The organism is Bacillus sp. 5RYD7K (assembly GCF_059831465.1).
This window is the reverse complement of sequence record NZ_CP191200.1, coordinates 752,501-810,000: the sequence shown is the minus strand read 5'-3', so window position 1 is coordinate 810,000 and position 57,500 is coordinate 752,501. Positions and strand designations below refer to the sequence as shown.

Sequence of the window (57,500 nt, the reverse complement as noted above, 5' to 3'; positions counted from 1 at the left end):
TTAGTACGAGAGGACCGGGATGGACGCACCGCTGGTGTACCAGTTGTTCTGCCAAGGGCATCGCTGGGTAGCTATGTGCGGACGGGATAAGTGCTGAAAGCATCTAAGCATGAAGCCCCCCTCAAGATGAGATTTCCCATTCCGCAAGGAAGTAAGATCCCTGAAAGATGATCAGGTTGATAGGTCTGAGGTGGAAGTGTGGCGACACATGGAGCTGACAGATACTAATCGATCGAGGACTTAACCATTTTTGAATGTATGCTTACTGTTATCTAGTTTTGAGAGAACACTCTCAATGGTTTGGTGGCGATAGCGAAGAGGTCACACCCGTTCCCATGCCGAACACGGAAGTTAAGCTCTTCAGCGCCGATGGTAGTCGGGGGTTTCCCCCTGTGAGAGTAGGACGCCGCCAAGCAATCATACGGTAAAGGCAGCTCATCATGAGCTGCCTTTTTTGTTTTTGAACAAAACAATACAAACACCGAAATACGCCAATGCCCATATACTAATTGCAAACTTCAAAAAGGTCCAAATTGTGTATACAATCAATGGCTTCAGGGAAGGCTATTCATACGGAGGTGGGCATAAATGAATGAAACGTCCAGCCATGAAGAAACATGTATTGTGTGTGAAACTAAAAAAAGCAGGGGTATTCATATTTATACGAAATTTATATGTTTAGAGTGTGAGAAGAAAGTAGTTTCAACTCCAACCTCTGATCCGAATTATGAATTTTTCGTTCGTAAACTGAAAAGCCTTCATACACCGACATTATATTCTTAACCCTGAAAAGGGTCTTTTTTTTGCTTAAAAATAAGGGAGTTTTTTCACTTTTTATAAAAGAACTGATACGATAAGAAGAGGAACTTGTTTAGAAATGGAATGTAATAGATAATACTGATAAAAGTGAATAAATAGGAGTCGATCCAAATATGAAACCGTTTATTCAATATATGAAATGGACGCTTTGCGGCAGCGCAGTTTTTGTATTAGCGGGGACAGCCGCTTTTACGATAGGGCATCAGCCTTTTCTGTATTCGCTTTTATACGGAGCAGCAGGCGGAACTGCCGTCAGTATAGCCGGACTTTGGAATGCGAAGCGCCTCTTTTTAAAAAAACACCGGCTGACAAGAAAAGAATATACTTATATCAAGGAAAATCTTGAGGAAGCAAGAAATAAAATCGTTCGATTACGCAGGGCGCTTTTTCGCTCTAAAAGTATACAAATGCTGAAGCAGAATGCAGAAATACTGCGGATAACGCGGCGGATATATCTGCTTACAAAGCAGGAGCCGAAGCGTTTTTATCAGGCGGAGCGTTTCTATTATCAAACGCTTGATTCTGTTGTGGAGCTGACCGAAAAGTATGCTCTGCTCTCATCACAGCCGCGAAAAAATAAAGATTTATCAATGTCCTTGAGTCAGACAAGGATGACTCTCGCGGAGCTTGCCAGGCGGCTGGAAGAAGATCTTCATGAACTGATGAAGGAAGACATCGACGATCTGCATTTTGAATTAGATATGGCAAAGCAGTCACTGAGAAAGTAAGAAAGGGGGAAGGAAATGGCCGGAGACCGTTCCGATGATATCATGGGCGCTCAAAATGATCAGGCTAATCTAAAGCTTGCAGATACACTGCCGGAAGAAAAAAGAGAAGCGGCACTTCAGCTCGCTGAAAAACTGGATCCCGGGAACATGCAAAGCATTGTTCTGTTTGGTTCACAGGCCCAGGCGAATATTCTTGAATTTTCCCACACAATGATAGAGCATGTGCAAAGAAAAGATGCAGGAGAGATGGGACAGATACTGTCTGATTTGATGAGAAAGCTTGACCAGGTAAATCCTGATGATCTGCAGATGAAGAACAAAGGATTTTTTGCCCGTTTGTTCAAAAGGGTATCCGGCTCTGTACAGGAAGTGCTTTCGAAATATCAAAAGACCAGTGTACAGATTGACCGTATCAGCAGAAGGCTCGAACTTTCTAAAAATGGGCTGTTGAGTGATAATAAATGGTTAGATCAGCTGTACGCCCAAAATAAACGATACTTTTCTGACTTGAATATGTATATAGCGGCAGGTGAATTAAAGTTAGATGAGCTGAAAACAAAGCTGATTCCCGAAGCGGTAAGAAAAGCTGAATTAGGGGAACACAATCAAATGGCCGCTCAGGAAGTGAATGACCTTCGCCAGTTTGCCGACCGTCTGGATAAGAGAGTGCATGATCTGCTGCTGAGCAGGCAGATTACGCTTCAGAGTGCGCCGCAAATCCGTCTGATTCAAAACACGAATCAGGCACTGGCAGAGAAAATTCAGTCCTCCATTGTTACGGCTATTCCTTTATGGAAGAATCAAGTCGCCATCGCCCTGACACTAATGAAGCAGCGGAGTGCGGCAGATGCGCAGCAGAAGGCGGCGGATACGACGAATCAATTGCTCCTGAAAAATGCTGAGCTTCTGAAAACAAGTACAGTCGAGACTGCCAAAGCGAATGAGCGCGGACTTGTTGAGGCAGACACCCTAAAAAAAGTGCAGGAAAGCTTAGTCACCACACTGGAAGAAATCATGTCTATTCAAGAAGAAGGCAGGATGAAACGCAGGCGGGCCGAGGAGGAGCTTGTTATTATGGAAGGCGATTTGAAAAAGAAACTGCTTGATATGAAGTCCGGCCGGGATAACGGCTAGATGGCAAAAGTCTTAGCTTTAAGTTGGCCCGCAGGCACGATATAATAAGAAAGACAGGCAAAGGATTTGTTTAAAATATGGACACACCTTTATATACAGCGCTGCTGAAGCATGCGCACCGAAATACGTATTCTTTTCATGTTCCGGGACATCACAATGGAGATGTCTTTTTTGATGAAGCCAGATCTGTATATCAATCTCTTTTATCTATTGATATGACTGAGATCACAGGGCTTGATGACTTACATCACCCGACAGGAGTCATCAAGGAAGCGCAGGATTTGCTGAGCAGACTTTACGGTTCTCGGGAAAGCTTCTTTCTCGTCAATGGAACGACTGCCGGCAATCTGGCGATGATTTTAGCTGTTTGTGAACCTGGCGAACCGATTCTGATCCAGCGTAATTGTCACAAGTCTGTTTTCCATGCGGTGGCAATGGCCGGAGCCAAGCCGGTGTATTTAGCGCCGGAAATTGATAAAAACATGCATGTGCCGGCCCATGTATCCCTTCCGGTCATTGAAAAAGCGTTAGCATCATATCCGAATGCGAAAGGCCTTGTTCTGACTAATCCGACTTACTACGGGCATGCTGCCGATTTGACCGCGGCAGTTAACAAAGCCCATTCATACGGCGTTCCTGTACTAGTGGATGAGGCTCATGGCGCTCACTTTGTGTTAGGTGAACCGTTTCCGCCATCATCATTGGATATGGGAGCGGATGCCGTTGTTCAATCGGCTCACAAAACGCTTCCGGCTATGACGATGGGATCTTACTTTCATTTAAACAGCACCCGGATTGACAGAGATCGATTAACCTATTATTTAAGCAGTTTGCAAAGCAGCAGCCCGTCATATCCGATAATGGCCTCTTTAGATACGGCGCGCGCTTATGTTCAGGATATCGCTGAAAAAGGGACACTCCCCGGTCATATGGCGCATATTGAACAAATCAAACGAACGTTCGCGTCAATTTCTTCTATTGAAATGATCGAACCTTCCGGATATGGGCTCAGGGCGGACCCGTTAAAATTCATTCTTCGGTCAAAGCTCGGCCATTCCGGCTATTCATTACAAAGTATGTTGGAGAGCGAAGGCATTGTTGCCGAGCTGGCGGACGAGTACCAAGTATTGCTCGTCCTGCCGATAGGCGGCCGGCGGATGATAGAACAGGAAACCGTAAGAAACATACAGCAGAAACTGGAGAATACACCGCCTGATAAATTGCCGGATACCGTGAATTGGACCTTTCCATCCATTTCGACACTTGAATATCCGCAAAATGAGATGCGGAAGTTTCCAAAAGAGCTTACGGATATAAATAAGGCGGCCGGGCGCTTACACGCGGGGAACATTATTCCTTATCCCCCGGGAATTCCGCTGATCATGGACGGAGAACGGATAACAGAAGAGATCGTACAAAAGCTTTCCCGTTTAATCGGCATGGACGCGCATATTCAAGGCTTGTTAAACGGGGAACAACTACTTGTTTATACAGAAGAGGAGAAATCATGAGCGGTTTATTTATTACATTTGAAGGTCCTGAAGGCGCAGGGAAAACGACTGTGCTTCAGGAGGTGAAAGAGATTCTGTCGGCAAAGGGGCTTCCGGTGACAGCGACAAGAGAACCGGGCGGCATCGACATTGCGGAACAGATCAGAGAAGTGATCTTAAATAAAAACAATACACTGATGGATGCAAAAACGGAGGCGCTCCTCTACGCCGCTGCGAGAAGACAGCATTTAGCCGAAAAGGTGCAGCCTGCATTGGAAGAAGGGCGCATTGTGCTGTGCGATCGTTTTATCGACAGTTCGCTGGCTTATCAAGGCTATGCGAGAGGGCTCGGCATTGATGAAGTGCTTTCTATTAACCAGTTTGCAATCGGCGATACGATGCCTGATGTCACGATCTATTTTTCTATCGATCCGGAAGAAGGGCTGAAACGGATTACGTCGAATGATTCAAGAGAAAAGAATCGTCTTGATCTTGAGGCCCTGCACTTTCACACGAAAGTTCGGGAAGGATATCAAAAGGTGATGCAGCTTTTCCCTGAAAGATTTCATACAATCGACGCATCGAAAAAGAAGGAACTCGTCATTCAGGACGCGCTTCAGGTGATAAATGAAACATTGAAAAAAATTCAGTTGTGACCTGTTTCTCATAAGTTGATATAATGAATGTAACGACCATGTTCTTTCCAACCTAAAGGGGGCCTATAGAATGAAATTAATAGTGGCAGTGGTGCAGGATCAAGACAGCAACAGACTTTTGAAAGTATTAACCGACCACAACTTCAGGGTGACGAAGCTTGCGACAACAGGCGGATTTCTTAAATCAGGCAATACGACGTTTATGATCGGGGTGGAGGATATCCGTGTCGATAAAGCGCTCAGACTCATTAAAGAAAATGGCTGTAAACGTGATCAGATGATTGCCCCGGTATCCCCGATGGGCGGGAATGCGGATTCTTATGTTCCTTATCCTGTCGAAGTGGAAGTCGGCGGAGCGACGGTCTTTGTCCTTCCGGTCGATGAATTTCATCAATTTTAAGGATTTGACGACGTGAAAATAAATTCTGACTTACGCACATTTATTGAGAAAAAGCAGCAGCCTGCTTATAAAGCGGCAGAGCTTTCCGGGACGTTTAAAAGTTCAATGGACAGCCAAAGCAGCAAGCTGAAATTTGACCAGCTGAGCAGGTTCTTAACGGATATAGAAACGTTCGGGAAAAGACTGACGAAGTCGAGGAACTTCAAAGACTTAGCGAAATTCAAAGGATTGGTAAAACGTTTTGTAAAAGAGGCCGTTGACAGCGGATTATCGCATGAAACGACGAAAAGCTTTGACATGTACGGCAGCAGCCGGACCCTGGGGCTTGTGAAAGAAATAGATGAAAAGCTGCTCCAGCTGACGGAAGAGATGTTAGATCAGGAAAAACCGGCAATTGATTTGCTGGATCGAATCGGAGAAATAAAAGGTTTATTGATTAACCTTTACACATAGAGAGTGATACAATGGCAATATCATGGAAGGAAATGACCGGGCAGCAGCCCAGAGTGATGCGTCTTTTGCATAATAGCATTGAAAAGAAAAGGCTTTCTCACGCATATCTGTTTGAAGGCAAAAAAGGTACTGGCAAATTGGATGCCGCACTGCTTCTCGCAAAAAGCTTTTTTTGCCTTGAAGACGGGACTGAGCCTTGCGGGGAGTGCCGGAACTGTAAGCGTATTGATTCCGGAAACCACCCCGACCTGCATGTGGTTCAGCCCGACGGATTATCCATTAAAAAAGCTCAGATCCAATCGCTTCAGGAGGAGTTTTCTAAAACAGGACTGGAATCGCATAAAAAGCTGTACATTATATCCCATGCGGATCAAATGACGACAAATGCGGCAAACAGTCTGCTGAAATTTTTAGAGGAGCCGAGTCAAGACACTATCGCTATTCTGATTACTGAGCAGCTCCACAGAATATTGGATACCATCGTTTCGAGATGCCAGGTTCTTCCGTTTCAGCCGCTTCAGCCGAAAGCAATAGAAGAAAGGCTGGCTGAACAGGAAGTAAGCCCTCACATGGCCAGACTCTTAGCAAATATGACAAATAATATTGCGGAAGCAGTCGAATTAAGTCGAAATGATGAGTTTGCAGAGTCCAGAGCGAAAGTGATAAAATTGTATGAAGTCTTACATCAGCGGAAAGGACATGCCTTTTTCTTCATTCAGGATCAGTGGGTGCCCTTTTTCAAAGAAAAAACCCATCAAGAAATGGGTCTTGATATGCTCTTATTGATATACCGTGATGTATTATCCATCCAAATTGGAAATGAAGATAAACTGATTTATCAAGACTTATTCCAATCAATAAAACAGCATGCGCTGCAATTTACACAACAAAGCGTTACGAACCAAATTCTCGCTGTTTTAGAAGCAAAAAAACGGCTTCATTCCAATGTGAATACACAGGGATTAATGGAGCACTTGGTGTTAACGTTGCAGGAGGGATAAGCTTGTACAACGTAATAGGCGTCCGCTTTAAAAAAGCGGGGAAAATTTATTATTTTGATCCGAACGGATTTGATATAGAACAGGACAGCTGCGTCATTGTTGAAACTGTAAGAGGTGTCGAATACGGGCAGGTTGTCATCGCAAATAAACAAGTGGACGAGCACGATGTTGTGCTTCCGCTTCGAAAGGTTATTCGCGTTGCTGATGAACGCGATCTTCTCATCGTAGAAGAAAACAAACAAGAGGCCCTGTCCGCCTTTGAAGTCTGTCAGAAAAAAGTGGCTGACCACGGCTTAGATATGAAACTCGTTGATGTTGAGTTTACGTTTGACCGCAATAAAGTCATTTTTTACTTCACGGCTGACGGACGGGTTGATTTCAGGGAATTGGTCAAAGACTTGGCTTCTATCTTTAAAACAAGAATCGAGTTGCGCCAAATCGGTGTGAGGGACGAGGCGAAAATGCTCGGCGGTATCGGCCCGTGCGGGAGAATGCTTTGCTGCTCCACGTTCCTCGGTGATTTTGAACCGGTATCCATCAAAATGGCAAAGGATCAAAATTTATCGTTGAACCCGACGAAAATTTCCGGTCTGTGCGGCCGTTTGATGTGCTGTTTGAAGTACGAAAATGATGAGTATGAGACGGCAAAAGAACAGCTGCCGGATTTAGGCGAAATGATTACGACGGCAAACGGCCCCGCAAAGGTTGTCGGTCTTAATATTCTGGAACGGGTGCTTCAGGTGGAACTGAAGAATCGTGAAAAAGTGATAGAATATACTTGGGAAGAGCTCTTGGAAGAGGGCGTCGTATCCGCACAAACCACAGATTAACGAGGTGTGGAACCTTGGATAAAAAAGAGTTATTTGATACTGTCATAAACCTGGAGGAACAAATCGGTTCGCTGTACCGTCAGCTGGGTGACTTAAAGCAGCATATTGGCGAAATGATTGAAGAGAATCACCATCTGCAGCTTGAAAACAAGCATTTGCGTAAGCGGCTTGATGACACGACAGAGCAAATTGAGCAATTCAAAGCCGATCAGAAAGAAACAAAAACACAGAAGGCAGAGCAAAGTGATATAGGAGAAGGCTACGACAATCTGGCCCGGCTGTATCAAGAAGGCTTTCATATTTGCAACGTCCATTATGGGAGCGTCCGCAAGGGAGATTGCCTTTTTTGTCTGTCCTTCTTAAATAAAAAATAAGGAAAAGGCTTCCGCTGATGTCGGAAGCCTTTTTCAAAGAGTGCTGAAAGGAATAAGATTATGGTTTCATTACGTGATGATGAAAGATTGGATTACTTATTAGCAGAGGATATGAAAATTGTACAGAGCCCGACAGTTTTCGCTTTTTCATTAGATGCCGTGCTGCTGTCAAAGTTTGCATACGTTCCGATTCAAAAGGGAAACATCGTTGATTTATGTACGGGGAATGGAATTGTGCCGCTTCTGCTCAGTACAAGGTCAAAGGCGGATATCACCGGGGTTGAAATTCAGGAGCGTTTGTATGATATGGCGCTCCGAAGCGTGGAATACAACGGGCTGGGCGATCAGATCAGCCTCATTCATGATGATCTGAAAAATATGCCGGAAAGACTCGGACATAATAAATATGATGTTGTCACCTGCAACCCGCCTTATTTTAAAACACCGAAAGAGGCAGAGCAAAACCTGAACGAACATCTCAGAATCGCAAGGCACGAAATTCTTTGCACGCTTGAAGATGTGATTTCCGTCAGCAGCAAACTGCTGAAACAAGGCGGGAAAGCGGCTCTCGTTCATCGGCCGGGAAGGCTTTTGGAAATCTTTGAATTAATGAAAGCGTACCGAATAGAACCGAAGCGGGTTCAGTTTATTTATCCGAAACAAGGAAAAGAAGCGAACACTATTTTGGTTGAAGGAATTAAAGGCGGCCGACCTGACCTGAAAATTCTTCCTCCGCTGTTTGTATATGATGAACAAAATGAATATACGAAAGAGATCCGCACGATTTTATATGGAGACAAATAGTCATTTCTTTTATGTGCTGCTGTGCAATGACAACAGTCTTTATGCCGGTTATACAAATGATCTGCAAAAACGGCTGAAAACCCACAATGAGGGAAAGGGCGCGAAGTACACAAGGGCGCGGAGGCCGGTTTCGTTATGCCATGCGGAATCATTTGACACAAAACGGGAAGCCATGCAGGCGGAATACCGTTTTAAGCAGCTGACCCGAAAGAAAAAAGAACAATATATAGAAGAAAAACGAAGCAGCAAGGAGGCTGTATATGTTAAGTCGCCAGATGAGTTTTAACGGAAAATCTGAAATGGGAATCCTTTATCTTGTTCCTACACCGATCGGCAACTTGGAGGACATGACCTTTCGTGCGGTGGAGACGCTGAAATCGGTCGATGTCATAGCTGCCGAAGATACGAGACAGACGAAAAAGCTGTGCCACGTCTATGACATAGAAACATCTCTTACCAGCTATCATGAACACAACAAAGAAAGCAGCGGCCACAAAATTATTGAATGGCTGAAAAACGGAAAGAATGTGGCTTTGGTCAGTGACGCCGGTATGCCGACAATTTCCGACCCGGGGGCTGAGATTGTAAGAGATTTTACCCAAATCGGCGGTTATGTCGTTCCGCTTCCCGGTGCAAATGCGGCGTTAACCGCGCTGACTGCATCAGGCATCACCCCGCAGCCGTTTTTCTTCTACGGATTCTTAAACAGACAGAGGAAAGAAAAGAAGAAAGAACTCGAAATCCTGAAAAAACGCCAGGAAACGATGATTTTTTACGAAGCGCCGCACAGATTAAAAGAAACATTAACCGCCATGCATGACGTTTTGGGAAATCGAAACATCGCCGTCACGAGAGAATTAACGAAAAAGTACGAGGAATTTATCAGAGGAACGGTCGCCGAGGTGATGGAATGGGCAAATGAAGACCAAATCCGCGGTGAGTTCTGTCTCGTTGTCGAAGGCAATCAAGCCGCTGAACCGGATGAAGATGACAAGCCTTGGTGGACGGAGCTTTCTGAGAAAGAGCATGTGGAGCATTACATAAACGAAGGAGCGTCTTCCAAACAGGCCATAAAACAAACAGCGGTAGATCGGAACGTTCCGAAACGCGAGATTTATGACGCTTATCACATTCAAGCATAAAAAAAACCGTTCTTGTATCGCAACAAGAACGGTTTTTGTATGAAATAGCTTATTTTTGGTTTTGAAGCTGATTTTGAATTTCAGAGATGATTTGCTCAGCGCCTTCTTTGCTGAGTACCAATTTGCCGCCGGCAAGTTTAAGGTTATCATCAGAAACTTCACCAGTAACTTGGCAAGTCATGTTTGGTTTATATTTTTTAAGGATGATTTTTTCATCATCAACATAAATTTCAAGAGCGTCTTTTTCTGCGATGCCCAGTGTACGGCGAAGTTCGATAGGGATAACTACGCGTCCAAGTTCATCAACTTTACGTACGATACCAGTAGATTTCATTAACAGTCTCCTCCCGAGAGATAATTATTTTGTAGTTTATATTTTTCTTCGTCATTATTCGACAAAATTCCTTACATTCCTAGCATAACAAGGTTTCCAATAATCGTCAATCTTTTTGTTTACTATTGATTGTAAGAATTAGTTCTTATAGTAAGTAAAGCCTTGGAAATCCTGAAATAACAGGCTTTTTGACTGCTTTTTCGAACCTATTATCCTACTGAAAATCCTTTTAAATCAAGACTTTCGAACCAAGATGTTTTATATTAGTAGATTATATACGACAAATTTCGACATGTTAAGACTTTTTTTAATTTCAATAAAAATTTTTAATTTTATTTACTCTTTTATTCGCAGTACGTATATATCCTTGATCTTAAAGGCTAAGATGGTATCATAGATAGAGGACAAATATCAATATTGTATATCAAATAAAACCGCTCTCGTCCTTTGGGCGTGAGCTTTTCGACATTCTGAATGGGAGGTTGCAACATGCCGCAAGACAATAATACTTTTTATATTACGACCCCGATATATTATCCGAGCGGAAAATTACATATCGGCCATGCTTATACTACCGTGGCCGGCGATGCGATGGCGCGTTACAAAAGATTAAAGGGATTTGACGTACGCTACCTGACAGGAACAGATGAACACGGACAAAAAATCCAGCAGAAAGCGGAGGAAGAGAATATCACACCTCAGGCTTACGTGGATCGTGCTGTGGCTGAGATCCAAAAACTATGGAAGCAGCTCGACATTTCTCACGATGATTTCATCCGGACGACGGAAAGCCGGCATAAAGAAATTATTGAGAAAGTGTTCCAAAAGCTTCTTGATAATGGTGATATCTATCTGGATGAGTATGAGGGCTGGTACAGCATCCCTGATGAAACATTCTATACTGAAACACAGCTGGTGGATGTGGAACGAAATGAAAAGGGTGAGGTTGTCGGCGGAAAAAGCCCGGACAGCGGCCATCCAGTCGAATTAATCAAAGAGGAGTCATACTTCTTCCGCATGAGCAAATATGCAGACCGCCTGCTGAAGTTTTATGAGGACAATCCTTCCTTCATCCAGCCTGAATCACGTAAAAATGAAATGATTAACAATTTCATTAAACCGGGGCTTGAGGATTTGGCCGTTTCCAGAACGACGTTTGACTGGGGCGTAAAAGTGCCGGGAAACCCGAAGCATGTCGTGTATGTATGGATTGACGCATTGTTCAACTACATTACGGCGCTCGGTTACGATACGGAAAATGATGAGCTTTACAAAAAGTACTGGCCTGCTGACGTCCACCTTGTCGGTAAAGAAATTGTCCGTTTTCATACCATTTACTGGCCGATTATGCTGATGGCGCTTGATCTCCCGCTCCCTAAGCAAGTATTCGCGCATGGCTGGTTATTGATGAAAGACGGAAAAATGTCGAAATCAAAAGGAAATGTCGTTGATCCGGTAACACTGATTGAACGCTACGGCTTGGATGAGCTTCGCTATTACCTGCTTCGCGAAGTGCCGTTTGGTTCAGACGGTGTCTTTACGCCGGAAGGTTTTGTAGAACGGATTAATTATGACTTGGCAAACGACTTAGGAAACCTTCTGAATCGTACAGTTGCTATGATCCAAAAATATTTTGACGGTGAGATCGGTTCATATGAAGGAAATGTGACTGATTTTGATCAAGAGCTTTCTTCTGTAGCCGGTGAAACGGTTAAAGCATATGAAAAGGCAATGGAAAACATGGAGTTCTCAGTGGCTTTATCAACGCTATGGCAATTAATCAGCCGTACGAACAAATATATTGATGAAACTGCTCCGTGGGTGCTGGCAAAAGATCCGGAAAAAGAAAAAGAATTACGTTCTGTCATGTATCATTTAGCTGAATCATTGCGTATTTCGGCCGTACTGCTTCAGCCTTTCTTAACGCAGACGCCTGAAAAAATGTTTGCTCAGCTCGGAATTGAGGATCAGTCTCTTAAAGCTTGGGACAGCATTCAGACATTCGGTCAATTAAAGAACGCGAAAGTGAAAAAAGGGGAGCCGCTTTTCCCTCGTCTTGAAGCTGAAGAGGAAGTAGCTTACATCAAGCAAAAAATGCAAGGGACTGCTCCTGTGAAAGAAGAAAAAACAGAAGAGCCGCAAGAAGCAGAGCGTCTTCCGGAAATTACGTTTGATCAATTTATGGATACAGAACTTCGCGTCGCAGAAGTCTTGTCCGCAGAACCGGTGAAAAAAGCGGACCGTCTGCTGAAGCTGCAAATTGATCTGGGCTTTGAACAGCGCCAAGTTGTATCAGGTATCGCAAAGCATTACACGCCGGATCAGCTTGTGGGAATGAAGATCATTTGTGTAACGAATCTAAAACCGGTAAAACTGAGAGGCGAGCTTTCCCAAGGGATGATACTGGCAGGAGAATCTGACGGCGTCCTTAAGGTTGTAGCTGTCGACCAGTCATTACCGAAAGGCGCTAGAATTAAATAATAGATGCAAAAGGTGTTTCACGTGTAACATTTCGTCGAACACCTTTTGTTTTTCAACAAGAAAGGAGTTTTTATGATGCTTTTTGATACACATGCGCACTTAAACGCCGAGCAATTTGACACAGACTTAGAAGAAGTCATTGCGCGTGCAAAGGCTGAAAAAGTTGAACGAATCGTCGTTGTCGGATTCGACAAACCTACCATCACGCGGGCGATGGAGCTGATTGAGGAATATGACTTTATATACGCTGCGATCGGCTGGCATCCGGTAGACGCGATTGACATGACAGAGGAAGATTTATCATGGATTAAGGAACTTTCCGCTCATGAAAAAGTCGTGGCAATCGGAGAAATGGGCCTTGATTATCACTGGGACAAATCACCAAAGGATATCCAAAAAGAGGTATTCCGGAAACAAATCGCGCTCGCCAAAGAAGTGAACCTTCCAATTATCATTCACAACCGTGATGCGACTGAGGATGTTGTCACGATTTTGAAAGAAGAGGGAGCGGAAGAAGTCGGCGGCATTATGCACTGCTTTACGGGCAGCGCGGAGGTTGCGCGGCAGTGTATGGATATGAATTTCTATATTTCATTCGGAGGACCGGTTACCTTCAAAAATGCGAAGAAACCAAAAGAAGTGGCAAAGGAAATTCCGAATGACCGTTTGCTGATCGAAACTGACTGTCCTTTCCTGACACCCCATCCTTTCCGCGGCAAACGAAATGAGCCAAGCTACGTGAAATATGTAGCTGAACAGCTCGCGGAATTAAAAGGACTGACGTATGAAGAAATTGCTTCGATAACAACCGAAAACGCAAAAAGACTTTTCCGTATGAACTGACAAAATGCGCTGTCGTAACGTGTAAAGGCTTGTCCGATTCAGTGGATATGTAAAACGGTTCTACAAGCTTCCTTCTTCTCATAAGATAGGTTGTCGATATGTCTCTCTTCCTTTTTTTGCTTTGTTTTTGCATAATGAGGGATACGCTGAAGGTTTTTTATCTTCGAGATGGGAGGGTTGACAGCATTTTAGATACTCTATATAATCTCTCCGAGGAGAAGGAGGCGTTTTTCATCACACAAAAAATGAAAAAACTGTTTTCCGTAAAGCTTGGTAAAAGCAAGGTTATTCTTATTGCAGCTATTATTCTGCTGGGCGGAACCGGGACTGCATACGGGGCACATGAGCTCTCAAAACAATCAGTCTCTGTTTCTATCAACGGCAAGAAAAAGCAAATACGCACTCATGCAAAAACGGTTGGGGAACTTCTGGAAGATTTACATATAGAGACAAGAAATGAAGACCGGATTACCCCGTCTAAGCAGACAGCATTGGCTGAGAACATGAATGTCGTGTATGATGCTGCAAAGCAAATCCGTGTGACAAGAGGCGGAGAAGAAAAGACTTTATGGTCAACGGCAAAAACAGTCGGCGCATTTCTGAACGAACAGCATACACCTGTGAATCAGCACGATAAAATAGATCCAGCAGCAGATACGAAAGTGACAAACGGCATGAAAGTCACGGTCGACCCGGCTTTTCAGGTCACTGTAAATGATGCGGGAAAGAAAAAGAAAATATGGACGACTTCGACTACGGTCGCTGACTTTTTAACGCAGCATAAGATGGACATGAAAGACGAAGATAAAGTAAAACCGGCATTACACGAAAAGCTCACAAAAGATCAGGCCGGCATACAAATCACTCGTATCGAAAAAGTCACCGATGTAGTTGAGGAAAAAATAGCGTATCGAGTGAAAGAAAAAGAGGATGCGTCTCTCGACAACGGGAAAGAAAAGATCGTTCAAAAAGGAAAAGAAGGCAAGCTTAAAAAACATTTTCATGTTGTCAAAGAAAATGGAAAAGAAGTATCAAGAAAGCTTGTCAAAGAAGAAACATCTGAAAAAAGCAAAGATCAGATCATTGCGGTCGGCACAAAGCGGCACAGTCCCAAGATTGAGCAGCTCAGTGCACCGGTGAAGGCATCTTCGGGTGAAGCCGGATCTTCCGGTAAAGTGATTACCGTGTCTTCCACAGCATATACCGCAAGCTGCAGCGGCTGTTCCGGCCATACGGCTACAGGCGTTAACCTGACAAGCAATCCGAATGCCAAGGTCATTGCGGTAGACCCAAGCGTCATTCCGCTCGGCACAAGAGTCCACGTAGACGGATACGGGGATGCCGTTGCCGCAGATACGGGCTCAGCCATTAAAGGAAGACGGATTGATGTCTTTTTCCCTGAAAAATCTTCAGCGTACCGCTGGGGAAAGAAACAGGTCAAAATAAAAATTTTAAATTAATTCCGATTCATTCAGAGGGTTTTGCGCCCTCTGTTTTTTTCGTTATAATAGGTAAAGTGTATTTTCAGTATATTAGACGTGACATGTAAACAAAGGTTTCGTTTTGGATATAAAAAGTTTTTTTGGAGGAAGTAATGAAAATTAAAGAAATTATTGTAGTCGAGGGACGCGATGACACTGCGCGCATAAAACTTGCCGTTGATGCGGATACAATTGAGACGAACGGTTCGGCAATCGGAGACGAAGTCATCAGGCAGATTCGGCTGGCGCAGGAAACGAGAGGGATCATCGTGCTGACGGACCCGGATTTTCCGGGGGAAAAGATCCGGAAAACCATTTCTGAAGCAGTGCCCGGCTGTAAACACGCATTTCTGCCCAAACATCTTGCCAAACCGAAAAACAAGCGCGGCATCGGCGTTGAGCACGCATCCATTGAAAGCATCAGAGCTTGCCTGGAAAATGTGCATGAAGAGATGGAGGCAAAGCCGAGTGAAATTTCAGCTGAAGATTTAATACAAGCCGGTCTGATCGGCGGGCCGGCTGCCAAAAGACGCCGCGAACGATTGGGCGACCTGCTGAAGATCGGCTATACAAACGGCAAACAGCTTCAAAAACGGCTGCAGATGTTTCAAATCAAAAGAAGTGATTTTATTGATGCGCTCGATGCTATGATGCAGGAGGAACAGGATGAACAATAAAGATATCGCGACACCTATCAGAACGAAAGAAATTCTGAAAAAATACGGTTTCTCTTTTAAAAAGAGTCTGGGACAGAATTTCTTAATTGATACAAACATATTGGACAGAATTGTGGACCATGCGGAAATAACGGATCGGACCGGAGTCATTGAAATCGGACCCGGAATCGGCGCGCTGACAGAGCAGCTTGCCAAACGGGCGAAAAAGGTCGTCGCGTTTGAAATTGATCAGCGCCTCCTGCCCATTCTCAATGATACGCTGTCTCCGTATGACAATGTAACGATCATTCATCAGGATGTGCTGAAAGCAGACGTCAAATCCGTCATTGAAGAGCAGTTTCAGGATTGTGATGAAATTATGGTGACGGCGAATCTGCCGTATTATGTAACGACACCGATCATCATGAAGCTTTTGGAAGAGCATCTTCCCTTAAAAGGAATTGTCGTCATGCTGCAAAAAGAGGTCGCTGAGCGGATGGCGGCTGATCCTTCCTCTAAGGAGTACGGATCGCTTTCCATCGCAGTTCAGTTCTACACGGAGGCCAAAACGGTCATGACCGTACCGAAAACGGTGTTTGTGCCTCAGCCTAATGTCGATTCCGCGGTCATCCGTCTCTTGCTTCGTAACGGCCCGGCGGTTGACGTTGATAATGAACCGTTTTTCTTCCAGCTGATTAAAGCAAGCTTCGCTCAGCGCCGGAAAACCTTGCTGAACAACCTTGTGAACAATCTTCCGGGCGGAAAAGAGAAGAAAGCTCAAATCGAAGAAATTCTCCAAGAAACGAATATTGACGGAAAGCGGCGCGGTGAATCCCTGTCTATAGAAGAATTCGCGCTCCTGTCCAACGGATTGTATAAAGCCCTTTTCTAAGAAGGGCTTTTTGTTTTGCGTCACCACTTGGACTGCCGCTACATAGGCTAGAGAAGAACCTTATTCATTCAACTGCAAGAAAAGCTTGAAACATCAAGCGCCGCAGCGGAAAGAGGTGCATTTGATAAGGCTTCTTTCATGATGAGGCTTAGTCTATTTGTGGAGTGGGTAACGTGCAATTTCAAATAGGAGATATGGTAGCCAGGAAATCCTATCAAATGGATGTTTTATTTCGCATTATCGGCATAGAGCAAACAAGCAAAGGAAATTCAATTGCCATCCTGCATGGTGACGAAGTCAGATTGATTGCGGATGCTGATTTTTCTGATTTGGTGCCTGTCAGAAAAGACGAACAGGCCGTGAGAAAGCAGAAAGATGAAAGCAGGATGAATGAATCTCTCGAGCTGCTCCGCCAGGATTATAAGCTGCTTCGGGAAAAACAGGAATATTATGCGACGAATCAATATCAGCATCAGGAGCACTACTTTCATATGCCCGGCAAGGTATTGCATCTGGACGGCGATGAGGCTTATTTGAAAAAGTGCCTGAACTTTTACGAAAAAATCGGTGTGCCGGTGTACGGGATTCATTGCCATGAGAAAAAAATGCCGGCATCCATTGAGGAGCTGCTCGACAAATACCGGCCGGATATTTTAGTCATCACCGGCCATGATGCATACTCCAAGCATAAGGGAGACATGAACGATTTAAGCGCCTACAGGCATTCTAAACACTTTGTCGAAACGGTTCAAAGAGCGAGGAGAAAAGTCCCTCACTTGGACCAGCTTGTCATATTCGCGGGTGCCTGCCAATCCCATTTCGAGTCTTTAATCAAAGCGGGCGCGAATTTTGCAAGTTCACCGTCACGCGTCAATATTCATGCGCTTGACCCGGTATATATTGTCGCGAAAATCAGCTTCACTCCGTTTATGGAGCGGATTAATGTGTGGGATGTCCTAAGAAATACGCTGACGAGAGAGAAAGGGCTGGGAGGAATTGAAACGAAGGGTGTGCTGCGTGTCGGTATGCCGTATAAATCAAATGGATGAGTGAAAAACCCGCATAAAATTCGCTATGCGGGTTAATTATTTTACATATTGATACATAAATTACCGGAACTTGTGAAAAATAATGCAGAAATCAATAGAATTTTGTCAAAATAATTTTGTTGACAATGACTTATTAACGTTGATATAATTTAAATTTTGTTTGACAAAATTGGGCTCTTGTTGTACAATAAATGTAGTGAGGTGGATGCAATGGCGAAGACGTTGTCCGATATAAAAAGATCGCTTGATGGGAATTTAGGTAAACGGCTTACGTTAAAAGCAAACGGCGGCCGCCGAAAAACGATTGAGCGCTCGGGCATTTTAGCTGAGACGTACCCTTCTGTTTTTGTGATACAACTAGATCAAGACGAGAATTCGTTTGAAAGAGTTTCATACAGTTATGCTGATATTCTGACTGAGACTGTTGAATTGACATTCAATGATGATGCGGCAAGCTCAGTAGCATTTTAATGAGCAGTGAACCTTTTGTTTACTGCTTTTTGTTTTGCCTTCTAAAGCTCTTCTAATTATTCCCTCGAAAGTTTCAGCTGATTAAACGGAAGCTATAGGTGTCACATGTTTTATCGTGGCGTGCACGAATGGTGATCAATTCTATAAAAGGGGTTGTTTCGTTTGGGCAGACGTCGTGGAGTTATGTCAGATGAGTTCAAGTATGAGCTGGCAAAGGACCTTGGTTTTTACGATACGGTGAAAAACGAGGGCTGGGGCGGCATTCGGGCGCGCGATGCCGGGAATATGGTAAAGCGTGCGATTGAGATTGCCGAACAGCAGATGGCGGCTCAGAACCAAAATAACCGATAATGCAGTGGCCCGGGGGACAATCCGTTCCCCGGTTTTTTCTATCGGCCGTCAAAATCGGCGTCAATTTCGGATAAGTACCTCCGGGTCTCCAAATGTGATACAATGTTCATACTTATGTTTAGATGGAGAAGTAGGTGAAAGCTATGCGTATTTTAGAAAAAGCGCCGGCCAAAATCAATCTGTCCCTCGATGTGAGGAGTAAACGCCCGGATGGTTATCATGAAGTGGAGATGATCATGACGACAATTGATTTGGCAGATCGGATTGAACTGACAGAACTGCCCGAAAACGTTATCAGAGTGGCGTCGCATAATCGCTTTGTTCCGGACGATCAAAGAAATCTGGCTTATCAGGCAGCCAAACTGCTCAAAGAACGGTTTCAAGTCAAAAAAGGCGTTTCCATTATGATTACAAAGGTGATCCCTGTAGCGGCAGGGCTTGCCGGCGGAAGCAGCGATGCGGCTGCCACGCTAAGAGGGCTGAACAGGCTTTGGGATTTAAAGCTTTCTGTCGAAGAGCTCGCGGAGCTTGGCGCTGAAATCGGTTCAGACGTGTCCTTCTGTGTATACGGAGGCACTGCCTTGGCAACCGGACGCGGTGAGAAGATCAGGCATATCAGTGCGCCGCCTCATTGCTGGGTCGTGCTCGCCAAACCGACGATCGGGGTATCGACCGCTGAAGTGTACCGCCGGCTGAATTTGCAGCAGGTTCGGCATCCGGATGTACAGGCGATGATTGACGCAATTGAAGAAAAAAGTTTCCAAAAGGTATGCAGCCAACTAGGAAACGTATTGGAATCGGTTACGCTCAACCTTCATCCCGAGGTGGCGATGATTAAAAATCAAATGAAACGCTTCGGTGCCGATGCGGTGTTAATGAGCGGAAGCGGACCGACTGTATTCGGTTTGGTTCAATACGAATCAAAGGTGCAGCGGATTTATAACGGGTTAAGAGGCTTCTGTGATCAGGTGTACGCGGTGCGGATGATCGGCGAACAGAATGCTCTTGATTAAATCCGTATGTTAAGTTATATTGTTTTTAAATTATTCGGATTTTGGGGGTAAGTTCATGAAGTTTCGTCGCAGCGGCAGATTGGTGGACTTAACAAATTATTTGTTAACCCATCCGCATGAATTAATACCGTTAACGTTTTTCTCAGAACGGTATCAATCAGCAAAGTCATCAATCAGTGAAGATTTAACGATTATTAAACAGACCTTCGAACAGCAAGGCATTGGGACGCTGCTTACAGTGCCGGGAGCTGCCGGAGGCGTCAAATACATTCCGAAAGTGAAACAGGCTGAAGCAGAAGCGTTTATACAGGAGCTGGGACAGTCTTTAGTAAATCCTGAGCGTATCCTTCCGGGCGGTTATGTATATTTAACGGATATCTTAGGCAAACCATCTGTCCTCTCTCATGTAGGCAGGCTTTTTGCTTCCGTTTTTGCGGAGCGGGAGATTGATGTGGTGATGACCGTTGCGACAAAGGGAATCCCTCTCGCTTACGCAGCGGCCAGTTATCTGAACGTTCCGGTTGTCATCGTACGAAAAGACAATAAAGTGACGGAAGGCTCCACGGTGAGCATCAATTATGTATCTGGGTCGTCTAACCGCATTCAAACGATGTCACTTGCGAAAAGAAGTTTGGCCACGGGGTCGAACGTTTTGATTATTGACGACTTTATGAAAGCGGGCGGCACCATAAATGGCATGATCAGCCTGCTTGATGAGTTTAATGCGAACGTCGCGGGAATAGGCGTCTTGGTTGAAGCTGAGGGAGTGAATGAACGGCTTGTCGATGAATACATGTCGCTGCTCACACTTTCAACCATCAATATGAAAGACAAAACGATTGAGATTCAAAACGGCAATTTTCTGCGATTTTTTAAAGAACAGCATTTAAAGAATGGGGAGACAGAAAAATGACAAAAGCAATCCATACAAAACACGCGCCGGCAGCAATCGGGCCATATTCACAAGGAATCATCGTAAACAACATGTTTTACAGCTCAGGCCAGATTCCTCTTACTGCTGAAGGAGAAATGGTAAACGGTGATATCACAGAACAAACGCACCAGGTGTTCAGCAATTTAAAGGCTGTGCTGAAAGAAGCGGGCGCTTCTCTCGAGACGGTTGTAAAAGCAACGGTGTTTATTGCTGATATGGAGCAGTTTGCGGAAGTGAATGAAGTGTACGGACAATACTTTGATGTACATAAGCCGGCAAGGTCTTGTGTGGAAGTGGCGAGACTGCCGAAAGACGCTCTCGTGGAAATTGAAGTCATTGCGCTGGTGAAATCTTAAATCTCAGAAAAGTGGTTCCGGTCTCCGGAATCACTTTTTTTATGCAGTATATGATTCCCAAATACGGTTTATCACCTAATTGTGTATGTATATCCTATATTTTCAAAAAAACTTTTTGAAATGTGCAGGAATTTAAAAAGAATCGTGGAATTGTTAGACTAATGCTTTTATATAGGGAAAAGGTGGTGAACTACTGTGGAAGTTACTGACGTAAGATTACGCCGCGTGAATACCGATGGTCGCATGAGAGCGATTGCATCCATCACGCTGGATCACGAATTTGTCGTACATGATATTCGTGTGATTGATGGAAACAATGGTCTTTTCGTTGCGATGCCGAGTAAACGCACCCCTGATGGAGAATTCCGCGATATTGCTCATCCTATTAATTCCAGCACGCGGGGCAAGATCCAGGATGCTGTTTTAAATGAGTATCATCGTTTGGGTGACTCTGAAGCATTAGAATATGAAGAAGCTGGGGCTTCTTAAACATAACAAAATGTAAGGACTGCTGATAAAGGCTGACACAAGGCCTTTTCCGGCAGTCCTTTTTTAAATCTGATTTTTCAGTAATAAAGCGATTACATAGAAAATTCTTGCACTTTTTGATGTCTTCTTGAAATCAACAGCTATTTAGGATATATTTTTCTATGGATAAAAGGGATATTGGAGGCCATTAAATGGATAAGCGGTTTGCAGTGATTTTAGCTGCCGGAAAAGGAACGAGAATGAAATCTAAGCTTTATAAGGTCCTTCATCCGGTATGCGGAAAGCCTATGGTAGAGCACGTCGCAGACGAGGCTCTGAAATTATCTTTAGCGAAGCTTGTCACCATCGTAGGACACGGCGCCGAAGATGTGAAAAAGCAGCTCGGACAGAAAAGCGATTACGCTCTCCAAGCAGAACAGCTCGGTACGGCTCATGCAGTCAAGCAGGCAAAACCATTTCTTCACGGAGAGAAAGGTGTCACGATCGTTATTTGCGGCGATACACCGCTTCTGACGGCGGAGACGATGGAAGCCATGCTGAATGAACATACAAACAAAGGCGCAAAAGCCACGGTGTTAACGGCCGTTGCCGACGATCCCGCCGGATACGGAAGAATCATCCGGGGAGAAGACGGCGCCGTTCAAAAAATCGTGGAGCATAAGGATGCTTCGGAGCAAGAACGTCTTGTGAAAGAAATCAACACGGGAACGTACTGTTTTGATAACGAGGCTCTTTTTCGTGTCATCGAACAGGTTTCGAATGAAAATGCCCAAGGCGAGTATTACCTGCCGGATGTAATCGAAATCCTCAAAGACGAAGGCGAAACTGTTGCCGCTTACCAGACTGGTAACTTCCAAGAGACGCTCGGAGTGAATGATAGAGTCGCTCTTTCTCAGGCTGAAATGTATATGAAAGAGCGTATTAACAAACGGCATATGCAAAACGGAGTCACTTTAATCGATCCGATGAATACGTACATCTCACCTGACGCACGTATCGGACAAGATACAGTTATTTATCCCGGAACTGTGTTAAAGGGACAAGCTGAAATCGGCGATGAATGCGTCATCGGCCCTCACACTGAGATAGAGGACAGCTCGATCGGCAGCCGCACTGTGATTAAACAATCCGTTGTCAACCGGAGCAAAGTTGGGAATGATGTAAATATCGGTCCTTTTGCTCACATCAGACCTGATTCCGCAATCGGCAATGAAGTGAAGATCGGAAACTTTGTGGAAATCAAGAAAACACAATTCGGCGACCGAAGCAAAGCATCTCATTTAAGCTATATCGGTGATGCCGAAGTGGGCACGGACGTCAATCTCGGGTGCGGCTCCATCACGGTCAATTATGATGGGAAGAAAAAATATTTAACCAAAATTGAAGACGGCGCGTTTATTGGCTGCAACTCCAATCTGGTCGCTCCTGTCACAGTGGGAGAAGGCGCGTACGTCGCTGCAGGCTCAACCGTAACTGAAGATGTGCCGGGCGAAGCGCTTGCCATTGCCAGAGCAAGACAAGTAAATAAAGAAGATTATGTGAAAAATATTCATAAAAAATAATCCTAAAATCGGAGGTTTACCATGTCTAACGAATACGGAGATAAGAATTTAAAGATTTTTTCTTTGAATTCAAATCCAGAACTTGCAAAAGAAATCGCGGATAATGTAGGAGTTCAATTAGGAAAGTGCTCTGTTACAAGATTCAGTGACGGAGAGGTCCAGATCAACATAGAAGAAAGTATTCGCGGCTGTGATTGCTATATCATTCAGTCTACAAGTGCGCCGGTCAACGAGCACATCATGGAATTGCTGATTATGGTGGACGCTTTAAAGCGCGCTTCCGCGAAAACAATCAACATTGTGATTCCGTACTACGGTTATGCGCGCCAGGACAGAAAAGCAAGATCACGTGAACCGATCACGGCAAAACTTTTTGCAAACCTGCTTGAAACAGCGGGTGCGACACGCGTGATCGCGCTTGATTTACACGCGCCGCAAATTCAAGGTTTCTTTGATATTCCGATTGACCACTTAATGGGTGTTCCGATTTTAGGCCATTACTTTGAAGGTAAAGACTTGAAAGATATCGTCATTGTTTCTCCTGACCACGGCGGTGTAACGCGCGCCCGCAAACTTGCGGACCGTCTGAAAGCGCCGATCGCAATTATCGACAAACGCCGTCCTAGACCGAATGAGGTGGAAGTGATGAACATCGTCGGTAACGTGGAAGGAAAAACCGCGATTCTGATTGATGATATTATTGATACCGCCGGCACAATCACACTTGCCGCAAACGCGCTGGTTGAAAACGGAGCCGCGGAAGTGTATGCATGCTGTACGCACCCTGTATTGTCAGGCCCTGCGGTTGAGCGGATCAACAACTCTAAAATCAAGGAGCTTGTCGTAACGAACAGCATTAAGCTTCCTGAAGAGAAAAAAATCGAACGCTTTAAGCAGCTTTCTGTCGGACCGCTTCTGGCTGAAGCGATTATCCGTGTTCACGAGAAACAATCTGTCAGCTATTTATTCAGCTAAACCGAAACTTTAAGGTTTAAATCCCAGTTATTGTGGGTATTGTTCTAATAGGACGATAAAACGATAATTAGGATGGTGCTGAATATGGCAACTTTAAAAGCAAATGAAAGAACAGATTTTAAACGTTCGACGCTTCGGAAAATCCGTCATTCAGGACATGTTCCAGGGATTATATACGGTAAAGAAATAACGAACACGGCTGTCTCTTTAGACAGTGTCGAATTGCTTAAAACATTGCGGGACGAAGGAAAAAACACGATTATCACAATTGATGTCAACGGAAATCAGCAATCGGTTATGGTGACTGATCTTCAGACAGACCCGCTTAAAAACGAATTGACGCACGCCGATTTTCAAGTCGTGAATATGAGTGAGGAGCTGGAGGCAGAAGTGCCGATTCAGCTGACGGGAGAGGCGAAAGGAGTCAAAGACGGAGGCATCATCCAGCAGCCGCTGCATGAGCTTTCGATCAAGGCTAAGCCGAAGGACATCCCTCAGACAATCAATGTTGATATTTCCGGGCTTGAAATGAATGATGCGCTGACCATCGCAGATCTGACTGCTGACGGCAATTATACATTTACAAACGACCCGGAAGAAGTCGTGGCTTCCATCCTTCCTCCTAAGCAGGAAGCATTCGAAGAAGATGCAGAACCGTCTCCTGAGGAAGAGCCCGAAGGAGAAAATCAATAAGCGCTTTAAGACGTAACCCGCCCGAGGTTACGTCTTTTGTGCTAGAATGAGAAGAATTACAGCGATGTTGAGGGAGGATTTACGATGCTTGTGATTGCCGGTCTGGGTAACCCGGGAAAAACCTACGAGAACACGAGACATAATGTCGGCTTTATGGCCATTGACGAGCTTTCTAAAGAATGGAATATTGAATTGAATAAAACGAAATTCAACGGACTTTACGGAATCGGTTTTGTTTCCGGAAAAAAAGTTCTACTTGTTAAACCGCTTACATATATGAATTTATCAGGGGAATGTTTGCGGCCGCTATTGGATTATTATGATGCCGGTCATGAAGATTTGAAAGTCATATACGATGACCTGGATCTTCCGACGGGCAAAATCAGGCTCCGGACGAAGGGGAGCGCAGGCGGACACAACGGAATTAAATCGCTTATTCAGCACCTCGGAACCCCTGAATTTGACCGGGTCAGAATCGGAATCGGCCGTCCCATCAACGGAATGAAAGTCGTTGATTATGTGCTGGGCGCTTTTACGAAAGATGAAGCGCCGCATATCAATGATGCCGTCTCAAAAACCGTAAAAGCCTGCGAAGCTTCCTTAACGAAACCATTTTTAGAAGTTATGAACGAATTTAATGCAAATGTATAAGATAAATAATGGGAGACCATACTAGGGAAAAATGATTTTTTCACATCAGGAGGTCCAATGTATGGCTTTGCATTATTTCTGCCGCCACTGCGGTTTTAAGGTAGGGAGCCTGGAGTATTCGTCGGTGCCGACACAGTCACTTGGATTTCAGCACTTAACAAATGAGGAAAGAAACGATATGATTTCATATAAAGACAATGGAGATGTCCATGTTCTTACAATTTGTGAAGACTGCCAAGAGGCGCTGGAACGCAATCCGCACTACCATGAACACAACACATTTATTCAATAATGAGCTTTGGTGTAGATTCTAGACCAAAGCGTTTTTCTGTTCTTGCAGAAAATAGAGAGGAGGGGCCCATATGGACAATATTCAAACCTTTATTAAAGAAAGCGATGATTTCAAATCCATTGTTAACGGTTTACATGAGGGGCTGAAGGAACAGCTGCTTGCGGGTCTGTCAGGTTCCGCGCGTTCTGTTTTTACCTCCGCCCTTGCACAGGAAACGAAAAAGCCGATTTTCTTTATCACTCATAATTTATATCAGGCCCAAAAAGTGACGGAAGATCTGACGGCGCTTCTCGGGGATCAATCTGTTTTTTTATACCCCGTAAATGAATTGATTTCTTCAGAAATTGCGGTGGCGAGTCCTGAACTGCGCGCTCAGCGGCTTGATGTCATTAATAGATTAACAAACGGAGAAGCGCCTGTCGTAGTGGCGCCCGTTGCGGCACTGAGAAGAATGCTTCCGCCGAAAGAACTGTGGAAAAGCAGCCAAATCGCCATATCACTCGGAGACGATATAGAACAGGATCAGCTGTCTGCACGCCTTGTAGAGGTGGGGTATGAGCGTTCCGATATGGTTTCTGCACCTGGTGAATTCAGTATTCGCGGCGGAATAATCGACATTTATCCGCTGACGTCAGAACATCCGGTGCGGATTGAGCTGTTTGATACGGAGGTCGACTCCATCAGAAGCTTCAACTCTGATGACCAGAGATCAATTGAGACGCTAAAAACGGTGGCCATCGGACCGGCGAAGGAACTGATTATCCGGGCGGAAGAAAAAGCCCGCGCGATGGAAAGGCTCGATAAAGGGCTTGCCGACAGTCTGAAGAAGCTGAAGCAGGACAAACAAAAGGAAATGCTTCATATCAATATCTCACATGATAAAGAACGGTTATCAACGGGACAGACTGATCAGGAACTTGTGAAGTATCTCTCGTACTTTTACGAAAAGCCTGCTAGTTTGCTAGATTATACACCGTCAGACACCTTGTTATTGTTAGACGAGGTCAGCCGGATTCATGAAATGGAGGATCAGCTCCAAAAAGAAGAAGCCGAATTCATGACAAGTCTGCTGGAAGAAGGAAAAATTCTGCATGACATCAATTTATCCTTCAGCTTTCAGGAGATTATGGCCGTGAAGCGGCGTCCTGCCATTTACTTTTCATTATTTTTGCGTCATGTTCAGCATACAAGCCCTCAAAATATCGTGAATGTGACAAGCCGGCAGATGCAGAGTTTTCACGGGCAGATGAATGTGCTCGCCGGTGAAATGGAGCGCTTTAAGAAATCAAACTTCACCGTCGTCTTTTTAGGCGCAAATAAGGACAGAACCGACAGATTGGCGTCCGTGCTGGCTGATTACGAAATTGAAGCCGCCAAAACGGACAGCTCCAAAGCGCTTGTACAAGGACAGGTCTATGTCATGGAAGGCGAGCTGCAATCCGGTTTTGAACTGCCGCTGATGAAGCTGGCCGTCATTACGGAGGAAGAGCTGTTCAAAAACCGAATCAAGAAGAAGCCGAGAAAGCAGAAGCTGACAAATGCCGAACGGATCAAAAGCTACTCTGAGCTTCAAGTCGGTGACTATGTCGTCCACGTCAACCACGGGATCGGTAAGTATTTGGGGATCGAAACACTTGAAATCAAAGGCATTCATAAAGATTACCTCAACATTCATTACCAGGGCAGTGATAAGCTGTACGTCCCGGTAGAACAAATCGACCAGGTGCAGAAGTACGTCGGCTCTGAAGGAAAGGAACCGAAGCTTTATAAGCTGGGCGGCAGTGAATGGAAACGGGTGAAGAAAAAAGTTGAAAACTCCGTTCAGGATATTGCCGATGATCTGATTAAGCTTTATGCGGAACGCGAAGCAAGCAAAGGCTATGCGTTCTCGCCGGATCATGAAATGCAGCGTCAGTTCGAGTCTTCTTTCCCTTATCAGGAAACAGATGATCAGCTCCGATCCATTCAGGAAATTAAAAAGGACATGGAAAGAGAACGCCCGATGGACCGTTTGCTTTGCGGTGATGTCGGTTACGGGAAGACGGAGGTGGCCATCCGTGCGGCCTTTAAAGCGATCGCCGACGGAAAACAGGTCGCGCTCCTTGTACCGACGACCATACTCGCACAGCAGCATTATGAAACCATTACGGAGCGTTTCCAAGACTATCCGATTAACATCGGTCTTCTCAGCCGATTCAGAACGAGAAAAGAATCTAATGAAACGCTCAAAGGTCTGAAAAACGGAACAGTAGATATCGTGATCGGAACCCACAGGCTCTTATCTAAAGATGTCGTCTATAAAGATCTCGGCTTGCTCATCATCGACGAGGAGCAGCGCTTCGGCGTTACGCATAAGGAAAAAATCAAACAGATCAAAGCCAATGTCGATGTGCTGACTCTGACGGCGACGCCGATTCCGCGTACGCTTCATATGTCCATGCTCGGTGTGCGGGACTTATCTGTTATTGAAACGCCGCCGGAAAACCGTTTCCCTGTCCAGACATATGTCGTGGAATACAACGGCGCGCTTGTACGAGAAGCCATCGAAAGAGAACTGGCGCGCGGAGGACAGGTATATTTCTTGTACAACCGCGTGGATGATATCGAGCGGAAGGCTGACGAAATTTCCATGCTTGTTCCCGATGCGAAAGTGGCATACGCCCACGGAAAAATGACCGAAAATGAATTGGAAAGCGTCATGCTTAATTTTCTGGAAGGGGAATCAGATGTCCTCGTCAGCACGACCATTATTGAGACAGGCGTAGATATACCGAACGTCAATACCTTGATTGTGTTTGACGGAGACAAAATGGGGCTGTCTCAGCTGTATCAGCTGAGAGGACGGGTCGGCCGCTCCAACCGTGTCGCGTACGCGTATTTTACGTACCGCAGAGACAAAGTGCTTACTGAGGTGGCGGAAAAACGGCTGCAGGCGATTAAAGAATTTACCGAGCTGGGATCAGGGTTTAAAATTGCCATGCGTGACTTGACGATCAGGGGAGCGGGGAACCTTCTCGGCGCCCAGCAGCACGGTTTCATCGACTCAGTCGGTTTTGATCTGTATTCGCAAATGCTCAAAGAAGCCATTGAAGAGCGTAAAGGCGATACGCCGAAAAGCGAACAGTTTGAGACAGAAATCGATATCGAGCTGGACGCTTATATTCCTGAAAACTATATACAAGACGGCAAGCAAAAAATCGACATGTATAAACGCTTCAGGTCAATCGCTACAATTGAGGAGAAAAATGAGCTTCAAGATGAAATCATCGACAGGTTCGGCAGTTATCCTAAAGAGGTTGAATGGCTGTTTACAGTTGCTGAGATGAAGGTGTACGGCAAATATGAACGCGTCGAACTCATCAAGCAGGATAAGGACGCGGTCAGATTCACTATTTCGGAAGAGGCCAGCGCCCAGATTGACGGCCAGAAATTGTTTGAACTCGGCAATAAATACGGCCGGCAGATCGGACTGGGAATGGAAGGGAAAAAACTGAAAATCTCAGTGCAGACGAAAGGCCGCAAAACCGAAGAGTGGCTGGAGACCGTGCTCGGCATGCTGAAAGGCCTTCAGGATGTGAAGAAAGAGACAATCGCGTCCTCATAAAAATTGTTACTCTCTGGTGTATATTACATTTGATGTGACGGATACTAATTTCAAGCGAGTGGCGGAAGCTACATAAAGTAGTACTTTCCCTTAAATATCATCACATGAAAGAGAGGCACCAGAGAGATGAAAGCTACAGGTATTGTACGTCGTATTGATGATCTAGGACGGGTCGTCATCCCTAAGGAAATTCGGAGAACACTGCGAATCAGGGAAGGAGACCCGCTTGAAATATTCGTTGACCGCGACGGAGAAGTTATATTGAAAAAATATTCTCCTATCAGTGAGCTTGGCGATTTTGCGAAAGAATATGCGGATGCATTGTATGACAGTCTCGGCCATTCCGTTTTGATTTGCGACCGTGACGTGTATATTGCCGTTTCGGGCAGCTCCAAAAAAGAATTTCTGAACAAATCCATCAGCGATTTGCTCGAAAAAACGATGGACCAGCGCAGCTCGCTGCTGGAAAATGACGTAAAATCCGCACAGCTTGTTAATGACATTGATGAAGACATGAGCTCCTATACAATCGCTCCTATCGTGGCGAATGGCGATCCTATCGGTGCCGTGGTCATTTTTTCTAAAGAACAGGCACTTGGAGAGGTAGAACACAAAGCGGTAGAAACGGCAGCCAGCTTTTTGGCGAGACAAATGGAACAGTAGGTCTTATTACCATTATTGAAATAAGAAACGGGGAAAGAACAGCTCTTAAACAAGTGCTGTTCTTTTTCATATGTGTTCACTATCGGTTCGGCCGTTAGGATTGTGATATAATAAGCTCGTTTTATAGACGTAATTTTCTAGCGGCTGGAAGGAGCTTTTGGATGAACGATTCAGTTGGCGCCAAACGGCAATCGGCATGGAAAGGTGCTTTTGTGCTTGTTGTTGCGGGCATCGTGACAAAGATATTAAGCGCCGTGTACAGAGTTCCTTTTCAGAATATTGTCGGTGACGTCGGATTTTACATTTATCAGCAGGTGTATCCGTTTTTAGGCATCGCGGTCATGCTCTCAACATCCGGATTTCCGGTGATCATCTCAAAATTAATGAACGATTATAGCGATCATAAACAAAAAATAATGAAAATTTCCGCCCTTTATGTCACGGCGGCCGGACTTATACTGTTTGTGCTCATGTATGCCGGCGCGGCGCCGTTGGCCGGTTTTATGGGTGACGCCCGCCTTGAACTGCTGATACGGGTAGGGGCGTTCGCTTTTATCCTGTTTCCGTTTACGGCAGTTTTCCGGGGGTATTTCCAAGGCGTGCATGATATGATGCCGTCCGCCTTATCCCAGATCACCGAACAGCTTCTTCGAGTGGCGGTGCTTCTCGGTTTATCTTTCTGGCTTTTGAAAAGCGGCCGTTCATTATATGCGGCAGGTGCAGGGGCGGCCTCTGGATCAATTGCCGGAAGCTTGGCGGCTCTTTGCGTATTGGCCTTATTCTGGTACAAGCGGAAAGACAAGAAGACGGACATCGGACATATCGAAACAGGTATCATTGTAAAAAAGCTGCTGCTTTATTCAGTCACCATCTGTATCAGCAGTGTACTTATGCTTTTGATTCAGCTCGTAGACGCCTTAAACTTATATTCACTGCTGTCAGACGGGACAAAGAGCCATGCTTCGAAACAGCTGAAAGGCATATATGACCGCGGACAGCCGCTTCTTCAGCTGGGAACCGTGTTTGCCGTCAGTATCGCCGCATCTCTTGTTCCCTCCATTTCAAAAGCGGTGCATGGGAACAAGCCGTTTATTATAAAAGAGAAAGCGACCTCTGCCGTTAAGCTCTGCCTTGCGGTAGGGATCGGCGCATCGGCCGGACTTTTTTGCATTTTAGAACCGGTGAACATCATGCTTTTCCAAAACAGTGAGGGGACGCAGACCTTACAAATATTCAGCTTATCTATCTTTTTTGCTTCGATTGCGCTTACGGCAGCTGCGATCCTGCAAGGCGCGGGCCATACCGTCTTCCCTGCTGTGTCCGTCTTGGCGGGAGGGGCGTTGAAATGGGTGCTGAATGTTTGGCTGGTTCCGGGCTGGGGTATTACAGGAGCGGCGCTGGCGACCGTCTTGGCATTTGCCGCAGCCGCGTGCCTGAATCTGCAGAGAATTTGGTCGAAGGGCTGGCTGACGAATATCGGCGGCATAATTGCCCGTTTGTGCTGGTGCACTCTGCTGATGGCTTCTTTTCTGCTCGTGTATACGAAGCTTTGGCAGTTATTCGTTCCCGTCAGCAGAACCGGAGCAGTATGTGAGAGTCTGTCTGCGTCAGTCATCGGGGGGCTTTTGTTTATTTATTGTATGATGAGAATGAAGATATTTACGGACGAAGAGCTGAGCAGCCTTCCTTTCGGCAATGCTTTAAGCAAATTGAAAAAGAGGAGAGAAAAACATGGCAGGTAACATTACGGTCGTCGGCCTCGGCGCCGGTGACATGGATCAGTTGACAGTGGGCGTACATAAGCTGCTGACTCAGGCGAAGCATCTATATATAAGAACGAAAGACCACCCTTTGATTCCGGAATTAGAGCAAGAGGCTGCAGCGGATATCCGGTATTTTGATGATATTTATGAAAAGCACGATCAGTTTGAAGCGGTCTATGAAGAGATCACGGACATTCTGTTTGAAAAAGCGAAGCAAGAGGATGTCGTCTACGCTGTACCCGGCCATCCGTTTGTCGCTGAGAAAACCGTTCAGCTGTTATTTGAACGCCGGGAAGAACAGCAGGTGACGGTTCATACCGCCGGAGGACAAAGCTTTCTGGATGCCACCTTTAATGCATTGCGAATTGATCCGATTGAAGGATTTCAATTTACAGATGCGCAAACCATGACACCGGATGAGCTTGAGCTCCGCCATCACCTGATCATTTGCCAGGTTTATGACCAGATGACAGCTTCTGAGGTGAAGCTGACACTCATGGAAAAATTGCCTGACGACTATGAAGTGGTCATCGTAACGGCAGCCGGAAGCAAGGGAGAAAAGATCACCAAAGTGCCTTTGTTTGAACTTGACCGCAATGTAGAGATAAATAACTTAACAAGTGTGTATGTTCCGCCGATTAAAAAAGAAGAACTCCTTTACCAGGAATTTTCCGCATTCCGAAGAATTATTCGTGAGCTTCGCGGGCCGAACGGCTGTCCGTGGGATCAAAAGCAGACACACCAGTCATTAAAGAAATATATGATTGAGGAATGCTACGAATTGCTTGAGGCCATTGACGAAGAGGACACGGATCACATGATAGAAGAGCTCGGGGATGTCATGCTTCAGGTTATGCTTCACGCCCAGATCGGAGAAGACGAAGGGTATTTCTCAATTGATGATGTCATCAGAGACATCAGCGCGAAGATGGTCAGACGGCACCCGCACGTGTTTAAGGATGTTAAGGTTCAGGATGAACATGATGTTGTCGCCAACTGGGAAGAAATCAAAAAGGCGGAAAAGCAAACAACATCCTCTTCATTGCTGGATGCCGTACCGAAAACACTGCCTTCTCTTGCAAAAGCGGCCAAGCTTCAGAAAAAAGCCGCAAAAACCGGCTTTGACTGGGATGACGTTCAGGATATATGGGATAAAGTAAATGAAGAGCTGAAGGAATTTTCTGCGGAGGCTTCCGCCGAATCAACAGATGAAATCAGCTTAAAAGCTGAATTCGGCGATATTTTATTTGCATTGGTCAATATCGGCCGATACTATAAAATTGAGCCTGAGGAAGCGCTCGCCATGACAAATGATAAATTCCGCAGACGTTTTGCTTATATTGAAAAAGAAGCGGCGGCAAAGGGACTTGAATTGACCGCAATGTCACTTGAGGAAATGGACAAATTGTGGGATGAAGCAAAAGAAATGGAGAGGAGATTCTAAATATGAGACTTGATAAGTTTTTAAAAGTATCCAGATTAATTAAGCGCCGCACTTTGGCGAAAGAGGTCGCCGACCAGGGGAGAATCACCGTTAACGGGAATCAGGCGAAAGCCAGCTCAGACGTAAAAGCCGGCGATGAACTGACGGTCCGCTTCGGCCAAAAGCTTGTCACTGTAAAGGTAAACGAATTGAAAGAAACAACCAAAAAAGAAGAAGCCGCGGGCATGTATACAATCGTCAAAGAAGAAAAACTCGGCGAATAGGCTTGTTCTAAACAAAGCTCCCGCCTCATACAATGCAGTAATAATGCTAAAAGTATCGAGGATATGGGGGCTGAATAGATGAATTCATATTATGAGCAAAAAGGTTCTTCTTCTGTTCCGGAACAGCATGATGTAACGATGAAAGGGAGAAAGCATTTAGACATTTCGGGCGTCAAGCATGTAGAAAGTTTTGACAACGAAGAGTTTTTGCTGGAAACGGTTATGGGAATGCTTTCCGTCAGAGGCGAGAACCTGCAGATGAAAAACCTTGATGTGGAAAAAGGGATTGTATCTATAAAGGGCAGGGTGTTTGACCTTGTATATTTAGACGAGCAGCAAGGGGATAAAGCTAAAGGGTTTTTTAGCAAGTTGTTTAAATGACGCTGACGACTCAATTTTATACGATGCTGGCAATGACCGGTATGGGCGCCTGGCTCGGAGCGTCGCTTGATACATACAGGCTGTTTGTCAGCCGCGCCAAAACGGCCAGATGGCTGTTATTCATTCATGACCTTCTTTTTTGGATTGTACAAGGTCTGCTGTTTTTCTATGTACTGCTCAACGTGAATGAAGGTGAACTCAGGATATACATTTTCTTGGCTGTCTTACTGGGAATTGCGACGTACCAAAGCCTGTTTAAACGAATGTATATAAAAATACTGAAATTCGCCATCCATCTTGGGGTATCTCTTTATCAATTTGCAAAAAAGCTCATTCAGCATGTGCTGTTCCGTCCGGTGGTTCTGCTTTTTAAGCTGCTCATCGGGCTGATCACGTTTATTTCTTTATACTCCTATCGGGTGAGCGCCTTTTTTGTGAAGTATCTTTTTAAGATCGTAACGTTTTTGCTGCATCCGCTGTTCTTCCTGTTGAAACAATTATTGAAACTTCTTCCTGAAAAGTGGCGTCTTACTTTCAAACGATATTTTCAAAAAAGTGCAGGATTTTTACAAAAGAGCAAGAAACTAATCATAACAATCAGATCGACCATGATACGTATTTTGAAAAGATGAAAGGGGGACCGTCTGGTTTGAATCTATCTAGAGAACGTACAATAACTGAAATTCAAAACGACTATAAAGAGCAGGTTGAGCGGCAATCCCAGCTTATGAAAAGAAGGCGGAAAGGGCTTTTCAGACGGTTGATCGTATTCGGCGCCCTTGTGTTGTTGACGGCTATTGTCTTAGCGGGTTCTCTGTGGTCACAGACCTCTTCCCTTAGCGCAAACGAAGAAAAGAAAGCTCAGCTGGAAAAACAAGTGAAAGAATTGGACGCGAAACAGGCTGATTTAAAAGATGAAATTTCCAAATTAAAGGATGAGGATTACGTCACAGAGCTTGCCAGAAGAGACTTGTTTATGTCAGGAAATGGTGAGATTCTCTTCAATGTAGAAAAGAAGAGCAAGTAGCCTTGTTGACACTTAAATTTTTATTTAGGTATAATTAAACAAACGATCTTTTTATAAGCCTAAGGAGGAGCACTTTTTTTATGTCGATTGAAGTTGGCAGCAAGTTGCAAGGGAAAATAACAGGTATTACAAATTTCGGAGCATTTGTTGAATTGCCTGGAGGCTCAACCGGTCTCGTTCATATCAGTGAGGTAGCCGATAATTATGTGAAAGACATTAACGAGCATTTAAAAGTCGGCGATCAAGTTGAAGTGAAAGTCATCAACGTTGAAAAAGACGGGAAAATTGGTTTATCAATTAAAAAAGCTAAAGACCGTCCGCAAGCCAGACCTAGAAATGATTTCCGTCCGAAAGAATCTTTTGAACAGAAAATGAACAAGTTTCTTAAAGATAGCGAAGACCGCTTATCATCTTTAAAACGAAACACGGAATCAAAACGTGGAGGGCGCGGAGCAAGAAGAGGATAACTTGCTGCTTTCTATAAATACATTGGAGCATCCGTCTATCCCGCGGGTGCTTTTTTTTGTATATATCCCTGTAGTCAGAAAATTAAAACTTCAAACTTTCTGTTGACGGAATGAAGAAACCTTTGTATTATATAACTTGTGCTTATAAGCACCTTATATGGCGGTGTAGCTCAGCTGGCTAGAGCGTACGGTTCATACCCGTGAGGTCGGGGGTTCGATCCCCTCCGCCGCTACCATATATATTTGGCCCGTTGGTCAAGCGGTTAAGACACCGCCCTTTCACGGCGGTAACACGGGTTCGAATCCCGTACGGGTCATCAAGCGAATCGGCTTCTGTTGCAGAAGCCGATTTTTTCATATTTAGACAACTTTTTGAGAAATGTCGGAGGAAATAAGAAAGGAAAGGGGAACAAGGGAGAAAGCGTCGAAGAGTTCTTTGGAATCGTTACCTTCTTTTGACAAAATCCTATCTGTGCTTTCATTTATAATGACAAGCAACGAATAAAACAGGTGGGGGATGAGAGCAATGGAAAAAGCGGAAAGAAGAGTGAACGGGCCGATGGCGGGACAAGCTCTGGAAAAACTGCAATCGTTTTTTGAAAAGGCTGCAAAGCTTGCGGTTCATCAGGCACATTCACTTTTTTTCTATAAGGGTTTCATTTATGTCGTGATCGGTTTTCTGCTTGGACGGGCTTTTATATTATCTGAGGTTCTTCCGTTTGCGCTGCCGTTTTTCGGGGCGATGCTTTTGATCAGAAGAGATAAAGCCTTCTATGCTTGTCTGTCATTACTTGCAGGCGCGTTAACCATTTCGCCGAAACACTCTTTGCTGATTCTCACAGCTTTGGCCGTCTTTACTCTATTTTCAAAAATCGGTACATATATCATGCAGGACCGGGTGAAGATGCTGCCGATCGTGGTGTTTTTCTCTATGGCTGCCGCGAGAATCGGTTTTGTATATTTTGATAGCGGCGCTTTTACCACTTATGACTGCGTGATGGCTGTTGTCGAGGCGGGCTTGGCCTTTATTTTGACGCTGATCTTTTTGCAAAGTCTGCCGATCTTCACGATCAAAAAAGTGAAACAATCATTAAAAATAGAAGAAATCATCTGTTTTATGATCTTGATCGCATCCGTTTTAACCGGTCTTGCAGGCGTTTCGTTTCAGGGAATGCAGGCCGAGCATATACTGGCCCGTTATGTGGTTCTGAGTTTTTCCTTTGTCGGCGGAGCAAGCATCGGCTGTACTGTCGGTGTTGTGACCGGGCTGATTCTCGGGCTTGCGAATATCGGCAATCTCTATCAAATGAGTCTGCTTGCGTTTTCCGGGCTTCTTGGCGGACTGCTGAAGGAAGGCAAGAAAGCCGGCGCCGCAGTCGGATTGGTGATCGGCTCACTGCTGATTTCATTATATGGAGAAGGGTCTGCCGGATTAATGACTACCCTTTACGAATCTTTAATCGCCGTTGCCTTGTTTTTAATTACGCCCCAGTCTATTACGAAAAAGGTGGCGCGATACATACCGGGCACTGCTGAGCACAGCCAGGAACAGCAACAGTACGCGAGAAAAATCAGAGATGTCACTGCCCAGAAAGTAGATCAGTTCTCCAATGTGTTTCATGCCTTGTCGGAGAGCTTTGCTACTTTTCATCAGACGTCTTCCGATGAGCAGGCTGAAGAAGGGGAAGTGGATCTCTTTTTAAGCAAAATCACCGAGCATTCCTGCCAATCCTGTTATAAGAAAAGCAAATGCTGGGTTCAAAACTTTGATAAAACATATGATTTAATGAAACAAGTTATGCATGAAACAGAGGAAAAACAGTATGCCTCAAACCGCAGATTAAAAAAGGAGTTTCAGCAGCACTGTTCCAAATCCAGACAGGTGGAAGAGCTGATTGAAGACGAACTTGCCCATCATCACGCCCATCTGACACTGAAGAGAAAAGTTCAGGACAGCAGAAGGCTTGTTGCCGAGCAGCTGTTGGGGGTTTCTGAGGTCATGGCGGACTTTTCTCGGGAAATAAAACGGGAGAGGGAGCAGCATTTTATTCAGGAAGAACAAATGATAGAGGCGCTTCAGCATTTCGGAATCGAGATTCAGCATGTTGAGATATACAGCTTGGAGCAGGGCAATATTGATATTGAAATGACAATCCCGTTCAGCGGCGGGCACGGCGAGAGTGAGAAAATTATCGCTCCGATGCTGTCTGACATTCTTGAGGAGCAGATACTTGTCAAAAGCGAACAGCACTCGGCTCATCCGAATGGCTACAGCCATGTCGCGTTCGGTTCGACCAAGTCTTACCGGGTATCGACAGGCGCGGCTCACGCGGCAAAAGGAGGGGGCCTTGTCTCCGGCGACAGCTACAGCATGATGGAACTGGGGGCGAGAAAGTATGCGGCCGCGATCAGCGACGGCATGGGCAATGGGGCGAGGGCCCATTATGAGAGCAATGAAACGATTAAACTTCTCGAAAAAATTCTCGAATCGGGGATTGATGAAAAAATCGCGATCAAAACGATCAACAGTATTCTGTCTTTACGGACGACAGATGAAATCTACTCAACTCTCGATCTTTCTATCATTGATCTTCAGGATGCAAGCTGTAAATTCTTGAAGGTCGGTTCAACGCCGAGTTTTATCAAGCGGGGAGATCAAGTCATGAAAGTGCAGGCCAGCAATCTGCCGATCGGCATTATCAATGAATTTGATGTGGAGGTCGTAAGTGAACAGCTGAAAGCGGGAGATCTGCTCGTCATGATGAGTGACGGTATTTTTGAAGGGCCGAAGCACGTAGAAAACCACGACCTGTGGATGAAACGGAAAATGAAAGGGCTGAAAACCGAAGACCCGCAGGAAATCGCTGATATATTAATGGAAGAGGTCATCAGAACGCGTGCCGGCCAAATCGAAGACGATATGACGGTCGTTGTCGTCCGAATTGACCACAATACGCCGAAATGGGCATCCATACCTGTGCCGGCGGTTTTCCAAAATAATAAGGAGATTTCTTAATCCTTTCGTATAAATCACATTCCTTCTGGCGAAGATGGGACTAATCGTATCACCGGGAGGAATGAATGTGAATAAGGGACATTTAAATCAAGTTCTGCTGATTACAGATGGCTGCTCCAATCATGGTGAAGACCCGATTGCAATGGCGGCTTTCGCCAAGGAGCAGGGGATTACGGTGAATGTTATAGGAATTATGGAAGAAAACGCGATTGACCAAGAGGCAATGAAGGAAGTTGAAGGCATCGCCATGGCCGGAGGCGGCGTCCATCAAGTTGTGTATGCGTCTCAATTGTCTCAAACGGTTCAAATGGTGACAAAAAAAGCAATGACCCAGACACTTCAAGGTGTCGTTAATCAAGAGCTTAAACAAATTTTAGGGAGAAACGTTGAAATGGAAGAACTTTCTCCGGAAAAACGCGGCGAAGTGATGGAAGTGGTTGATGAACTCGGCGAAACGGTTCATCTGCAAGTGCTTGTGCTGGTTGATACGAGTGCGAGTATGGCGCCGAAACTGCCGACGGTGAAAGAAGCGCTGATTGATCTTTCCATCAGTTTAAATTCCCGAGCCGGTCACAATGAATTTGCCATGTGTATATTTCCCGGGAAAAGCCAGGAAGTTGAGCTTGTGTTGAATTGGACGCCGAAGCTTGAATCGCTTTCCGCTCTCTTTGCGAAGCTGTCAACCGGCGGTATCACCCCTACGGGTCCCGCTATCCGGGAAGCGGCGCAGCAGTTTGAAAGAATCCGCTCAAGAAGGAGCATGTTGGCAGATGATGAACGACGCTTTAACGAGTTTGGCATGTAGTCTGGCACCGGGAACGGAAATCCGGGGCAAGTGGAATGGCAAATCCTACAGATTGCTCAAGCAGCTTGGCAAAGGGGCTAACGGTATTGTATATCTGGCAGAAGCATCAGGCGGACATGTCGCTTTGAAAATAAGCAGCGACAGCATGTCTGTTACCTCTGAAGTGAATGTCTTAAAATCCTTTTCAAAGGCCCGGTCGCAAACGATGGGGCCTTCTTTTTTTGATGCGGATGATGCCTTTATACCGCAGCTGAATAAAAATGTCTCTTTTTACGTGATGGAGTACATAGAAGGGCCGCTTCTTCCGCAATATATCAGCAGTAAGGGAGCGGAGTGGATTCCGGTGCTGATGGTGCAGCTTCTTTCCAGTCTGTCTGTCCTTCATCAGCAAGGATGGGTCTTTGGCGACCTCAAGCCGGAAAACCTCATTGTAACCGGACCTCCGGCTGCCATTCGCTGCATTGATGTAGGGGGAACGACAAAACAGGGGCGCGCGATTAAAGAATATACGGAGTTTTACGACAGGGGCTATTGGGGGTATGGAACAAGAAAAGCGGAGCCATCCTATGACCTGTTTGCTGCAGCCATGATCATGATCCACTGTGTTCAGAAGAAAGAGTGCAAAAAGACAGGACAGCCGAAAGAACAGCTTCGTTCTATTATTGAAGGCCACCCGTTTTTGAATAAGTATAAGAAGGTTCTGTTTTCTGCTTTAAACGGGCAATATCCGTCTGCTGAAGCGATGAAACATGACATCCTGACGGCGGGACAGAGCACGGGCGGCAAAAGGAAAACCGCCGCCAGGCCTAAGCCGCAGCAGGCAAAACCGCGGCAGGGCACTGTTTCTCAGACGCGGTATAAACCAAAACAAAAGCCCGCAAAACACAATGGTTTGTTTGAAACAACACTTATTCTAATCAGCGTTCTCGCCCTTTATTTCGCTTACATCGTCTTTTTTCTCATCTAATGCCGGCCGGATGCCGATGTTCATGCTTCTTCTTTGCTTGGAGGGAATGAAAGTGATAGGATATGTATATCTTTAAAAAACCTGCTCATTGTGAGGGGGACATTGTGAAAAGCGTGGAAGATTTTTTCAAAACATATCATCTTCAGGCGGAGGGAGAAACGATTATTGCCGGAGTCTCCGGGGGCCCTGATTCAATGGCGCTTCTCAGCATGCTGAATAAGCACTTCGGGCATTCCTCCGTTATCATTGCGGCGCATGTCGACCATCAGTTCAGGGGATCTGAATCTGAAGAAGATATGAAGTTTGTGCAGTCATATTGCGAGGCGGAACACATCCTTTGCGAAGCGGTACAGATTGATGTTTCCGCATATGCAAGGAAGAATAAGCTGAACAAGCAGGCTGCCGCGCGTGATTGCAGATATCAGTTTTTTAAAGAGCTGATGGCAAAACACCAAGCAAAGTTTTTAGCGCTGGCTCATCATGGCGACGACCAAGTTGAGACAATGCTCATGAGGCTTGCGAAAGGTACGCTCGGGGCGGGGCTTGCGGGAATGCAGCCTGTCCGCGAATTTGCATCCGGCCTGCTGATCAGACCTTTCCTCTATACGGCAAAAGATGAAATTCTTGAATACTGCCGTCAAGAAGGGCTGTCCTACAGAACGGATGAGAGCAACACAAAAGACGATTATACAAGAAACAGATTCAGAAAGGCCGTGCTTCCTTTTTTAAAACAAGAATCACCTGACGTTCATAAAATGTTTCAAAAAGTGAGTGAAGCACTGACAGAAGACGAACAATACTTGCAGTCATTAACGAAAGAACGAATGAATAAGGTTATTACAAGCAAGTCTGACACATCAGTTGAAGTCAATTCCTCTCAATTGCTTGCCCTTCCGATACCTTTACAAAGAAGAGGAGTTCAACTAATATTAAACTATCTTTATGAAAACGTTCCATCGTCGTTTTCCGCCCGCCATATCCAGCAGTTTCTTGAATGGGCAGAAAACGGAAGCGCTTCAGGAGTGCTTGATTTTCCAAAAGGGCTGAAGGTGGTCAAATCATATCAGACATGTTTGTTTACATTTGAACAATGGCAGTGTGAAAAGATTCCCTTTGAGCTGCAGCTGCAAGGAGCGGAAGGCGAGATTGCTGTTCTGCCCAACGGCTTTATGATAGAGGTGGCCGATCAGGCCGACCCTCATATCAAAAATGGGAATGCTGTTTTTATAACAAGCAGAAATAAGGTGCAATTTCCTTTAACAATCCGGACGAGAAAAATCGGCGACCGGATCAAACTTAAAGGGATGAATGGCTCGAAAAAGGTAAAAGATATATTTATTGATCATAAACTGCCTCTGCGTGATCGGGACGAATGGCCGATTGTAACGGATGCAAGCGGTGAAATTATCTGGCTGCCTGGCTTGAAAAAATCCATCTTTGACAATCTTGTGATTTCAAACAGTGACCGCATTGTATTACAATATAGACAGCATGAAAAGTGTAGGGGGCAAGCATTAACATGAAACAAGATATCGAAAAAGTGCTGATTTCAGAAGATGAGATCCAGCAGAAAGTAAAACAGCTTGGAGAACAATTAACAAGCGAGTACAGCGACACGTTTCCGTTGGCAATCGGTGTGTTAAAGGGAGCGCTCCCTTTTATGGCTGATCTTATAAAGCATATTGATACATATTTGGAAATGGACTTCATGGATGTATCAAGCTACGGAAATTCCACGGTTTCTTCCGGAGAAGTCAAAATCATCAAAGATTTGGATACATCTGTAGAAGGCCGGGACATCTTAATCATTGAAGATATTATCGACAGTGGGTTAACCTTGAGCTATCTCGTAGAACTCTTCCGATATCGTAAAGCGAAATCAATTAAGATTGTTACCCTGTTGGATAAACCAAGCGGAAGAAAAGCGGACATTAAAGCAGACTTCGTAGGCTTTGAAGTTCCTGACGCGTTTGTTGTGGGTTACGGACTTGATTATGCCGAACGCTATCGCAATCTGCCTTACATCGGAGTGTTGAAACCGGCGATTTATGAAAGCTGATCGGCTGCCTGCTTCCGAGATGGTTATCGGTTGTATTGGAATGATTTTCTATGGTACTATTGAACATAGTTGTGCTTACTGTGGGAGGAGGTAAGGAATGAATCGGGTCTTCCGTAATACCATTTTTTATTTACTTATTTTATTAGTAGTAATCGGGGTTGTGAGTTACTTCCAGACTTCAAACCCGAAAACAGAAAATATGTCGTACAGTACGTTTATCAAGAATCTCGATGAAGGGAAAGTTGATAGCGTATCGGTTCAGCCTGTCAGAGGTGTTTATGAGGTAAAAGGACAGCTGAAAAAATACGACAAAGACCAGTACTTTTTAACACATGTTCCTGAAGGAAAAGGAGCAGACCAGATATTTGACGCAATTAAAAAGACGGACGTAAAAGTTGATCCCGCACAGGAAACAAGCGGGTGGGTGACGTTCTTAACGACGATCATTCCGTTTGTCATCATCTTTATTCTGTTTTTCTTCCTGCTCAACCAGGCTCAGGGCGGCGGAAGCCGTGTCATGAATTTCGGAAAGAGCAAAGCGAAGCTGTATACGGAAGAAAAGAAACGCGTGAAGTTTAAAGATGTAGCCGGCGCGGATGAGGAGAAGCAGGAGCTTGTTGAGGTTGTTGAGTTTCTGAAAGATCCCCGCAAATTCGCCGAGCTTGGCGCCAGAATTCCTAAAGGCGTGCTGCTGGTCGGACCTCCGGGAACCGGTAAGACATTGCTTGCGAGAGCCTCAGCCGGTGAAGCTGGCGTTCCTTTCTTCAGCATCAGCGGATCTGACTTCGTTGAAATGTTTGTCGGTGTCGGTGCTTCCCGTGTGCGTGATTTATTCGAAAATGCGAAAAAGAATGCGCCTTGCCTGATCTTCATTGATGAGATCGACGCGGTAGGACGTCAGCGCGGCGCCGGTCTTGGCGGCGGGCATGATGAACGCGAACAGACGCTGAACCAGCTGCTTGTTGAGATGGACGGTTTCAGTGCGAATGAAGGAATCATTATTATCGCTGCGACAAACCGTGCGGACATTCTTGACCCTGCATTGCTCCGTCCGGGACGTTTTGACCGTCAGATTACGGTAGACCGTCCGGATGTCATCGGCCGTGAAGCCGTATTGCAGGTCCATGCGAGAAACAAACCGCTTGATGAGACGGTGAACTTAAAAGCAATCGCTTCAAGAACACCTGGTTTCTCAGGCGCAGATTTAGAAAACCTTCTTAACGAAGCGGCACTCGTTGCTGCCCGTCAAAACAAGAAGAAAATTGATATGCGCGACATTGATGAAGCAACGGACCGTGTCATTGCGGGTCCTGCGAAGAAGAGCCGCGTCATCTCGAAAAAAGAACGCAATATCGTGGCGTACCACGAAGGCGGTCACACCGTTATCGGACTTGTGCTGGATGAAGCCGATATGGTTCATAAAGTAACGATCGTTCCGAGGGGGCAGGCAGGCGGATACGCGGTCATGCTTCCGAGAGAAGACCGTTACTTCCAGACAAAACCTGAGCTTCTCGACAAAATTGTCGGTCTTCTGGGCGGACGCGTTGCCGAGGAAATTATTTTCGGCGAAGTCAGCACCGGGGCTCACAATGACTTCCAGCGGGCAACGAACATTGCCAGAAGAATGGTGACGGAGTTCGGTATGTCAGAAAAACTCGGACCGCTCCAGTTCGGTCAATCTCAAGGCGGTCAAGTATTCCTGGGCCGGGATTTCAACAACGAGCAAAACTACAGTGATCAGATCGCTTACGAAATCGATCAGGAAATTCAGCGCATCATTAAAGAATGTTATGAGCGTGCGAAAACCATCCTGACTGAAAATCGCGATAAGCTTGAATTGATTGCTCAGACATTGCTAGATGTGGAAACATTAGATGCGGAACAAATCAAGCATCTCGTGGATCATGGAAAACTCCCAGAGCGCAATTTCTCAGATGACCATCTTCAAAAGGACGATGTGAAAGTAAACATTCTGTCTAAAACAGAAGACGAAAAGAAAGACGAACCGAAAGAATAGTTCGCTTTCCGATATGAAAACCGCCGGCATATACCGGCGGTTTTTTTACTGGTTCCGTTTTGTTTACAAAAGAGCCGCAGATCGTGTATGGTATTGTAGAATGTTGAAAAAGTTATGATTAGAAACTATTCAAAAGTGGTGATAGAGGTTGTTACTGGTTATAGATGTGGGGAACACCAACACCGTGATTGGTGTATATCATGATGGTGAATTAGAATATCATTGGCGTGTAGAAACGAGCAGACACAAAACAGAAGATGAATTCGGCATGCTGCTCCGCTCCTTATTTGAACATTCCGGACTCATGTTTGAACAGATCGAAGGAATTATCATCTCATCCGTGGTGCCGCCGATTATGTTCTCTTTAGAAAGAATGTGCACAAAATACTTTCACATCGAGCCGCAGGTTGTCGGCCCGGGGATGAAAACCGGTTTAAATATAAAATATGACAATCCGAAAGAAGTGGGAGCAGACAGGATTGTCAATGCCGTTGCGGCGATTCATCAGTATGGCGGCCCCTTAATTGTCGTTGACTTCGGAACGGCGACGACGTATTGCTACATTGATGAAAACAAACAATATATGGGCGGCGCGATAGCTCCCGGCATTACGATTTCAACGGAAGCGCTGTACTCGCGCGCGGCCAAGCTTCCGAGAATTGAAATCGCCCGACCGGACAATATCATCGGCAAAAACACGGTAAGCGCCATGCAGTCCGGCATCCTTTTCGGCTATGTCGGACAAGTTGAAGGCATTGTCAAGCGGATGAAATGGCAGGCGAAACAAGAACCGAAAGTCATTGCGACAGGCGGTCTTGCCTCATTAATCGCAAATGAATCAGACTGTATTGATGTTGTTGACCCGTTTCTTACTTTAAAAGGGCTGGAAATCATTTATGAGCGAAATCGCGTGGGTCACGTATAGGAGGTAAACGATGGATTATTTAATTAAAGCAATTGCATATGACGGTAAAGTTCGGGCTTATGCAGCAAGAACGACTGATATGGTAAATGAAGCGCAAAGAAGGCATGACACATGGCCGACGGCATCAGCCGCAATCGGCCGGACGATGACAGCGTCTCTGATGCTCGGAGCGATGATGAAGGGTGAAGATAAGCTGACCGTCAAAATAGAAGGCGGCGGGCCGATCGGTGCCATCATCGCAGATGCGAATGCAAAGGGCGAAGTCAGAGCATACGTATCAAATCCGCACGTTCACTTTGACCTCAATGAACAGGGGAAACTGGATGTGAGACGGGCGGTAGGAACGGACGGAACACTTAGTGTCGTAAAAGATTTAGGCTTGCGTGATTATTTTACGGGACAAGTAGAAATTGTCTCAGGTGAACTTGGTGACGACTTCACATACTACCTTGTTTCTTCTGAACAAGTCCCTTCATCTGTCGGTGTAGGAGTGCTTGTGAACCCTGATAACACGATTCTCGCTTCCGGCGGGTTCATTATTCAGCTTCTTCCGGGGACTGATGAGGAAACCATTTCAACAATTGAAAAGCGATTATCTCAAATCGAACCGATTTCAAAATTGATTCAAAAAGGCCTGACACCGGAAGAAATTTTAGAAGAAGTACTGGGCCAGAAACCGGACGTACTTGAGAATATGCCGGTCAAATTTCACTGTTCTTGTTCTAAAGATCGTTTCGAAGCAGCCATTTTAGGACTAGGCAAAAAAGAAATACAAGATATGATAGAAGAAGACGGAAAAGCCGAAGCGGTTTGCCATTTTTGTAATGAGAAATATTTATTTACAAAAGAAGAACTGGAAGAGCTTCGTGACGAAACAACCCGCTAGCTCTTTAGCGGGTTGTTCTATTTTAAAAAAGGGATGGGGTAGATTTTGAAACCGAGAACACTTTTGACGATTATTGTAGCGGCGCTGTTAGTATGCAGCGCGGCAGTCGCGTATAAGTTAACAAAATCCCAAGCTGCAGGGTCATCTGAAGAATCCATCGCGACAATCGGTGATAAACATATCACGCGGCAGGACTGGATGAAAAAGATGGAAGACCAGTACGGAAAATCGACCTTGGAAGATATGATTAATACACAAGTAGTGGAAGAGCTTGCGAAAAAGAATAAACTCACAGTTTCAAACAGCGAATTGGAACGTGAATTTCTTTTAATCAAAGCGGTGAATAATTCATTTTATGAAGACGATCATATTACGGAAAAAGAATGGAAAGACCAGATCCGCTACAACATTCTTCTTGAGGAACTTCTGACGAAGGACATCGATATATCGGATAAGGAAATGCAATCATTTTATAATAAAAATAAAGAACTGTATCAATTCGATGATTCCTACAGAATCCGGCACATCGTCGTCAAAAGCAAAGAAGAAGCGGACAGGGTGCTTGCTGATTTGAAAGGCGGTTCCAGCTTTGAAGCCGTCGCCGCAGAGCGTTCCACTGACAGATACACGTCTCAGTATGGCGGAGACCTCGGATTTGTGACAGAAAACCAGGAGAATATCCCGCAGGCATATATCACAGAAGCCAAAAATCTCAAAGAAAATGAATGGTCCGCTGAACCGATTAAAGTTTCTTCAGGATACGCCGTCATTCAACTGAAAGAAAAGCTTAAAGCGAGAACTTTCTCATATAATGAAGTGAAGAGCCAAATCAGACGCCAGATCGCGATGGATCAATTAGGTGATAAGGCGACAGTCAAAACGCTGTGGAAAGAGGCGGGAGTCTCTTGGTTCTACGGGGAAAAAAGAACTAAATGATTGACAAAAAATTTTGAAATTGATAACTTATATTTATAATACCAATAAATTTAGTCGGAAATTGAGGTGTCCAACATGGTGCGTATTGCAAATTCTATTACTGAACTAATCGGAAATACTCCTATTGTGAAATTGAATCGCCTGACGGATGAAAACAGCGCAGATGTATATCTGAAGCTTGAATACATGAATCCGGGCAGCAGCGTAAAAGACCGTATCGGAGCAGCGATGATTGAAGCGGCTGAAAAAGAAGGCAAATTAAAAGCCGGCGACACAATCATTGAACCGACAAGCGGAAATACAGGAATCGGTCTTGCGATGGTGGCAGCGGCAAAAGGCCTCAGAGCCATTCTCGTTATGCCTGATACGATGAGCATGGAGCGACGCAATCTGCTGCGCGCTTACGGAGCAGAGCTTGTGCTGACTCCCGGCGCAGAAGGAATGAAGGGCGCCATTAAAAAGGCGGAAGAGCTTGCAGAGGAACACGGTTATTTTGTGCCTCAGCAATTCAACAATGCGGCAAACCCGGAAATTCACCGCCAAACGACTGGGAAAGAAATTGTAGAACAGTTTGGAGACGACCAGCTCGACGCATTCGTGGCCGGTATCGGTACGGGCGGAACCATCACGGGAGCGGGTGAAGTGCTGAAAGAAGCATACCCATCCATCAAAATCTATGCGGTAGAGCCGGCGGATTCTCCAGTTCTTTCTGGCGGAAAACCGGGTCCGCATAAAATCCAGGGTATCGGAGCGGGTTTTGTCCCTGAAACATTGAATACAGACATCTATGATCAGATCATTCCCGTCAAAAATGAGGATGCATTTGAATATGCCCGTAAAACGGCAAAAGAAGAAGGGATTCTCGGCGGTATTTCTTCCGGAGCGGCCATTTACGCGGCGCTGGAAATCGCGAAAAAACTGGGGAAAGGCAAGAAAGTGCTTGCGATCATCCCTAGTAATGGGGAACGTTACTTAAGCACACCGCTTTATCAGTTTGAATAGAGACATACACACGGCTCCCGGCTGTATCCGGGAGTTTTTTTGTGCCTGAAGCATCGAAAATCCAAAAAACGTTTCGAATTTTATGGTTGGAAGAGAAATTCACTTTTTTCACCAGTATGATTGCTTTAAAATAAAACTACAGAAAACGAAGCAGAGGATTGATAAGATGGCACAACGCAGACCGGCAGGAAGAAAGATACCTTTTACGAAGCAAGCATTTTTACAGCAATATGAGAACCTTTCGAAATCGAGAAAACGGCATGTTCTGCTCGAAAGCGCGAGAGGGGGAAGATTCAGTATAGCCGGTCTAGATCCGATTGCGTCCGTCAGAGGGAAAGACGGAATCACAACGATCAAGCATGAAGGGGAAACGCTGTTTAAAGAAGGTGACCCGCTGCGGGCCTTTCATGATTGGTTTGAGACGCTTGGGACGGAAACAAACGATGAGTTCCCGGATTTTCAAGGCGGCGCGATTGGATTTATCAGTTACGACTACGCCCGATACATTGAGAATTTTAAAATGCTGTCTTTAGATGATTTGGAAACACCTGATATATACTTTCTCATTTTTGATGATGTGGCCGTTTACGACCATGAGGCTGAGGCGTTATGGCTCATTACCCATACCGAAGCGGAAGAAGCCGGGCTTGCGGAAGAAAAGCTGTCCGGTTTAGAGGATATGTGGCGCTCCCGTCAAACAGGGGACGAGCCTTTTTCTCCGCTGAACCGGGAAGGAGACGGATCGTATGTCGCTCCGTTCACTGAAGAAGGATTTTCACAGGCCGTAGAACAAATTAAGCAATATATCGCGAGCGGCGATGTGTTTCAGGTTAATCTGTCCATCAGGCAATCCCAATCCTTATCCGTTCACCCGTATGAGGTGTATAAACATTTGAGAAACGTCAACCCGTCTCCTTACATGGCTTATCTTGAGACACCGGGTTTTCAAGTGATATGCGGATCGCCGGAGCTATTGGTGACAAAAAAGGGGAAGAAGCTTGAAACAAGACCGATCGCGGGTACGCGTTCAAGAGGAAAAGACGATGCAGAAGACAAGGCGCTGGCTGATGAATTAATTCACAACGAGAAAGAACGTGCGGAACACGTCATGCTTGTTGATCTGGAGCGCAATGATCTCGGCCGCGTATCGCGCTACGGCTCCGTGCGGGTTAACGAGTTTATGGCGATCGAAAAATATTCGCACGTCATGCATATCGTGTCAAATGTACAGGGGGAGCTGCAGGACGGATATGACGCGACAGACATTATTCATGCGGTTTTCCCGGGTGGCACTATCACCGGAGCACCCAAAGTGAGAACGATGGAAATTATAGAAGAGCTTGAGCCGACAAGGCGGGGGCTTTATACTGGATCTATAGGCTGGTTCGGATTCAACGGAGATTTGCAATTTAACATTGTGATCCGGACGATCTATGCAGCCGGCGGACATGCTTTTATGCAGTCCGGAGCAGGAGTGGTCATTGACTCGGTTCCGAAGCACGAATACAAGGAATCGTTCAAAAAAGCTTTTGCAATGAAAAAGGCATTAGAGCTGAGCGAAGAAGAGACAAAAAATTAGATGAGGTGAGCAGAGATGATTTTAATGATTGACAATTATGATTCATTTACGTACAACTTGGTTCAATATTTGGGTGAGCTGGGGGAGGAACTGATCGTCAGACGGAATGACGGGATTACGATTGAAGAGATAGAAGAGCTGGCGCCGGATTTCTTGATGATTTCACCTGGGCCGTGCAGTCCGGATGAAGCGGGGATCAGCCTCGAGGCCATCAAACATTTTGCCGGCAGCATTCCTATTTTCGGCGTATGTCTCGGACATCAATCGATCGCACAAGTGTTCGGCGGAGACGTCGTCAGAGCGGAGCGGCTCATGCATGGCAAAACGTCAGACATTATGCATGACGGACAGACGATTTTTAAAGGCCTGCAAAATCCGCTGGCCGCAACCCGGTACCACTCGCTTATTGTTAAAGCGGACACATTGCCGGACTGCTTTACGGTATCCGCTCAAACCAAAGAAGGAGAAATTATGGCAATCCGCCATAATGAGCTGCCTGTTGAAGGTGTTCAGTTCCATCCGGAATCCATCATGACCTCCTTCGGCAAAGAGATGCTCAGAAACTTTATTGAGACACACCGCAAGAAGGAAGTGACGGTGTGATTATATATTTGAATGGTCAATATATAGAGGAGAAAGAAGCGGCGCTTTCTCCTTTTGACCATGGTTATCTGTACGGAATCGGCGCGTTTGAGACGTTCAGACTTTACAACGGCCGGCCGTTTTTGCCGGATGTGCATGTCGCCAGGCTCAACAGGGCGCTTCGGGATTTGCAGATTGCGTACGAGGTGAATAAACAGGAGCTGCTTGATATGCTTGCAAGCCTGTTGCGCCTCAATGACATCAAGGACGGCAGCGCGCGTGTCCGGCTTAACGTCTCGGCAGGCGTCAGTGATAAAGGATTTACCGCCCAGACTTATGACAAGCCGACCGTCCTTTGTTTCGTCAGCCGGCTTAATCCGGAAGCTTTGCCTCTTGAAAAAGAAGGCAAACTTCTCTCTGTCCGGAGAAACACGCCTGAAGGATCTTTTCGGTTAAAATCCCATCACTATTTAAACAATATGTATGCTAAACAAGAAATCGGCAATGATCCGAATCTTGAAGGGATTTTTCTCACCCGAGAAGGAGATGTCGCGGAAGGCATTGTCTCCAATGTGTTTTGGCGAAAAGGAGACAAGGTCTTTACGCCATCCTTGGATACAGGCATTCTCGACGGCGTAACGAGGCAGTTTGTCATTGATGAATTGAAACGGCAGGGGACAGAGGTTGCCGAAGGCCGGTTCTGTTTTCAATCAATGCTTGAAGCGGATGAAGCGTGGATGACAAACTCCGTGCTTGAAATTATCCCGTTTTCTAAAATAGAGGAAGTGCCGCTGCCCGGAGTGAGCGGAAAAACGGTGCAATTGCTCCGCAAGCAGTATCAGCAGGAAATAAACAAAATGAATGGAAAGGAGGAGGAACAAAATGGCGCAGCAAACGATTGAACAGCCTAAACTGATTCATACAAAAAAAGGCGCTTTATCCTATAAAGAGAAGACACTCGTTATGGGAATTTTAAATGTAACGCCAGACTCCTTCTCTGACGGCGGAAAATACGACAGTACGGAAAGAGCGCTTCTGCATGCGGCGAAGATGGCTGAAGAAGGGGCGCATATCATAGATATCGGCGGCGAATCGACAAGGCCCGGCGCATCACTCGTGTCGGCTGATGAAGAACTGTCGCGTGTAATTCCCGCCATAGAACGGATCACAAGCGAACTGGACGTTCCGATTTCAATTGATACGTACAAAGCGTCCGTGGCTGACGAAGCGGTGAAAGCGGGCGCCTCTATCATCAATGATATCTGGGGGGCGAAAGGCGACCCTGACATGGCGCCGGTAGCAGCTAAACACGGAGTTCCGATTATCTTAATGCATAATCGAAAAGAAAGAAATTATAACGATCTTATTCCTGATATGCTTGCAGATTTAATGGAAAGCGTAAAAATTGCCGCGGATGCCGGCGTTTCAGATGAAAATATGATTCTGGATCCGGGGATCGGCTTTGCGAAAAACTATGAGGACAATCTGGCTGTCATGAACAAGCTGGAAGTGTTCAGCGGGTTAGGTTATCCGCTGCTACTGGCGACATCAAGAAAAAGATTCATCGGCCATGTGCTTGATCTCCCTCCTGAGGAACGTGCCGAGGGGACAGGGGCGACAGTATGCCTTGGCGTCCAGAAAGGCTGCGACATTGTGAGGGTGCATGATGTCAAAGGGATCGCAAGAATGACTAAGATGATGGATGCTATGTTGAACAAGGGAGGCGCGCATTATGGATAAAGTATATGTAGAAGGTATGGAGTTTTACGGATATCACGGTGTGTTCGAAGAAGAAAACAAACTCGGCCAGCGTTTCAAAGTAGACCTGACTGCCGAACTGGACTTGAGCAAAGCGGGACAAATGGATGACCTTTCTTACACTATTAACTATGCGGAGCTGTACAGCGTCTGCCGCGGCATCGTTGAGGGCGAGCCCGTCAATTTGGTCGAGACGCTTGCGGAGCGGATCGCGGACACCGTTCTTAAGAAATTTGAGCCGGTGCAGCAATGTACGGTAAAGGTTGTTAAGCCTGATCCGCCGATTCCCGGCCATTATAAATCAGTAGCCATAGAAATGACGAGAAAGAAATCATGAACAACACGGCATATATCGGTCTCGGTTCCAACATGGGCGACCGTGAACGTTACTTGCGGCGGGCAGTGGCCATGCTCAGCCGGCATGATGACGTGACGGTGTCAAAGGTATCCTCCATATATGAGACAGATCCCGTGGGTTATGAAGATCAAGATCAGTTTCTCAATATGGCCGTTGAAGTGAAGACGTCATTAACTCCTTTCGAACTTCTTGACGTGACGCAGAGCATTGAAGCTGAATTAGGCAGAACGAGAGAAATCCGCTGGGGGCCGCGAACGGCAGACCTTGACATTTTGCTGTATAATCGTGAAAATATTGAAACAGAGCGGCTGATTGTTCCGCATCCGAGAATGTACGAGCGCTTATTTGTCCTTGCGCCGTTAAAAGAAATTTGTCCGCAGGCGGATCATATCACGATCAGCGATGAAACAAACCAAGAAGGTGTAAGCGTATGGAAGCAGAAATCTGGGGTAGACGAATTCGTGCATTCAGAAAGCTGAAGGGGTATACTCAAGAAGGGTTTGCAAAAGCGATAGGTATTTCAGTTTCCATTCTCGGCGAGATTGAACGCGGAAACCGTTTGCCGTCAGCTTCGATCATTCGTGACGCTGCTGATGCTTTAAATATAAGCGCGGAGGAATTGGCTCCGCCTGAAAATGCAGGAAAGGAGGACGAATAGTGTTTAAAATCGGTGATATTGAATTAAAAAACAGAGTGGTTCTTGCTCCGATGGCCGGAGTCTGTAACGCCGCATTCCGTCTTACCGTTAAAGAATTCGGAGCGGGACTCGTATGTGCGGAAATGGTCAGTGACAAAGCCATTCTGTACAACAACGCGAAAACAATGGGAATGCTCTACATCGAGGAGAGAGAAAAACCTCTCAGCCTGCAGATTTTCGGAGGGAAGAAAGAAACCCTTGTAGAAGCGGCTAAGTTTGTCGATCAAAATACGACGGCAGATATTATTGATATTAACATGGGATGCCCTGTGCCGAAGATTACAAAATGCGACGCGGGAGCAAAATGGCTTCTCGATCCGAATAAAATTTATGAAATGGTATCCGCAGTAGTAGATGCTGTTGATAAGCCCGTCACGGTGAAGATGAGAATGGGCTGGGATGAAGATCACATTTATGCCGTGAAAAACGCCCAGGCTGTTGAACGCGCCGGCGGAAAAGCTGTTGCGATGCACGGACGCACAAGAGTGCAAATGTATGAAGGCACTGCGAACTGGGATATCATTAAAGAAGTAAAGCAATCCGTCTCTATTCCTGTCATCGGAAACGGCGATGTCAAAACGCCTCAGGACGCGAAACGCATGCTCGAGGAAACCGGTGTTGACGGAGTCATGATCGGCCGTGCCGCACTCGGCAACCCGTGGATGATTTACCGTACAGTTCAGTACCTTGAAACCGGTGAGTTAAAAGACGAACCAAAAGTCCGTGAAAAAATGTCAGTATGCAAACTGCACCTTGACCGCCTCATTGACTTAAAAGGTGAAAAGGTAGCGGTAAGAGAAATGAGAAAGCACGCTGCATGGTATTTGAAAGGCGTAAAAGGCAATGCGAATGTTCGCAATGAAATCAATCAATGTGAGACAAGAGAAGAGTTTGTACAGCTTTTAGATGCATTTACGGTTGAAGTTGAGACGAAAGAGCTTCAAAACGCAAAAGTAGGATAATACTCACCTCTATTTGCTGCTCACTGCTAGTTTTGTGCTGGCAGTTTTTCTGCTTTTTTCATGAAACAATATCTGTAATGGAGTGATAACAATGAGTCAAGAAGAGCAAAATCATGAGGAATTGAACGACCAGCTGCAAGTCAGACGCGATAAAATGAACCAGCTGAGAGAAAACGGCATTGATCCTTTCGGCGAACGCTTCGAGAGAACACATCAATCTCAGCAGATCATTGACGCCTACCAAGAGCTTTCTAAAGAAGAACTGGAAGAAAAAGCGATTGAAGTTACCATTGCAGGCCGTATGATGACAAAGCGCGGAAAAGGAAAAGCCGGCTTTGCCCACCTGCAGGACTTAGAGGGTCAAATTCAAATTTACGTAAGAAAAGACAGTGTCGGCGAAGAACAATATGAAATCTTTAAATCCTCAGACCTCGGAGACGTTATCGGCATCACCGGGAAAGTTTTCAAAACAAACGTAGGTGAGCTGTCTGTCAAAGCGACATCTTTTGAATTGCTGACAAAAGCACTGCGTCCTCTTCCTGATAAATATCATGGATTAAAAGATGTTGAACAGCGTTACCGTCAGCGCTATCTTGACCTGATCGTAAACCCTGACAGCAAACAAACATTTATCACACGCAGCAAAATCATCCAAGCGATGAGAAGATACTTAGATGACCATGGATACTTAGAAGTCGAAACACCTACAATGCACAGCATACCGGGTGGAGCGTCTGCGCGCCCGTTCATCACGCATCATAATGCGCTGGATATGCCTCTTTATATGCGTATTGCGATTGAGCTTCATCTGAAACGCCTGATTGTCGGCGGGCTGGAAAAAGTCTACGAAATCGGACGCGTGTTCCGTAATGAAGGTGTTTCTACACGCCACAACCCTGAATTCACGATGATCGAACTGTATGAAGCGTACGCCGATTATAAGGACATTATGAGCCTGACGGAAAACCTCGTTGCACATATTGCGCAGGAAGTGCTGGGAAGCACCACGATCCAGTACGGTGAAGAGCAGATTGATCTGAAACCTGAATGGAAACGACTCCATATGGTAGATGCGGTCAAAGAAGCTACAGGCGTAGATTTCTGGAATGAGATGACTGTTGAAGAAGCGCGCGGCCATGCAAAAGAACATGGTATCGAGATCACAAACTCAATGACGGTGGGCCATATCATTAATGAATTCTTCGAACAAAAAATTGAAGAAACACTTATTCAGCCGACATTTATTTACGGCCACCCTGTAGAGATTTCTCCTCTTGCTAAGAAAAATCCTGAGGATCCGCGCTTTACAGACCGTTTTGAGCTGTTTATCGTCGGCCGTGAGCACGCTAATGCATTTACGGAGCTGAATGACCCTATCGACCAAAGAGAACGCTTTGAAGCACAATTAAAAGAAAGAGAAGAAGGAAACGATGAAGCGCATATGATGGATGAAGACTTCGTTGAAGCTCTTGAGTACGGCATGCCGCCGACCGGAGGATTAGGTATCGGCATCGACCGCCTTGTCATGCTGTTAACAAATGCTCCGTCTATCAGAGACGTTTTATTATTCCCTCAAATGAGACATCGCTAATAGAAGGGAAGGCGCCGTTTCTGCATATCGCAGTACGGCGCTTTTTTAGAAACAAGCCGTCCATAAAGCTTTTTTGATTTTCTTTTAAAAAACTATTGCACTATTATTTGTGAGGTGGTATATTATTATTCGTTGCCGCTAAACAAGGCGCTGACGAAAAAAAGAAATTTAAAAAGTTATTGACTTCAAGAGATTGATAAGATATAATAATAAAGTCGCTTGAACGAAAGACAAAATGATCTTTGAAAACTAAACAAGACAAAACGTACCTGTTAATTCAAAGTTTTAAATAAATCGCACAGCGATGTGCGTAGTCAGTCAAACTACTTTATCGGAGAGTTTGATCCTGGCTCAGGACGAACGCTGGCGGCGTGCCTAATACATGCAAGTCGAGCGGACAGATGGGAGCTTGCTCCCTGATGTTAGCGGCGGACGGGTGAGTAACACGTGGGTAACCTGCCTGTAAGACTGGGATAACTCCGGGAAACCGGGGCTAATACCGGATGGTTGTTTGAACCGCATGGTTCAGACATAAAAGGTGGCTTCGGCTACCACTTACAGATGGACCCGCGGCGCATTAGCTAGTTGGTGAGGTAACGGCTCACCAAGGCGACGATGCGTAGCCGACCTGAGAGGGTGATCGGCCACACTGGGACTGAGACACGGCCCAGACTCCTACGGGAGGCAGCAGTAGGGAATCTTCCGCAATGGACGAAAGTCTGACGGAGCAACGCCGCGTGAGTGATGAAGGTTTTCGGATCGTAAAGCTCTGTTGTTAGGGAAGAACAAGTGCCGTTCAAATAGGGCGGCACCTTGACGGTACCTAACCAGAAAGCCACGGCTAACTACGTGCCAGCAGCCGCGGTAATACGTAGGTGGCAAGCGTTGTCCGGAATTATTGGGCGTAAAGGGCTCGCAGGCGGTTTCTTAAGTCTGATGTGAAAGCCCCCGGCTCAACCGGGGAGGGTCATTGGAAACTGGGGAACTTGAGTGCAGAAGAGGAGAGTGGAATTCCACGTGTAGCGGTGAAATGCGTAGAGATGTGGAGGAACACCAGTGGCGAAGGCGACTCTCTGGTCTGTAACTGACGCTGAGGAGCGAAAGCGTGGGGAGCGAACAGGATTAGATACCCTGGTAGTCCACGCCGTAAACGATGAGTGCTAAGTGTTAGGGGGTTTCCGCCCCTTAGTGCTGCAGCTAACGCATTAAGCACTCCGCCTGGGGAGTACGGTCGCAAGACTGAAACTCAAAGGAATTGACGGGGGCCCGCACAAGCGGTGGAGCATGTGGTTTAATTCGAAGCAACGCGAAGAACCTTACCAGGTCTTGACATCCTCTGACAATCCTAGAGATAGGACGTCCCCTTCGGGGGCAGAGTGACAGGTGGTGCATGGTTGTCGTCAGCTCGTGTCGTGAGATGTTGGGTTAAGTCCCGCAACGAGCGCAACCCTTGATCTTAGTTGCCAGCATTCAGTTGGGCACTCTAAGGTGACTGCCGGTGACAAACCGGAGGAAGGTGGGGATGACGTCAAATCATCATGCCCCTTATGACCTGGGCTACACACGTGCTACAATGGACAGAACAAAGGGCAGCGAAACCGCGAGGTTAAGCCAATCCCACAAATCTGTTCTCAGTTCGGATCGCAGTCTGCAACTCGACTGCGTGAAGCTGGAATCGCTAGTAATCGCGGATCAGCATGCCGCGGTGAATACGTTCCCGGGCCTTGTACACACCGCCCGTCACACCACGAGAGTTTGTAACACCCGAAGTCGGTGAGGTAACCTTTATGGAGCCAGCCGCCGAAGGTGGGACAGATGATTGGGGTGAAGTCGTAACAAGGTAGCCGTATCGGAAGGTGCGGCTGGATCACCTCCTTTCTAAGGATTTTAACGGAATATAAGACCTTGGGTCTTATAAACAGAACGTTCCCTGTCTTGTTTAGTTTTGAAGGATCATTCGATTCTTCGAGATAATGTTCTTTGAAAACTAGATAACAGAAGTAATTCACATTCAATTGTAATGCAAGAAATCACGTAGTGATTCTTTTTAACGGTTAAGTTAGAAAGGGCGCACGGTGGATGCCTTGGCACTAGGAGCCGATGAAGGACGGGACGAACACCGATATGCTTCGGGGAGCTGTAAGCAAGCTTTGATCCGGAGATTTCCGAATGGGGAAACCCACCACTCGTAATGGAGTGGTATCCATATCTGAATACATAGGATATGAGAAGGCAGACCCGGGGAACTGAAACATCTAAGTACCCGGAGGAAGAGAAAGCAAATGCGATTCCCTGAGTAGCGGCGAGCGAAACGGGATCAGCCCAAACCAAGAGGCTTGCCTCTTGGGGTTGTAGGACACTCTGTACGGAGTTACAAAGGAACGAGGTAGATGA

The 57,500-nt window shown here is 45.6% G+C and carries 59 protein-coding genes, 2 tRNA genes and 4 rRNA genes (2 of these 65 running past the window's edge); 64 read left to right on the top strand and 1 reads right to left on the bottom strand.

Features of this window, described 5'->3' with window-relative positions; all coding sequences use genetic code 11:
• The 15 genes from ACQE26_RS04105 to rsmI form a co-directional block, all read left to right on the top strand.
• Positions 1-248, top strand: a 23S ribosomal RNA gene (locus ACQE26_RS04105); it begins 2,681 nt to the left of the window's first position.
• A 51-nt stretch (positions 249-299) separates the two neighbouring features.
• Positions 300-415, top strand: a 5S ribosomal RNA gene (gene rrf / locus ACQE26_RS04100).
• A 173-nt stretch (positions 416-588) separates the two neighbouring features.
• Positions 589-783, top strand: coding sequence for a sigma factor G inhibitor Gin (locus ACQE26_RS04095; protein ID WP_007409914.1), 195 nt, complete (start codon positions 589-591; stop codon positions 781-783).
• A 149-nt stretch (positions 784-932) separates the two neighbouring features.
• A complete protein-coding gene (locus tag ACQE26_RS04090) occupies positions 933-1,547 on the top strand; it encodes a 5-bromo-4-chloroindolyl phosphate hydrolysis family protein (RefSeq protein WP_500470729.1) in 615 nt (204 codons plus the stop codon).
• A 15-nt stretch (positions 1,548-1,562) separates the two neighbouring features.
• A complete protein-coding gene (locus ACQE26_RS04085) occupies positions 1,563-2,681 on the top strand; it encodes a toxic anion resistance protein (protein WP_500470728.1) in 1,119 nt (372 codons plus the stop codon).
• A gap of 77 nt (positions 2,682-2,758) precedes the next feature.
• Positions 2,759-4,192, top strand: a complete 1,434-nt coding sequence (locus ACQE26_RS04080) for an aminotransferase class I/II-fold pyridoxal phosphate-dependent enzyme (protein ID WP_500470727.1) — start codon at positions 2,759-2,761, stop codon at positions 4,190-4,192.
• Complete coding sequence (gene tmk / locus ACQE26_RS04075; RefSeq protein WP_500470726.1) at positions 4,189-4,827, top strand: dTMP kinase; 639 nt, start codon at positions 4,189-4,191, stop codon at positions 4,825-4,827. Before ACQE26_RS04080 ends, tmk begins: the two co-directional genes overlap by 4 nt.
• 70 nt (positions 4,828-4,897) lie before the next feature.
• Entirely contained in the window at positions 4,898-5,227 is a 330-nt protein-coding gene (gene darA, locus ACQE26_RS04070; protein ID WP_500470725.1) for a cyclic di-AMP receptor DarA, read from the top strand.
• Between the two features lie 12 nt (positions 5,228-5,239).
• The gene (locus ACQE26_RS04065; RefSeq protein WP_047478049.1) at positions 5,240-5,680 is read left to right on the top strand and encodes a YaaR family protein; all 441 of its coding nucleotides are present in this window, start codon (positions 5,240-5,242) and stop codon (positions 5,678-5,680) included.
• Positions 5,681-5,691: 11 nt separating this feature from the next.
• The gene (gene holB / locus ACQE26_RS04060; protein WP_060963779.1) at positions 5,692-6,681 is read left to right on the top strand and encodes a DNA polymerase III subunit delta'; all 990 of its coding nucleotides are present in this window, start codon (positions 5,692-5,694) and stop codon (positions 6,679-6,681) included.
• A 2-nt stretch (positions 6,682-6,683) separates the two neighbouring features.
• A complete protein-coding gene (ricT, locus tag ACQE26_RS04055; protein WP_004264723.1) occupies positions 6,684-7,511 on the top strand; it encodes a competence/sporulation regulator complex protein RicT in 828 nt (275 codons plus the stop codon).
• Between the two features lie 14 nt (positions 7,512-7,525).
• The gene (gene yabA, locus ACQE26_RS04050) at positions 7,526-7,885 is read left to right on the top strand and encodes a DNA replication initiation control protein YabA (RefSeq protein ID WP_016936514.1); all 360 of its coding nucleotides are present in this window, start codon (positions 7,526-7,528) and stop codon (positions 7,883-7,885) included.
• A gap of 60 nt (positions 7,886-7,945) precedes the next feature.
• Positions 7,946-8,689 carry a tRNA1(Val) (adenine(37)-N6)-methyltransferase gene (locus ACQE26_RS04045; RefSeq protein ID WP_438421053.1) on the top strand — a complete coding sequence of 248 codons (744 nt, stop codon included), beginning with the start codon at positions 7,946-7,948 and terminating at the stop codon, positions 8,687-8,689.
• Complete coding sequence (locus ACQE26_RS04040) at positions 8,676-8,975, top strand: GIY-YIG nuclease family protein (protein WP_047478056.1); 300 nt, start codon at positions 8,676-8,678, stop codon at positions 8,973-8,975. Before ACQE26_RS04045 ends, ACQE26_RS04040 begins: the two co-directional genes overlap by 14 nt.
• A complete protein-coding gene (gene rsmI, locus ACQE26_RS04035; RefSeq protein WP_500470721.1) occupies positions 8,950-9,831 on the top strand; it encodes a 16S rRNA (cytidine(1402)-2'-O)-methyltransferase in 882 nt (293 codons plus the stop codon). The genes ACQE26_RS04040 and rsmI overlap by 26 nt, the downstream gene beginning before the upstream one ends.
• A 49-nt stretch (positions 9,832-9,880) precedes the next feature.
• Here the strand turns inward: rsmI and abrB are convergent, their stop codons facing one another.
• Entirely contained in the window at positions 9,881-10,171 is a 291-nt protein-coding gene (abrB, locus tag ACQE26_RS04030) for a transition state genes transcriptional regulator AbrB (RefSeq protein WP_169510469.1), read from the bottom strand.
• 483 nt (positions 10,172-10,654) lie between these two features.
• Between abrB and metG the strand changes: the two genes are divergently transcribed.
• The 49 genes from metG to ACQE26_RS03785 form a co-directional block, all read left to right on the top strand.
• Positions 10,655-12,646 carry a methionine--tRNA ligase gene (metG, locus tag ACQE26_RS04025; protein WP_500470720.1) on the top strand — a complete coding sequence of 664 codons (1,992 nt, stop codon included), beginning with the start codon at positions 10,655-10,657 and terminating at the stop codon, positions 12,644-12,646.
• Positions 12,647-12,721: 75 nt separating this feature from the next.
• The gene (locus tag ACQE26_RS04020) at positions 12,722-13,489 is read left to right on the top strand and encodes a TatD family hydrolase (protein WP_016936519.1); all 768 of its coding nucleotides are present in this window, start codon (positions 12,722-12,724) and stop codon (positions 13,487-13,489) included.
• A gap of 134 nt (positions 13,490-13,623) precedes the next feature.
• Complete coding sequence (locus ACQE26_RS04015; protein ID WP_500470718.1) at positions 13,624-14,949, top strand: ubiquitin-like domain-containing protein; 1,326 nt, start codon at positions 13,624-13,626, stop codon at positions 14,947-14,949.
• 134 nt (positions 14,950-15,083) lie between these two features.
• Complete coding sequence (gene rnmV / locus ACQE26_RS04010; RefSeq protein WP_500470717.1) at positions 15,084-15,647, top strand: ribonuclease M5; 564 nt, start codon at positions 15,084-15,086, stop codon at positions 15,645-15,647.
• The gene (gene rsmA, locus ACQE26_RS04005; protein WP_500470715.1) at positions 15,637-16,518 is read left to right on the top strand and encodes a 16S rRNA (adenine(1518)-N(6)/adenine(1519)-N(6))-dimethyltransferase RsmA; all 882 of its coding nucleotides are present in this window, start codon (positions 15,637-15,639) and stop codon (positions 16,516-16,518) included. Before rnmV ends, rsmA begins: the two co-directional genes overlap by 11 nt.
• A 173-nt stretch (positions 16,519-16,691) precedes the next feature.
• Positions 16,692-17,567 carry a sporulation peptidase YabG gene (gene yabG, locus ACQE26_RS04000; RefSeq protein ID WP_438421057.1) on the top strand — a complete coding sequence of 292 codons (876 nt, stop codon included), beginning with the start codon at positions 16,692-16,694 and terminating at the stop codon, positions 17,565-17,567.
• Between the two features lie 210 nt (positions 17,568-17,777).
• Positions 17,778-18,038: a biofilm formation stimulator Veg gene (gene veg / locus ACQE26_RS03995; RefSeq protein ID WP_003218330.1), complete on the top strand. Its 261-nt coding sequence runs from the start codon at positions 17,778-17,780 to the stop codon at positions 18,036-18,038.
• A gap of 162 nt (positions 18,039-18,200) precedes the next feature.
• Complete coding sequence (locus ACQE26_RS03990) at positions 18,201-18,389, top strand: small, acid-soluble spore protein, alpha/beta type (protein WP_011996172.1); 189 nt, start codon at positions 18,201-18,203, stop codon at positions 18,387-18,389.
• A gap of 143 nt (positions 18,390-18,532) precedes the next feature.
• Entirely contained in the window at positions 18,533-19,402 is an 870-nt protein-coding gene (gene ispE / locus ACQE26_RS03985) for a 4-(cytidine 5'-diphospho)-2-C-methyl-D-erythritol kinase (RefSeq protein ID WP_016936523.1), read from the top strand.
• 55 nt (positions 19,403-19,457) lie between these two features.
• The gene (purR, locus tag ACQE26_RS03980; RefSeq protein WP_004264666.1) at positions 19,458-20,315 is read left to right on the top strand and encodes a pur operon repressor; all 858 of its coding nucleotides are present in this window, start codon (positions 19,458-19,460) and stop codon (positions 20,313-20,315) included.
• On the top strand, positions 20,312-20,692 hold the full coding sequence (ridA, locus tag ACQE26_RS03975; RefSeq protein WP_004264663.1) for a 2-iminobutanoate/2-iminopropanoate deaminase: 381 nt from the start codon (positions 20,312-20,314) through the stop codon (positions 20,690-20,692). The genes purR and ridA overlap by 4 nt, the downstream gene beginning before the upstream one ends.
• Positions 20,693-20,887: 195 nt before the next feature.
• Positions 20,888-21,181 (top strand): septation regulator SpoVG, encoded by a 294-nt coding sequence (gene spoVG / locus ACQE26_RS03970; protein WP_004264660.1) that lies wholly within the window; start codon positions 20,888-20,890, stop codon positions 21,179-21,181.
• A 191-nt stretch (positions 21,182-21,372) separates the two neighbouring features.
• A complete protein-coding gene (glmU, locus tag ACQE26_RS03965; RefSeq protein ID WP_060963771.1) occupies positions 21,373-22,743 on the top strand; it encodes a bifunctional UDP-N-acetylglucosamine diphosphorylase/glucosamine-1-phosphate N-acetyltransferase GlmU in 1,371 nt (456 codons plus the stop codon).
• A 21-nt stretch (positions 22,744-22,764) separates the two neighbouring features.
• The gene (locus ACQE26_RS03960) at positions 22,765-23,718 is read left to right on the top strand and encodes a ribose-phosphate diphosphokinase (RefSeq protein WP_013350761.1); all 954 of its coding nucleotides are present in this window, start codon (positions 22,765-22,767) and stop codon (positions 23,716-23,718) included.
• Between the two features lie 84 nt (positions 23,719-23,802).
• Positions 23,803-24,411 (top strand): 50S ribosomal protein L25/general stress protein Ctc, encoded by a 609-nt coding sequence (locus ACQE26_RS03955; RefSeq protein WP_060963770.1) that lies wholly within the window; start codon positions 23,803-23,805, stop codon positions 24,409-24,411.
• Between the two features lie 84 nt (positions 24,412-24,495).
• A complete protein-coding gene (pth, locus tag ACQE26_RS03950) occupies positions 24,496-25,062 on the top strand; it encodes an aminoacyl-tRNA hydrolase (protein WP_500470713.1) in 567 nt (188 codons plus the stop codon).
• Between the two features lie 61 nt (positions 25,063-25,123).
• Entirely contained in the window at positions 25,124-25,354 is a 231-nt protein-coding gene (gene fin, locus ACQE26_RS03945) for an anti-sigma-F factor Fin (RefSeq protein WP_016936527.1), read from the top strand.
• 70 nt (positions 25,355-25,424) lie between these two features.
• The gene (mfd, locus tag ACQE26_RS03940; RefSeq protein WP_500470712.1) at positions 25,425-28,958 is read left to right on the top strand and encodes a transcription-repair coupling factor; all 3,534 of its coding nucleotides are present in this window, start codon (positions 25,425-25,427) and stop codon (positions 28,956-28,958) included.
• Between the two features lie 126 nt (positions 28,959-29,084).
• On the top strand, positions 29,085-29,621 hold the full coding sequence (gene spoVT / locus ACQE26_RS03935; RefSeq protein WP_438421062.1) for a stage V sporulation protein T: 537 nt from the start codon (positions 29,085-29,087) through the stop codon (positions 29,619-29,621).
• A 161-nt stretch (positions 29,622-29,782) separates the two neighbouring features.
• A complete protein-coding gene (locus ACQE26_RS03930; RefSeq protein ID WP_500470711.1) occupies positions 29,783-31,363 on the top strand; it encodes a putative polysaccharide biosynthesis protein in 1,581 nt (526 codons plus the stop codon).
• Entirely contained in the window at positions 31,353-32,828 is a 1,476-nt protein-coding gene (gene yabN, locus ACQE26_RS03925) for a bifunctional methyltransferase/pyrophosphohydrolase YabN (RefSeq protein ID WP_500470710.1), read from the top strand. Before ACQE26_RS03930 ends, yabN begins: the two co-directional genes overlap by 11 nt.
• A gap of 2 nt (positions 32,829-32,830) precedes the next feature.
• On the top strand, positions 32,831-33,091 hold the full coding sequence (locus ACQE26_RS03920; protein WP_007409934.1) for an RNA-binding S4 domain-containing protein: 261 nt from the start codon (positions 32,831-32,833) through the stop codon (positions 33,089-33,091).
• Positions 33,092-33,169: 78 nt separating this feature from the next.
• On the top strand, positions 33,170-33,472 hold the full coding sequence (gene yabP, locus ACQE26_RS03915; protein WP_004264638.1) for a sporulation protein YabP: 303 nt from the start codon (positions 33,170-33,172) through the stop codon (positions 33,470-33,472).
• Complete coding sequence (gene yabQ / locus ACQE26_RS03910) at positions 33,469-34,104, top strand: spore cortex biosynthesis protein YabQ (RefSeq protein WP_500470709.1); 636 nt, start codon at positions 33,469-33,471, stop codon at positions 34,102-34,104. Before yabP ends, yabQ begins: the two co-directional genes overlap by 4 nt.
• Positions 34,105-34,121: 17 nt before the next feature.
• Positions 34,122-34,499: a cell division protein DivIC gene (gene divIC, locus ACQE26_RS03905; protein ID WP_016936533.1), complete on the top strand. Its 378-nt coding sequence runs from the start codon at positions 34,122-34,124 to the stop codon at positions 34,497-34,499.
• Positions 34,500-34,579: 80 nt separating this feature from the next.
• On the top strand, positions 34,580-34,966 hold the full coding sequence (locus tag ACQE26_RS03900) for a S1 domain-containing RNA-binding protein (RefSeq protein WP_004264630.1): 387 nt from the start codon (positions 34,580-34,582) through the stop codon (positions 34,964-34,966).
• 159 nt (positions 34,967-35,125) lie between these two features.
• Positions 35,126-35,202, top strand: a tRNA-Met gene (locus ACQE26_RS03895).
• Between the two features lie 9 nt (positions 35,203-35,211).
• Positions 35,212-35,283, top strand: a tRNA-Glu gene (locus tag ACQE26_RS03890).
• A 209-nt stretch (positions 35,284-35,492) separates the two neighbouring features.
• Positions 35,493-37,982, top strand: a complete 2,490-nt coding sequence (spoIIE, locus tag ACQE26_RS03885; protein ID WP_500470707.1) for a stage II sporulation protein E — start codon at positions 35,493-35,495, stop codon at positions 37,980-37,982.
• 67 nt (positions 37,983-38,049) lie between these two features.
• Positions 38,050-38,787, top strand: a complete 738-nt coding sequence (locus tag ACQE26_RS03880; RefSeq protein WP_438421067.1) for a vWA domain-containing protein — start codon at positions 38,050-38,052, stop codon at positions 38,785-38,787.
• Positions 38,753-39,754 carry a serine/threonine protein kinase PrkT gene (gene prkT / locus ACQE26_RS03875; RefSeq protein ID WP_060963763.1) on the top strand — a complete coding sequence of 334 codons (1,002 nt, stop codon included), beginning with the start codon at positions 38,753-38,755 and terminating at the stop codon, positions 39,752-39,754. Before ACQE26_RS03880 ends, prkT begins: the two co-directional genes overlap by 35 nt.
• A gap of 104 nt (positions 39,755-39,858) precedes the next feature.
• Positions 39,859-41,277, top strand: coding sequence for a tRNA lysidine(34) synthetase TilS (gene tilS / locus ACQE26_RS03870; protein WP_438421069.1), 1,419 nt, complete (start codon positions 39,859-39,861; stop codon positions 41,275-41,277).
• Positions 41,274-41,813 (top strand): hypoxanthine phosphoribosyltransferase, encoded by a 540-nt coding sequence (hpt, locus tag ACQE26_RS03865; protein WP_004264611.1) that lies wholly within the window; start codon positions 41,274-41,276, stop codon positions 41,811-41,813. Before tilS ends, hpt begins: the two co-directional genes overlap by 4 nt.
• Before the next feature lie 97 nt (positions 41,814-41,910).
• Positions 41,911-43,830 (top strand): ATP-dependent zinc metalloprotease FtsH, encoded by a 1,920-nt coding sequence (gene ftsH / locus ACQE26_RS03860; RefSeq protein WP_004264608.1) that lies wholly within the window; start codon positions 41,911-41,913, stop codon positions 43,828-43,830.
• Positions 43,831-43,978: 148 nt separating this feature from the next.
• Positions 43,979-44,755 (top strand): type III pantothenate kinase, encoded by a 777-nt coding sequence (locus ACQE26_RS03855; protein ID WP_016936538.1) that lies wholly within the window; start codon positions 43,979-43,981, stop codon positions 44,753-44,755.
• A 10-nt stretch (positions 44,756-44,765) separates the two neighbouring features.
• Positions 44,766-45,641: an Hsp33 family molecular chaperone HslO gene (hslO, locus tag ACQE26_RS03850; protein ID WP_500470705.1), complete on the top strand. Its 876-nt coding sequence runs from the start codon at positions 44,766-44,768 to the stop codon at positions 45,639-45,641.
• 45 nt (positions 45,642-45,686) lie between these two features.
• Positions 45,687-46,577, top strand: coding sequence for a peptidyl-prolyl cis-trans isomerase (locus ACQE26_RS03845; RefSeq protein ID WP_500470704.1), 891 nt, complete (start codon positions 45,687-45,689; stop codon positions 46,575-46,577).
• Positions 46,578-46,652: 75 nt separating this feature from the next.
• Positions 46,653-47,579 (top strand): cysteine synthase A, encoded by a 927-nt coding sequence (cysK, locus tag ACQE26_RS03840; protein WP_004264603.1) that lies wholly within the window; start codon positions 46,653-46,655, stop codon positions 47,577-47,579.
• Between the two features lie 166 nt (positions 47,580-47,745).
• Positions 47,746-49,158 carry an aminodeoxychorismate synthase, component I gene (gene pabB / locus ACQE26_RS03835; protein ID WP_060963760.1) on the top strand — a complete coding sequence of 471 codons (1,413 nt, stop codon included), beginning with the start codon at positions 47,746-47,748 and terminating at the stop codon, positions 49,156-49,158.
• 15 nt (positions 49,159-49,173) lie between these two features.
• The gene (pabA, locus tag ACQE26_RS03830) at positions 49,174-49,761 is read left to right on the top strand and encodes an aminodeoxychorismate/anthranilate synthase component II (RefSeq protein WP_500470702.1); all 588 of its coding nucleotides are present in this window, start codon (positions 49,174-49,176) and stop codon (positions 49,759-49,761) included.
• Positions 49,758-50,642: an aminodeoxychorismate lyase gene (pabC, locus tag ACQE26_RS03825; RefSeq protein WP_500470701.1), complete on the top strand. Its 885-nt coding sequence runs from the start codon at positions 49,758-49,760 to the stop codon at positions 50,640-50,642. Before pabA ends, pabC begins: the two co-directional genes overlap by 4 nt.
• Positions 50,623-51,480 carry a dihydropteroate synthase gene (folP, locus tag ACQE26_RS03820; RefSeq protein ID WP_438421073.1) on the top strand — a complete coding sequence of 286 codons (858 nt, stop codon included), beginning with the start codon at positions 50,623-50,625 and terminating at the stop codon, positions 51,478-51,480. The genes pabC and folP overlap by 20 nt, the downstream gene beginning before the upstream one ends.
• On the top strand, positions 51,473-51,835 hold the full coding sequence (gene folB, locus ACQE26_RS03815; protein WP_500470700.1) for a dihydroneopterin aldolase: 363 nt from the start codon (positions 51,473-51,475) through the stop codon (positions 51,833-51,835). The genes folP and folB overlap by 8 nt, the downstream gene beginning before the upstream one ends.
• A complete protein-coding gene (gene folK / locus ACQE26_RS03810; protein WP_500470699.1) occupies positions 51,832-52,335 on the top strand; it encodes a 2-amino-4-hydroxy-6-hydroxymethyldihydropteridine diphosphokinase in 504 nt (167 codons plus the stop codon). The genes folB and folK overlap by 4 nt, the downstream gene beginning before the upstream one ends.
• Positions 52,287-52,514 (top strand): helix-turn-helix domain-containing protein, encoded by a 228-nt coding sequence (locus ACQE26_RS03805; RefSeq protein WP_016936547.1) that lies wholly within the window; start codon positions 52,287-52,289, stop codon positions 52,512-52,514. The genes folK and ACQE26_RS03805 overlap by 49 nt, the downstream gene beginning before the upstream one ends.
• Positions 52,514-53,515 carry a tRNA dihydrouridine synthase DusB gene (gene dusB, locus ACQE26_RS03800; RefSeq protein ID WP_438421075.1) on the top strand — a complete coding sequence of 334 codons (1,002 nt, stop codon included), beginning with the start codon at positions 52,514-52,516 and terminating at the stop codon, positions 53,513-53,515. Before ACQE26_RS03805 ends, dusB begins: the two co-directional genes overlap by 1 nt.
• A 91-nt stretch (positions 53,516-53,606) precedes the next feature.
• Entirely contained in the window at positions 53,607-55,106 is a 1,500-nt protein-coding gene (gene lysS / locus ACQE26_RS03795; protein ID WP_016936549.1) for a lysine--tRNA ligase, read from the top strand.
• A gap of 328 nt (positions 55,107-55,434) precedes the next feature.
• Positions 55,435-56,984 (top strand): 16S ribosomal RNA (locus ACQE26_RS03790).
• Between the two features lie 174 nt (positions 56,985-57,158).
• Positions 57,159-57,500: ribosomal RNA gene (locus ACQE26_RS03785) — 23S ribosomal RNA — on the top strand; it runs 2,587 nt beyond the window's last position.
• Together the 16S and 23S rRNA genes form the textbook arrangement of a ribosomal RNA operon.

Coding starts and splice junctions, on each gene's coding strand:
- ACQE26_RS04095 (WP_007409914.1), top strand. CDS start 589: ATGAATGAAACGTCCAGCCATGAAGAAACATGTATTGTGTGTGAAACT.
- ACQE26_RS04090 (WP_500470729.1), top strand. CDS start 933: ATGAAACCGTTTATTCAATATATGAAATGGACGCTTTGCGGCAGCGCA.
- ACQE26_RS04085 (WP_500470728.1), top strand. CDS start 1,563: ATGGCCGGAGACCGTTCCGATGATATCATGGGCGCTCAAAATGATCAG.
- ACQE26_RS04080 (WP_500470727.1), top strand. CDS start 2,759: ATGGACACACCTTTATATACAGCGCTGCTGAAGCATGCGCACCGAAAT.
- tmk (WP_500470726.1), top strand. CDS start 4,189: ATGAGCGGTTTATTTATTACATTTGAAGGTCCTGAAGGCGCAGGGAAA.
- darA (WP_500470725.1), top strand. CDS start 4,898: ATGAAATTAATAGTGGCAGTGGTGCAGGATCAAGACAGCAACAGACTT.
- holB (WP_060963779.1), top strand. CDS start 5,692: ATGGCAATATCATGGAAGGAAATGACCGGGCAGCAGCCCAGAGTGATG.
- ACQE26_RS04045 (WP_438421053.1), top strand. CDS start 7,946: ATGGTTTCATTACGTGATGATGAAAGATTGGATTACTTATTAGCAGAG.
- ACQE26_RS04040 (WP_047478056.1), top strand. CDS start 8,676: ATGGAGACAAATAGTCATTTCTTTTATGTGCTGCTGTGCAATGACAAC.
- rsmI (WP_500470721.1), top strand. CDS start 8,950: ATGTTAAGTCGCCAGATGAGTTTTAACGGAAAATCTGAAATGGGAATC.
- metG (WP_500470720.1), top strand. CDS start 10,655: ATGCCGCAAGACAATAATACTTTTTATATTACGACCCCGATATATTAT.
- ACQE26_RS04020 (WP_016936519.1), top strand. CDS start 12,722: ATGCTTTTTGATACACATGCGCACTTAAACGCCGAGCAATTTGACACA.
- ACQE26_RS04015 (WP_500470718.1), top strand. CDS start 13,624: ATGAGGGATACGCTGAAGGTTTTTTATCTTCGAGATGGGAGGGTTGAC.
- rnmV (WP_500470717.1), top strand. CDS start 15,084: ATGAAAATTAAAGAAATTATTGTAGTCGAGGGACGCGATGACACTGCG.
- rsmA (WP_500470715.1), top strand. CDS start 15,637: ATGAACAATAAAGATATCGCGACACCTATCAGAACGAAAGAAATTCTG.
- veg (WP_003218330.1), top strand. CDS start 17,778: ATGGCGAAGACGTTGTCCGATATAAAAAGATCGCTTGATGGGAATTTA.
- ispE (WP_016936523.1), top strand. CDS start 18,533: ATGCGTATTTTAGAAAAAGCGCCGGCCAAAATCAATCTGTCCCTCGAT.
- purR (WP_004264666.1), top strand. CDS start 19,458: ATGAAGTTTCGTCGCAGCGGCAGATTGGTGGACTTAACAAATTATTTG.
- ridA (WP_004264663.1), top strand. CDS start 20,312: ATGACAAAAGCAATCCATACAAAACACGCGCCGGCAGCAATCGGGCCA.
- glmU (WP_060963771.1), top strand. CDS start 21,373: ATGGATAAGCGGTTTGCAGTGATTTTAGCTGCCGGAAAAGGAACGAGA.
- ACQE26_RS03960 (WP_013350761.1), top strand. CDS start 22,765: ATGTCTAACGAATACGGAGATAAGAATTTAAAGATTTTTTCTTTGAAT.
- ACQE26_RS03955 (WP_060963770.1), top strand. CDS start 23,803: ATGGCAACTTTAAAAGCAAATGAAAGAACAGATTTTAAACGTTCGACG.
- pth (WP_500470713.1), top strand. CDS start 24,496: ATGCTTGTGATTGCCGGTCTGGGTAACCCGGGAAAAACCTACGAGAAC.
- fin (WP_016936527.1), top strand. CDS start 25,124: ATGGCTTTGCATTATTTCTGCCGCCACTGCGGTTTTAAGGTAGGGAGC.
- mfd (WP_500470712.1), top strand. CDS start 25,425: ATGGACAATATTCAAACCTTTATTAAAGAAAGCGATGATTTCAAATCC.
- spoVT (WP_438421062.1), top strand. CDS start 29,085: ATGAAAGCTACAGGTATTGTACGTCGTATTGATGATCTAGGACGGGTC.
- ACQE26_RS03930 (WP_500470711.1), top strand. CDS start 29,783: ATGAACGATTCAGTTGGCGCCAAACGGCAATCGGCATGGAAAGGTGCT.
- yabN (WP_500470710.1), top strand. CDS start 31,353: ATGGCAGGTAACATTACGGTCGTCGGCCTCGGCGCCGGTGACATGGAT.
- ACQE26_RS03920 (WP_007409934.1), top strand. CDS start 32,831: ATGAGACTTGATAAGTTTTTAAAAGTATCCAGATTAATTAAGCGCCGC.
- yabP (WP_004264638.1), top strand. CDS start 33,170: ATGAATTCATATTATGAGCAAAAAGGTTCTTCTTCTGTTCCGGAACAG.
- yabQ (WP_500470709.1), top strand. CDS start 33,469: ATGACGCTGACGACTCAATTTTATACGATGCTGGCAATGACCGGTATG.
- ACQE26_RS03900 (WP_004264630.1), top strand. CDS start 34,580: ATGTCGATTGAAGTTGGCAGCAAGTTGCAAGGGAAAATAACAGGTATT.
- spoIIE (WP_500470707.1), top strand. CDS start 35,493: ATGGAAAAAGCGGAAAGAAGAGTGAACGGGCCGATGGCGGGACAAGCT.
- prkT (WP_060963763.1), top strand. CDS start 38,753: ATGATGAACGACGCTTTAACGAGTTTGGCATGTAGTCTGGCACCGGGA.
- hpt (WP_004264611.1), top strand. CDS start 41,274: ATGAAACAAGATATCGAAAAAGTGCTGATTTCAGAAGATGAGATCCAG.
- ftsH (WP_004264608.1), top strand. CDS start 41,911: ATGAATCGGGTCTTCCGTAATACCATTTTTTATTTACTTATTTTATTA.
- hslO (WP_500470705.1), top strand. CDS start 44,766: ATGGATTATTTAATTAAAGCAATTGCATATGACGGTAAAGTTCGGGCT.
- cysK (WP_004264603.1), top strand. CDS start 46,653: ATGGTGCGTATTGCAAATTCTATTACTGAACTAATCGGAAATACTCCT.
- pabB (WP_060963760.1), top strand. CDS start 47,746: ATGGCACAACGCAGACCGGCAGGAAGAAAGATACCTTTTACGAAGCAA.
- pabA (WP_500470702.1), top strand. CDS start 49,174: ATGATTTTAATGATTGACAATTATGATTCATTTACGTACAACTTGGTT.
- folP (WP_438421073.1), top strand. CDS start 50,623: ATGGCGCAGCAAACGATTGAACAGCCTAAACTGATTCATACAAAAAAA.
- folB (WP_500470700.1), top strand. CDS start 51,473: ATGGATAAAGTATATGTAGAAGGTATGGAGTTTTACGGATATCACGGT.
- folK (WP_500470699.1), top strand. CDS start 51,832: ATGAACAACACGGCATATATCGGTCTCGGTTCCAACATGGGCGACCGT.
- ACQE26_RS03805 (WP_016936547.1), top strand. CDS start 52,287: ATGGAAGCAGAAATCTGGGGTAGACGAATTCGTGCATTCAGAAAGCTG.
- lysS (WP_016936549.1), top strand. CDS start 53,607: ATGAGTCAAGAAGAGCAAAATCATGAGGAATTGAACGACCAGCTGCAA.